The 56,269-nt window shown below is 65.0% G+C and carries 53 protein-coding genes, 1 tRNA gene and 1 riboswitch (2 of these 55 only partly in view); of the genes, 29 read left to right on the top strand and 25 right to left on the bottom strand.

The annotated features are described in order from the left end of the window. The 4 genes from FR728_RS02750 to FR728_RS02735 all read left to right on the top strand — a co-directional run. Nucleotides 1–406 carry the 3' portion of a 3-hydroxyacyl-CoA dehydrogenase NAD-binding domain-containing protein gene (locus FR728_RS02750; RefSeq protein ID WP_149891108.1) on the top strand. It extends 1,826 nt beyond the left edge of the window, so only the last 406 of its 2,232 coding nucleotides appear in the window; its start codon lies beyond the left edge, outside the window; it ends in the stop codon at nt 404–406. Between the two features lie 281 nt (nt 407–687). Next, nucleotides 688–1,707, top strand: a complete 1,020-nt coding sequence (locus FR728_RS02745) for a helix-turn-helix transcriptional regulator (protein ID WP_149891107.1) — start codon at nt 688–690, stop codon at nt 1,705–1,707. A gap of 246 nt (nt 1,708–1,953) precedes the next feature. After that, nucleotides 1,954–3,015: a helix-turn-helix transcriptional regulator gene (locus FR728_RS02740; protein ID WP_149891106.1), complete on the top strand. Its 1,062-nt coding sequence runs from the start codon at nt 1,954–1,956 to the stop codon at nt 3,013–3,015. 538 nt (nt 3,016–3,553) lie between these two features. Beyond that, nucleotides 3,554–3,826 carry a DUF6460 domain-containing protein gene (locus FR728_RS02735; RefSeq protein WP_149891105.1) on the top strand — a complete coding sequence of 91 codons (273 nt, stop codon included), beginning with the start codon at nt 3,554–3,556 and terminating at the stop codon, nt 3,824–3,826. A 4-nt stretch (nt 3,827–3,830) separates the two neighbouring features. Here the strand turns inward: FR728_RS02735 and FR728_RS02730 are convergent, their stop codons facing one another. After that, on the bottom strand, nt 3,831–4,796 hold the full coding sequence (locus FR728_RS02730; protein ID WP_149891104.1) for a histone deacetylase family protein: 966 nt from the start codon (nt 4,794–4,796) through the stop codon (nt 3,831–3,833). Between the two features lie 183 nt (nt 4,797–4,979). On the opposite strand from FR728_RS02730, the gene FR728_RS02725 reads away from it, so the two are divergent. Continuing rightward, nucleotides 4,980–6,329: an MATE family efflux transporter gene (locus FR728_RS02725; protein ID WP_244304359.1), complete on the top strand. Its 1,350-nt coding sequence runs from the start codon at nt 4,980–4,982 to the stop codon at nt 6,327–6,329. A 57-nt stretch (nt 6,330–6,386) separates the two neighbouring features. Here the strand turns inward: FR728_RS02725 and FR728_RS02720 are convergent, their stop codons facing one another. Both FR728_RS02720 and FR728_RS02715 read right to left on the bottom strand, forming a co-directional pair. Beyond that, the gene (locus tag FR728_RS02720) at nt 6,387–7,484 is read right to left on the bottom strand and encodes a quinone-dependent dihydroorotate dehydrogenase (RefSeq protein ID WP_188318827.1); all 1,098 of its coding nucleotides are present in this window, start codon (nt 7,482–7,484) and stop codon (nt 6,387–6,389) included. Next, the gene (locus tag FR728_RS02715) at nt 7,484–7,828 is read right to left on the bottom strand and encodes a DUF952 domain-containing protein (RefSeq protein WP_149891102.1); all 345 of its coding nucleotides are present in this window, start codon (nt 7,826–7,828) and stop codon (nt 7,484–7,486) included. Before FR728_RS02715 ends, FR728_RS02720 begins: the two co-directional genes overlap by 1 nt. 219 nt (nt 7,829–8,047) lie before the next feature. Here FR728_RS02715 and FR728_RS02710 point away from each other — a divergent pair, with 219 nt between their 5' ends. Together FR728_RS02710 and FR728_RS02705 are read left to right on the top strand one after the other, a co-directional pair. Continuing rightward, entirely contained in the window at nt 8,048–8,692 is a 645-nt protein-coding gene (locus FR728_RS02710) for a S24 family peptidase (RefSeq protein ID WP_149891101.1), read from the top strand. Nucleotides 8,693–8,779: 87 nt separating this feature from the next. Further along, on the top strand, nt 8,780–9,646 hold the full coding sequence (locus FR728_RS02705) for a thermonuclease family protein (RefSeq protein WP_149891100.1): 867 nt from the start codon (nt 8,780–8,782) through the stop codon (nt 9,644–9,646). Nucleotides 9,647–9,682: 36 nt separating this feature from the next. Here FR728_RS02705 and FR728_RS02700 read toward each other — a convergent pair whose 3' ends face one another. Both FR728_RS02700 and FR728_RS02695 read right to left on the bottom strand, forming a co-directional pair. Further along, nucleotides 9,683–10,258 carry a YigZ family protein gene (locus FR728_RS02700; protein WP_149891099.1) on the bottom strand — a complete coding sequence of 192 codons (576 nt, stop codon included), beginning with the start codon at nt 10,256–10,258 and terminating at the stop codon, nt 9,683–9,685. After that, on the bottom strand, nt 10,258–11,352 hold the full coding sequence (locus FR728_RS02695) for a 2'-deoxycytidine 5'-triphosphate deaminase (RefSeq protein WP_149891098.1): 1,095 nt from the start codon (nt 11,350–11,352) through the stop codon (nt 10,258–10,260). Before FR728_RS02695 ends, FR728_RS02700 begins: the two co-directional genes overlap by 1 nt. A gap of 138 nt (nt 11,353–11,490) precedes the next feature. After that, a riboswitch (SAM riboswitch) is annotated at nt 11,491–11,570 on the top strand. A gap of 40 nt (nt 11,571–11,610) precedes the next feature. Here FR728_RS02695 and FR728_RS02690 point away from each other — a divergent pair. Continuing rightward, nucleotides 11,611–12,810, top strand: a complete 1,200-nt coding sequence (locus FR728_RS02690) for an O-succinylhomoserine sulfhydrylase (RefSeq protein ID WP_149891097.1) — start codon at nt 11,611–11,613, stop codon at nt 12,808–12,810. Between the two features lie 432 nt (nt 12,811–13,242). Here the strand turns inward: FR728_RS02690 and FR728_RS02685 are convergent, their stop codons facing one another. Then, nucleotides 13,243–13,848, bottom strand: a complete 606-nt coding sequence (locus tag FR728_RS02685) for a CDP-alcohol phosphatidyltransferase family protein (protein WP_149891096.1) — start codon at nt 13,846–13,848, stop codon at nt 13,243–13,245. A 192-nt stretch (nt 13,849–14,040) separates the two neighbouring features. Between FR728_RS02685 and apaG the strand changes: the two genes are divergently transcribed. Next, on the top strand, nt 14,041–14,442 hold the full coding sequence (gene apaG / locus FR728_RS02680) for a Co2+/Mg2+ efflux protein ApaG (RefSeq protein ID WP_149891095.1): 402 nt from the start codon (nt 14,041–14,043) through the stop codon (nt 14,440–14,442). 72 nt (nt 14,443–14,514) lie between these two features. Here the strand turns inward: apaG and FR728_RS02675 are convergent, their stop codons facing one another. Continuing rightward, a complete protein-coding gene (locus FR728_RS02675) occupies nt 14,515–14,928 on the bottom strand; it encodes a tellurite resistance TerB family protein (protein ID WP_149891094.1) in 414 nt (137 codons plus the stop codon). 229 nt (nt 14,929–15,157) lie between these two features. On the opposite strand from FR728_RS02675, the gene FR728_RS02670 reads away from it, so the two are divergent. Further along, nucleotides 15,158–16,816, top strand: a complete 1,659-nt coding sequence (locus tag FR728_RS02670; RefSeq protein WP_149891093.1) for a lysine--tRNA ligase — start codon at nt 15,158–15,160, stop codon at nt 16,814–16,816. A 293-nt stretch (nt 16,817–17,109) separates the two neighbouring features. On the opposite strand, the gene FR728_RS02665 is transcribed toward FR728_RS02670, so the two are convergent. Continuing rightward, a complete protein-coding gene (locus FR728_RS02665; RefSeq protein ID WP_149891092.1) occupies nt 17,110–17,679 on the bottom strand; it encodes a TetR/AcrR family transcriptional regulator in 570 nt (189 codons plus the stop codon). Nucleotides 17,680–17,888: 209 nt separating this feature from the next. Between FR728_RS02665 and FR728_RS02660 the strand changes: the two genes are divergently transcribed. The 3 genes from FR728_RS02660 to FR728_RS02650 all read left to right on the top strand — a co-directional run bounded on the left by FR728_RS02660 (nt 17,889) and on the right by FR728_RS02650 (nt 19,946). Further along, on the top strand, nt 17,889–18,368 hold the full coding sequence (locus tag FR728_RS02660) for a nuclear transport factor 2 family protein (protein WP_149891091.1): 480 nt from the start codon (nt 17,889–17,891) through the stop codon (nt 18,366–18,368). An 86-nt stretch (nt 18,369–18,454) separates the two neighbouring features. Then, nucleotides 18,455–19,339, top strand: a complete 885-nt coding sequence (locus FR728_RS02655; protein ID WP_377175022.1) for a cysteine hydrolase family protein — start codon at nt 18,455–18,457, stop codon at nt 19,337–19,339. A gap of 106 nt (nt 19,340–19,445) precedes the next feature. Then, nucleotides 19,446–19,946: a YHS domain-containing (seleno)protein gene (locus FR728_RS02650; protein WP_149891090.1), complete on the top strand. Its 501-nt coding sequence runs from the start codon at nt 19,446–19,448 to the stop codon at nt 19,944–19,946. A gap of 87 nt (nt 19,947–20,033) precedes the next feature. Here the strand turns inward: FR728_RS02650 and FR728_RS02645 are convergent, their stop codons facing one another. Next, on the bottom strand, nt 20,034–20,840 hold the full coding sequence (locus tag FR728_RS02645; RefSeq protein ID WP_149892169.1) for an ion transporter: 807 nt from the start codon (nt 20,838–20,840) through the stop codon (nt 20,034–20,036). Between the two features lie 299 nt (nt 20,841–21,139). On the opposite strand from FR728_RS02645, the gene FR728_RS02640 reads away from it, so the two are divergent. After that, nucleotides 21,140–21,213: transfer RNA gene (locus FR728_RS02640), tRNA-Gly, on the top strand. Between the two features lie 84 nt (nt 21,214–21,297). Here FR728_RS02640 and FR728_RS02635 read toward each other — a convergent pair. Continuing rightward, the gene (locus FR728_RS02635; RefSeq protein WP_208998628.1) at nt 21,298–23,061 is read right to left on the bottom strand and encodes a glycosyltransferase; all 1,764 of its coding nucleotides are present in this window, start codon (nt 23,059–23,061) and stop codon (nt 21,298–21,300) included. A gap of 345 nt (nt 23,062–23,406) precedes the next feature. Between FR728_RS02635 and FR728_RS02630 the strand changes: the two genes are divergently transcribed. Together FR728_RS02630 and FR728_RS02625 are read left to right on the top strand one after the other, a co-directional pair. Continuing rightward, entirely contained in the window at nt 23,407–24,156 is a 750-nt protein-coding gene (locus FR728_RS02630; protein WP_208998627.1) for a transporter substrate-binding domain-containing protein, read from the top strand. A 121-nt stretch (nt 24,157–24,277) separates the two neighbouring features. Further along, nucleotides 24,278–24,928, top strand: a complete 651-nt coding sequence (locus FR728_RS02625) for an alpha/beta family hydrolase (protein ID WP_149891088.1) — start codon at nt 24,278–24,280, stop codon at nt 24,926–24,928. Nucleotides 24,929–25,009: 81 nt separating this feature from the next. On the opposite strand, the gene FR728_RS02620 is transcribed toward FR728_RS02625, so the two are convergent. Genes FR728_RS02620 through FR728_RS02610 form a run of 3 tightly spaced genes read right to left on the bottom strand, consistent with a single transcriptional unit; the run spans nt 25,010 to nt 28,164 of the window. After that, nucleotides 25,010–25,993, bottom strand: a complete 984-nt coding sequence (locus FR728_RS02620; RefSeq protein ID WP_244304358.1) for an Hsp33 family molecular chaperone — start codon at nt 25,991–25,993, stop codon at nt 25,010–25,012. 42 nt (nt 25,994–26,035) lie between these two features. Then, nucleotides 26,036–26,959, bottom strand: a complete 924-nt coding sequence (argF, locus tag FR728_RS02615; RefSeq protein WP_188318826.1) for an ornithine carbamoyltransferase — start codon at nt 26,957–26,959, stop codon at nt 26,036–26,038. Nucleotides 26,960–26,961: 2 nt separating this feature from the next. Continuing rightward, nucleotides 26,962–28,164, bottom strand: a complete 1,203-nt coding sequence (locus tag FR728_RS02610) for an aspartate aminotransferase family protein (protein WP_149891085.1) — start codon at nt 28,162–28,164, stop codon at nt 26,962–26,964. Nucleotides 28,165–28,608: 444 nt separating this feature from the next. Between FR728_RS02610 and FR728_RS02605 the strand changes: the two genes are divergently transcribed. After that, nucleotides 28,609–29,160 carry a GcrA family cell cycle regulator gene (locus FR728_RS02605; protein ID WP_149891084.1) on the top strand — a complete coding sequence of 184 codons (552 nt, stop codon included), beginning with the start codon at nt 28,609–28,611 and terminating at the stop codon, nt 29,158–29,160. 169 nt (nt 29,161–29,329) lie between these two features. On the opposite strand, the gene phoB is transcribed toward FR728_RS02605, so the two are convergent. From phoB to FR728_RS02570, 7 genes are all read right to left on the bottom strand, one after another. Continuing rightward, nucleotides 29,330–30,025: a phosphate regulon transcriptional regulator PhoB gene (gene phoB, locus FR728_RS02600; protein ID WP_149891083.1), complete on the bottom strand. Its 696-nt coding sequence runs from the start codon at nt 30,023–30,025 to the stop codon at nt 29,330–29,332. A 36-nt stretch (nt 30,026–30,061) separates the two neighbouring features. Further along, the gene (gene phoU / locus FR728_RS02595; RefSeq protein ID WP_149891082.1) at nt 30,062–30,772 is read right to left on the bottom strand and encodes a phosphate signaling complex protein PhoU; all 711 of its coding nucleotides are present in this window, start codon (nt 30,770–30,772) and stop codon (nt 30,062–30,064) included. Between the two features lie 98 nt (nt 30,773–30,870). Continuing rightward, nucleotides 30,871–31,632: a phosphate ABC transporter ATP-binding protein PstB gene (gene pstB, locus FR728_RS02590; RefSeq protein ID WP_244304449.1), complete on the bottom strand. Its 762-nt coding sequence runs from the start codon at nt 31,630–31,632 to the stop codon at nt 30,871–30,873. Between the two features lie 76 nt (nt 31,633–31,708). After that, nucleotides 31,709–33,049, bottom strand: coding sequence for a phosphate ABC transporter permease PstA (pstA, locus tag FR728_RS02585; protein WP_149891080.1), 1,341 nt, complete (start codon nt 33,047–33,049; stop codon nt 31,709–31,711). Next, on the bottom strand, nt 33,049–34,518 hold the full coding sequence (pstC, locus tag FR728_RS02580) for a phosphate ABC transporter permease subunit PstC (RefSeq protein WP_149891079.1): 1,470 nt from the start codon (nt 34,516–34,518) through the stop codon (nt 33,049–33,051). The genes pstA and pstC overlap by 1 nt, the downstream gene beginning before the upstream one ends. Before the next feature lie 70 nt (nt 34,519–34,588). Further along, nucleotides 34,589–35,626, bottom strand: a complete 1,038-nt coding sequence (locus tag FR728_RS02575) for a substrate-binding domain-containing protein (RefSeq protein ID WP_149891078.1) — start codon at nt 35,624–35,626, stop codon at nt 34,589–34,591. Between the two features lie 337 nt (nt 35,627–35,963). Beyond that, a complete protein-coding gene (locus tag FR728_RS02570) occupies nt 35,964–37,331 on the bottom strand; it encodes an ATP-binding protein (RefSeq protein WP_149891077.1) in 1,368 nt (455 codons plus the stop codon). Nucleotides 37,332–37,600: 269 nt separating this feature from the next. Here FR728_RS02570 and FR728_RS02565 point away from each other — a divergent pair, with 269 nt between their 5' ends. Further along, complete coding sequence (locus tag FR728_RS02565) at nt 37,601–38,506, top strand: MBL fold metallo-hydrolase (RefSeq protein ID WP_244304357.1); 906 nt, start codon at nt 37,601–37,603, stop codon at nt 38,504–38,506. Between the two features lie 30 nt (nt 38,507–38,536). Here FR728_RS02565 and FR728_RS02560 read toward each other — a convergent pair whose 3' ends face one another. Next, nucleotides 38,537–39,505, bottom strand: coding sequence for a DUF1499 domain-containing protein (locus tag FR728_RS02560; RefSeq protein ID WP_149891076.1), 969 nt, complete (start codon nt 39,503–39,505; stop codon nt 38,537–38,539). A 212-nt stretch (nt 39,506–39,717) separates the two neighbouring features. Between FR728_RS02560 and FR728_RS02555 the strand changes: the two genes are divergently transcribed. Beyond that, nucleotides 39,718–40,692: a magnesium transporter CorA family protein gene (locus FR728_RS02555; RefSeq protein ID WP_149891075.1), complete on the top strand. Its 975-nt coding sequence runs from the start codon at nt 39,718–39,720 to the stop codon at nt 40,690–40,692. 26 nt (nt 40,693–40,718) lie between these two features. Here the strand turns inward: FR728_RS02555 and pdxH are convergent, their stop codons facing one another. After that, on the bottom strand, nt 40,719–41,354 hold the full coding sequence (pdxH, locus tag FR728_RS02550) for a pyridoxamine 5'-phosphate oxidase (protein WP_149891074.1): 636 nt from the start codon (nt 41,352–41,354) through the stop codon (nt 40,719–40,721). 75 nt (nt 41,355–41,429) lie between these two features. On the opposite strand from pdxH, the gene FR728_RS02545 reads away from it, so the two are divergent. Together FR728_RS02545 and FR728_RS02540 are read left to right on the top strand one after the other, a co-directional pair. Continuing rightward, complete coding sequence (locus FR728_RS02545) at nt 41,430–41,927, top strand: RT0821/Lpp0805 family surface protein (protein ID WP_208998626.1); 498 nt, start codon at nt 41,430–41,432, stop codon at nt 41,925–41,927. A gap of 176 nt (nt 41,928–42,103) precedes the next feature. Further along, nucleotides 42,104–43,144, top strand: a complete 1,041-nt coding sequence (locus tag FR728_RS02540; protein WP_149891073.1) for a DnaJ C-terminal domain-containing protein — start codon at nt 42,104–42,106, stop codon at nt 43,142–43,144. 82 nt (nt 43,145–43,226) lie between these two features. Here FR728_RS02540 and FR728_RS02535 read toward each other — a convergent pair whose 3' ends face one another. From FR728_RS02535 to FR728_RS02525, 3 genes are read right to left on the bottom strand one after another with little or no spacing between them, the layout of a single operon-like run. Further along, complete coding sequence (locus FR728_RS02535; protein ID WP_149891072.1) at nt 43,227–44,093, bottom strand: SDR family oxidoreductase; 867 nt, start codon at nt 44,091–44,093, stop codon at nt 43,227–43,229. A gap of 8 nt (nt 44,094–44,101) precedes the next feature. After that, nucleotides 44,102–44,842 carry a crotonase/enoyl-CoA hydratase family protein gene (locus FR728_RS02530; protein WP_149891071.1) on the bottom strand — a complete coding sequence of 247 codons (741 nt, stop codon included), beginning with the start codon at nt 44,840–44,842 and terminating at the stop codon, nt 44,102–44,104. Between the two features lie 35 nt (nt 44,843–44,877). Further along, a complete protein-coding gene (locus tag FR728_RS02525; protein ID WP_149891070.1) occupies nt 44,878–46,659 on the bottom strand; it encodes an acyl-CoA dehydrogenase family protein in 1,782 nt (593 codons plus the stop codon). 242 nt (nt 46,660–46,901) lie between these two features. Here FR728_RS02525 and FR728_RS02520 point away from each other — a divergent pair, with 242 nt between their 5' ends. The 8 genes from FR728_RS02520 to FR728_RS02485 all read left to right on the top strand — a co-directional run. Then, on the top strand, nt 46,902–47,897 hold the full coding sequence (locus tag FR728_RS02520; RefSeq protein WP_149891069.1) for an L-threonylcarbamoyladenylate synthase: 996 nt from the start codon (nt 46,902–46,904) through the stop codon (nt 47,895–47,897). 532 nt (nt 47,898–48,429) lie between these two features. Further along, nucleotides 48,430–49,359 (top strand): histone deacetylase family protein, encoded by a 930-nt coding sequence (locus FR728_RS02515; protein ID WP_188318764.1) that lies wholly within the window; start codon nt 48,430–48,432, stop codon nt 49,357–49,359. 154 nt (nt 49,360–49,513) lie between these two features. After that, complete coding sequence (locus FR728_RS02510; protein WP_149891068.1) at nt 49,514–49,777, top strand: exodeoxyribonuclease VII small subunit; 264 nt, start codon at nt 49,514–49,516, stop codon at nt 49,775–49,777. A 187-nt stretch (nt 49,778–49,964) separates the two neighbouring features. Next, nucleotides 49,965–51,113, top strand: coding sequence for a helix-turn-helix transcriptional regulator (locus FR728_RS02505; protein WP_149891067.1), 1,149 nt, complete (start codon nt 49,965–49,967; stop codon nt 51,111–51,113). A gap of 662 nt (nt 51,114–51,775) precedes the next feature. Next, entirely contained in the window at nt 51,776–53,698 is a 1,923-nt protein-coding gene (gene dxs / locus FR728_RS02500) for a 1-deoxy-D-xylulose-5-phosphate synthase (RefSeq protein WP_149891066.1), read from the top strand. Nucleotides 53,699–53,885: 187 nt separating this feature from the next. Next, complete coding sequence (locus FR728_RS02495) at nt 53,886–55,283, top strand: MFS transporter (protein ID WP_149891065.1); 1,398 nt, start codon at nt 53,886–53,888, stop codon at nt 55,281–55,283. Nucleotides 55,284–55,289: 6 nt separating this feature from the next. Continuing rightward, nucleotides 55,290–55,814 (top strand): hypothetical protein, encoded by a 525-nt coding sequence (locus FR728_RS02490; protein ID WP_149891064.1) that lies wholly within the window; start codon nt 55,290–55,292, stop codon nt 55,812–55,814. Nucleotides 55,815–55,893: 79 nt separating this feature from the next. Then, nucleotides 55,894–56,269, top strand: the 5' portion of a protein-coding gene (locus FR728_RS02485; protein WP_149891063.1) for a copper chaperone PCu(A)C. The gene runs 164 nt beyond the window's last position; only the first 376 of its 540 coding nucleotides appear in the window; it begins with the start codon at nt 55,894–55,896; the stop codon falls past the right edge of the window.

Genomic DNA, 56,269 nt, shown 5'->3' with positions numbered 1-56,269 from the left:
CAAGGACAAGAGCCTGTGGCCGGGGATCCCGGATGTGGTCGGTCAGCCGAAGTCTGCCGACAGCTTCCAGATCGAGGAACTCAAGCAGCGCCTTCTGGTGATGCAGGCGCTCGAAACCGCCCGCATCTTCGAGGAAAACTGCCTGACGGACGTGCGCGAAGCCGACGTCGGCTCGATCCTGGGCTTCGGCTTTGCCCCCTACACCGGTGGCACTCTGTCCTACATCGACACCATGGGCACCACCGCCTTCGTGGAACTCTGCAAGAAGTTCACCAAGAAGTGGGGCCCGCGCTTCAAGCCGAACAAGCTGCTGCGCGAGATGGCCAAGACCAACGAAAGCTTCTACGGCAAGTTCCCGCCGAAGGCTTCCGCCGCCGTTCAGGATGCAGACAGCGAAGCTGCCTGATCCTTCTCCCAAGATCCCCGGGTTCTCCTCCTCAAACCGCCCGGGGATCTGAAAAGCCTTCCCTGAAGGCTTTCCTCCCGCTCCGCTCCGGGCTCGTCCCGGGGCGGAGTTTTTTGTCTGTGCGTGTGGCAGGCCGGACCGCGATCCCTTGCCATATTCGTGCCGAGTGACGGCACGAAGGTCTTGTCTTCGTCAACCTTTGATCGTTAAACTTGTCAGGCTCCGACTTCTCCGCGCGATCCTGACCCTGGTCGGCGTCGCAACAATCCGGATCCGGCATCATGACCAAGATCCAAGGCTGGGCGCGGGTTGACGCACTCGGCATTCTTCTCAATGCTCGCGAGAGCCAGTCGCTGAACTGGGAGAAGATCTTTGCGCCCCTGGGCCTGGACCCGGAAAGCCTGACGGATCCCCTGGCGACCCTCCCGCTGGAACAGTTTTTCGAAGGTTTCGAGCTGGCCGCCAGGGCACTGGGCAATGATGCCGCCCTCTTCGACATCTACAGTTCTCTGGCGCCAGGCGACCTGTCGGTGTTCGATTACCTGTTTCTCTGCGCCCCCAGTCTGCGGCTGAGCTTTCAAGCCTGGGAGCGGTTGATCTCCGTGCGCATGAGCGCCCTGCATTATCATTTCGAGGTCGCCGACGGATGGGGCCGGCTGATCTGGCCCTCTCTCGCCGATTATGGCCAGCCGCGCCAGAACATGTATGCCCGTATCGCCTGGGCGGCCGGCCGGGTGGAGCTGGCGCTTGATGCCCGGCCTGCCCCCATCTTGCTGGATCTGGTCGGAGACCCACCTTCCGGAGACAGCGCCTTCCTGCAGCGCTACGGCAACCGGATCCGCTTTGGCCAGGACGCAGACATGCTGATGATCCGGGAGGATCTCCTGCAGCATGTGCCGAAGCGCACCGACACCAGCCTCTATGCCCTGGTGAACAAGGCCGCACTTGACGAGATCGTCCAGCTTGAGCGGTCGAATGCCCAGACCTACGAGGTTGCTGCCAGCATCTCGCGGCTGCTCGCCAGCGGCTCCTGCACCGTGGGCGAGGTGGCCCAGGATCTGGGAATTTCTCCCCGCAGCCTGCAGCGCAATCTGGCCGCCCAACAGACGAGTTTCCGCGATCTGATCGAGGAGGTCCGCAAGGCCAATGCCTTGCGCTATCTGTCGGAAACCGAACTCTCGCTCAAGGAAATCGCCTATCTTCTGGGCTTCGCGCAGGTCAGTACCTTCTCCCGCAGTGCAAGGGGCTGGTTCGGCAAGCCGCCCCGGGAGTTGCGCAAGGCTTCAGGCACCGTGTCCTGACCTGCCCGGGCCGGGGGACAAGGCCTCCAGCCCCAACGGACAGGTGGCAGCCACATTTTCCCTCATCGCGCCTTTCGGAGAAATCTCACGCAGGGTTTTCAACCATTTACCATTTGCATCCAACTCCCCTGCCGCATATCCTCATCCCACGTTCAAGAGGCTCATATCTTCACTCGAGGCCGGATCCACGTCCCACGGGGTGCTTCCCACGGGGTGCTTCCAGCTAAGGCTTGCGGAAGGGAGATCATGTCGACCGACGCTGGAACCGAGTGGGTTGTCAGCACCTTCCTGATCAATGCGGGAGCCCTTGCCACGTCGGCAGGCCTGAACTGGTCCGCCATCCTTCACCGTCAGAATGTCTCCACCCGGGCACTCAGCGCGCCGGACCGCCGGATCGGCTTGCGTCAGGCCTTTGCCGTCTTCAACGATGTGGCCCGCACGGCGGGGGATCCAACGCTCCTGCTTAATGGCTTTGCGCGCCTGCCCCTGGGGGCGGGCGACCTGATGGACTATCTCGCGCTTTATGCACCCGACACCCGCTCAGCGCTCTTCAACTGGGCCCATTACGCACCGCTGTGCAGCCGGGGCATCGGGCTGAGCCTGCATCCGACCTCCTCCCATTTCTATCTGGTGCTGAGCGTTCCCAACCGGTTCGGCGCCAACAGTCAGGCGAGCTTCGCCATGATGGGCCTGATCGCCGGCCGTCTCGGCCATCTGCTGGGAGACGAAAGCCGGAGCGTCCAGATGGAAATCGCCGCTCTCGACCCTGCGGAGGCTGGACACGAGGTCGATCTAGGCCATTTTCGCGGCGGCGTGACCTTCGAGGCTCCCGAAAACCGCATCCGCGTTCCCTATGCGCTGGCCGAGCAACCCAATCCCCATGCGGACCGCAACCTGCTGCGGCTGATCGAGATCGCCGCCAACCGACTAATGCAGGACATCAATGCCCCCAGCGATCCGGTCGCCCAGATCGCCGCGACCATCGCCTCCGGTATGGAACAAGGGGATCTGACGATCGACACGGTCGCCTCGTCCCTCGGCCTGTCTCCGCGCACCCTGCAGAGGCTACTTGGTCAGGCCGGAACGAGCTTCCGGGAGGTGCTGGAGGATGTGCGGCGCACGACGGCGGAGAGCTATCTGCTCGACACGCGACGCCCGATCAAGGAGATCGCCTATCTGCTTGGATTTTCCAACCTGTCGACCTTCTCCCGCGCCGTGAAGAACTGGTTCGGGGTGGCGCCACGGGAGTTGCGGCGGCAGGCGCTGGACGAGACGCCCGACGGGTCTGCGCAAACGCGCCGCGGGTGAAGCGAGACCCACAAAAAAGGCGCGGTGCCAACCGGAAGGTGGACACCGCGCCATATCGAGGGCAATGCGGACGAGCCGCTTGCATCGGCTGTGCCTTCGGCCTGTGAGGGGACGGCCGGACACATGCACGTTTCTCCCCGGTTTTCCCTGCCTGTCCGCCACAGACAGCAGGCAACCGAGGTTTGAAAGAGGGACCTCTCAGGCTGGACCTGTCAGGGTTCCTCGCAGAGCTGAACAGCTTGATCGATGGGGCAGATGCAGCTGTTTCTTTTCTTGGGACTTGCGAGGGGCATCCGTGTGACCGGACATCCTTTGGTCGCTTCGCGCGCAACGCCCTCTTTCCGCTGCGTTGAATACAGGTTTGCCGCCGCAGTGTAATTGGCAGAAGCCCCCAAATCTTTATCGGATTGCGCCAATGTCACCTCACGGCACATCTCAGACTCCCGGCCCTGTCGAAAATGTCGTGACCCCACTGCTTGCGTCCGGCCGCCCTCAACCTTAAGTGAAGACTATTCCGTTCCATCTGATCGAGAGCGACATGACGCGCGATTCCCTCACCCGCTTCCTTGGCGGTTCCCCCGGCCAGGTCGCCTTGCGCCTGCTCTTCCTCTCCTTCGTGGTGGGGGTGATCCTCTCCGCGCTCAACCTGGACCCGTGGAGCCTTGTCGAAGCGGCACAGCGATTCCTGGCCCGGCTCTGGAACATGGGCTTCGACGCGATCTTTTCCATGGGCCGCTATCTGGTCATGGGTGCGGTGATCGTGGTGCCGATCTGGCTGGTCAGCCGCGTGCTGTCCTCCGGTCGACGCTAGTCGGTCAGACCGCCTGGCGGTCGGCGCCGGGTGCGCCGACCCCACCCGATGCACCCGGCCTTTCTGTTGCAGACAGGGCGTGCATGACCCGATGGAGGGTGGCATGCCGGTCGGAGAGTTCGTCCATGTCGGTGGAATATCCGCCACCCAGGACGCCGGCGACCGGCAGCCCCGCCGCGCGCAGGCGCGAGATCACCAGCCGGTCCCGCCGCGCCAGACCTTCCCGGGAGAGGGAAAGCCTGCCCAGCCGGTCGCCCTCCCAGGGGTCGACCCCGGCATTGTAGAAAGTAATGTCGAAGGGGCCCATCTCGAGAACCCGCTCCAGCGCCAAGGCGAGCGCGTCCAGATAGGCCTCGTCCTCCAGGCCATCCTCCAGATCCAGATCCAGCGTCGAGGGCACCTTGCGCACCGGATAGTTGCGCCGGGCATGAAGCGAGAGCGTCACCACGCTCGGATCACCGGAAAAGATCTCCGCCGTGCCATCGCCCTGGTGCACATCCAGATCAACCACGAGGGCGCGCCCGATGACACCATCCGCCTGCATCACGCGGATCGCGACGGCCACATCGTTGAAGACGCAGAAGCCTGCTCCCTGCCGGCGGCGGGCGTGATGGCTGCCGCCCGCGGTGTTGGCGGCTAGCCCATGGTTGAGCGCAAGATAGCCGGTCAGGACCGTGCCCCCCGTCGCACAGCGGGCACGCAGGGACACATCCTCCTTGATGGGAAAGCCGATCTCCCGGGCAATGGCTGCTGGCACCTTGCACCCGATCACCGCATCCACATAGGCCGGGTCATGGGCGAGAGCGAGCCATTCGAAGGGGGCCGGGCGCGGCTTGACGAAGCCACCGGCCGCGACCAGCCCCTCCCCCACGAGCCGGGCGGCGAGCGCCCGGAACTTGTCCATCGGAAAGCGATGTCCCTCGGGCAACGTGGCGCAATAGGCGGGGTGATGAACGATCGGCAAGGTCATGAGAAACCGTTATAGGCTTGCCGCCAGTCGGGGAAAGGGGGATCGAGAACCCATGCCCCTCCTTCCTCCGCTGAATAACGGTCGATGCAGGCGGCGGACGTCACGGCTTGACCGCCCCTTGCGGCGCGCCTACGAAGATCCGGCCTGCTCATCGCCGGTCTTCTCCGGTCTTCCGAGGTTTCCGTGACAATTTCCCCCTCCGCTTCGCCCCAGGTGCGTGCCTTTGCCGTCACCCATCGCGGCATCCTCAAGGTCGCCGTGCCCATGACGCTGGCCTATCTGTCGACGCCCATTCTCGGCGTGGTCGACACGGCCGTCATCGGACGGCTGGGAGATGCAGCGCTTCTGGGTGGGATCGCGGTTGCGAGCATCCTGTTCGATCTGGTCTTCACCACCTTCAACTTCCTGCGCTCGGGCACCACGGGCCTGACGGCGCAGGCGCTGGGTGCTGACGACGACCGGGAACTAAGGGCCACCCTGTTGCGCGCCCTGATGTTGGCAGCCCTTGCCGGTCTGGCGGTTCTGGCCCTGCACCCGCTGTTTCTGGAACCGGGGCTTCGCCTCATCGGCGGCAGTGCCGAGGTCACCGCCGCCGCCCGGCGCTATTTCGAGATCCGCATCCTGTCGTCGCCGCTGATGCTGGCCAATTACGCCATTCTCGGCTGGGTTCTGGGCCTGGGGCGCGCCGGCACAGGCCTGGCGCTCCAGACCCTGCTCAACGGCTGCAATGTCGCCCTGTCGATCGCCTTCGTGGTCGGGCTCGGCTGGTCGGTGGAAGGTGCAGCCTGGGCGACCGTCCTCAGCGAGCTCGTCGCCTGTGTGGCCGGTCTTGGCACGGTCGCCTGGATCGGGCGCGGCGGGCGCTGGCCCTCGCGCGCCGAACTCCTCGATGCGACCGCCTTCCGGCGGATGATGGGCGTCAACCGGGACATCATGATCCGGTCCTTCAGTCTGCTCTTCGCCTTCGCCTTCTTCACCCGGCAGTCGGCCTCTCAGGGGGACGGGATCCTCGCCGCCAATGCGATCCTGGAGAAGTTCTTCCTGGTGGGCGGCTATTTCCTGGATGGACTGGCAACGGCAGCCGAGCAGCTGGCGGGGCGGGCCATCGGCGCCCGCTATCGTCCGGCGTTCGACCGGGCCGTGCGGCTGACCTCGCTGTGGAGCTTCGTGCTCGCCGCCCTTCTGGCCGGCTTCTACGGGCTCTTCGGTCCGGCGCTGATCGACATGATGACCGTCTCCGCCGGAGTGCGTGCGCTCGCCTATACCTACCTGCCCTGGGCCGCCGTCACCCCCTTGTGCGGGGTTCTGGCCTTCCAGATGGATGGGGTGTTCATCGGCGCGACCTGGTCGCGGGAGATGCGCAACATGATGCTGGTGTCCCTGGCGGTCTATCTGCTGGCCTTCGCGACGCTCTTCCCGCCGCTCGGCAATCACGGGCTCTGGCTGTCGCTGGAGATCTTCTTGGGCGTGCGCGGACTGACCCTGCTCGCCCTGTGCGGCAGGCGCCGGGACGAAGCCTTCGCCCCGGCATGAGCGCCACGGATCAGGATCCGGGCACTTGAGTGTGTCGGACCAAGATCCGGAGTTCTTCTATTCAGTCGGATCCAGATCCGACCAGGGCACCACATTGCTGTCGCGGGCTTCGGCAAGGCTCGACATGCCATAGCGGTCGAGCCGCTCGGTCAGGCCGGCGAGGATTTCGCTCACGAGCGCGGGGCCCTTGTAGGTGAGCGCAGAATAGAGCTGCAGCAGGTCCGCACCGGCCGTGATCTTGGTCCAGGCGGCTTCCGCGCTGTCGATGCCGCCCACGCCGATGATCGGGAGCTCCGGCCCGGCGAGACGTCGTGCCTTGGCCAACATGATGGTGGACCGGCGGAAGAGCGGGCGCCCGGACAGGCCTCCCGCCTCCCCGGCCACCGGATCCGGCGACAGCCCCTCGCGGGACAGGGTGGTGTTGGAGACGATCAGGCCGTCCACCTTGTGAGCGAGCACCTCCTCGACGATTTCGGCCAGTTCCTCTTCCAGGACATCCGGAGCGATCTTGAGAAGCACCGGCACCTGACGTCCGAGGCTCTGCGTGCGCGCATCACGGGCGGCCATGACCGCGCCGAGAAGCTCGGCCAGGGCGGCGCGGGCCTGAAGGTTGCGCAGGCCCGGCGTGTTGGGCGAGGAAATGTTGACGGTGAAATAGCTGGCGAGATCGGCAAAGGCCTCGATGCCCGCCACATAATCGGCGACGCGATCGGTCGCGTCCTTGTTGGCGCCGACGTTCACGCCGACGATGCCGCGCGCTCTCGCCCGGCGCTCGAGGCGCTGGCGCAGGGCGGCGTGGCCCTCGTTGTTGAAGCCGTAGCGGTTGATCACGCCCTCATCGGCCGGCAGACGGAAGACACGCGGCTTGGGGTTTCCCGGCTGCGCGCGCGGGGTGACGGAGCCGACTTCCGTGTGACCGAAGCCCAGCGCCAGAAGCGCGTCCGGCACCTCGCCGTTCTTGTCGAAGCCGGCGGCCATGCCGAGGGGATTGGGGAAGTCGAGATCCCACAGGCGGCTTGCCAGGCGCGGATCGGTCTTGCGGCAGGCCCGTCCACCCAGTCCCGCCTTCAGGGCCTTGATCGTCACGACATGGGCCTTTTCCGCGTCCATCTGGTGCAGAAGGCCAAGCGCCAGGCCGTTGAACAGGGATTTCATCATTGATCCAGCTCCGGAAACTGGTGGTTGCCATCGGCAGCCATGGGCAAGGGCTTGACCCACAGGGCGAGCGCTGGGTCCAGCGCCCCATAGAGGTGGGGGAAGAGCGCCCCGCCGCGGGACGGCTCCCACTTGAGGTCCGGCCCCAGCGTATCCGCATCCAGCGCGACCAGCAGGAGATCATCCTGACCGGCGAAATGCTTGGACGCCGTGACATGTACCTGGGAGGCATCGGAGAAGTGGATGTAGCCGTCGGCAAGGTCCACCGGTGCCCCCGCAAAGGATCCTGCGGCAAGGGCTTCCTGCCACAGGGTTTCAGACAGGATCTTGTAAATCACGCGCATGGCCGTTTCCCTCGCCGTCCGTCACTCGGGCAGCCTGCCCGGTCAAAGCCGGCGGACCCTAGCGCCGGCAGCGCGCCGGCTCAAGTCACCGCATCGGCCGGTGGCCCGGGACGCTGCGGATTTTCAGGGGATTTAAGGCTTTGACGATGGTCGGCAAGCATCACTAAGCTCGGATCGAGGGATATATTCCTGTTCAGGAAGCGGGAGCGGAGATCAACCATGCTGTCCCATACCCAGGTCTGGGCCGCCATTGATGCGCTGGCAAAGCGTCACGGGCTGACGCCGTCCGGCCTCGCCAAGCGGGCCGGTCTCGACCCGACGACGTTCAATCCCTCGAAACGGATCGCAGGCGACGGGCGCCCCCGCTGGCCCTCGACCGAATCCCTGTCCAAGATCCTCGAGGCAACGGGCGAGCCGGTCTCGCGCTTCGTGGCAGGCCTCGACCCGGATGCCCCGGCACCCGCACTGCGGCCCGAGAGCTTTTCGGGCATTCCCCACAGCACCTTCGGCGTCGAGACAACGGCCGAGTTCGATCCGGACGGGCTGCCCGCGGGCCCGAACTGGGAACCCCTCGACCTGCCTGAACCAGCCACGCACACGCTCTTCGCCCTGAGCGTGGAGGGCGACGCCCTGATGCCGGTCTACCGCCACGGCGACATCGTCGTCATCAGCCGGGACACGCCGGTGCGCACCGGCGACCGGGTGGTGGTGAAACCGAAGAACAGCCAGCTGACCCTGTTATGTCTGGAGCAACGCACCCGGAGCGCGTATGTTTTCAAGGCGCTGAGCGGTGCTTCGGCACGCATGCGCCTTGCCCATGACGAAGTGGACTGGATCGGCCGGATCGTCTGGGCGACCCAGTGAGCCTCCGCAACCGGTCGGACCAGGAGATACGGGCCATGCCCTCCCCCCATCGCAAGGATCTGCCGGGATGAGGCGGCGACAGGCGCAATGAGTTCTCGTGGACTGGTCCTTCCCCTCGTTCTGATCGCAGGATTCGGCGGCCTCGTGGCCTGGCTCAAGCTTGCGCCGCCCCCTGAGGCCCCGGTTGCCCCGGCCACAGTGCGCGAGCCCGTGGTGCCGTCTCCTGCCAGAGAGAGTTGGTCAGGTAGCGAGAGGCCTGACGGAGCACTCGCAAAGGTTCCCCTGCCCGACACCCTGCGCAACGTTGCCCCCGAAGGCATCGCCACTCCCCAGATCACCGCTCCCCTTGTTCGCGTCGAAGCCAGGCTTCCGGTTCTGGAACAACCCAAGCCGGACCCGGAAGTGGAAAAGGGACCGCTGATCGTCCTTCGCCGTCCGCAAGTGGTGAGCGCCGGCATTCTGAGCGGCAACGGGCTTACCCTGAGGCTCGCCCATGTGAGCCCGCTGGCGCCTGAGGCAACATGCCCGACGGACGAAGGATCCTCCTGGCCCTGTGGCGCCCGTGCCCGGACGGCCTTGCGAGCCGTGGTGCGGATCTATGCGCTGACCTGTCACCGGCTTGAGGATCTTGGTCCGAGAGAGGTTCTGGCAAGCTGCAAGCGCGGGGATCTGGACCTTGGCCGCTGGCTGGTGCGCCATGGCTGGGCCCTGCCTGCCGACGAGGCCCCGGAGGATTTCGCCGAGCTGGCGGAGCAGGCACGTCTGGCGGCAGCCGGTCAATGGAGGCGCAGCTGGACCCCGCTTGATGGCGCAGACACGGGCGAAGCCGGCGCGACCTACGTGCCGCTGCGAGGCCCGGAGGCGGAAGCCTCCTCGGCCTCAGCGTCACCGTCAGGCGGCCTTTCGGATCTGGAGCTGCTCCCGGGTCTGCTTGCCCCGGTTCGCGAGCCTTAGATGCCTGATCCCAGCCCGAACTGAGCGCGAACGCAGCTACATGCGCGCGGGCCAGCTCTCCGACAGGCGAGCGAGATCATCCTCCGGGCCCTCAAGGGTCAGGGTCACGCCACCGGCATCAAAGGCCCGGTCGACGATCGTGACGGGGGCGAGACCGACGTCCCGCTCCAGCTCTGCCGTGCGCGAAAAGCTGGCGGACACCCGCCGGGACCCGAGTTTCACGAAAGGAAGCAGCTCCGCGTTCTGGATGGCATCCGCAGCAGCGCCCGAATAGGCTCGAGCCAGCCCGCCGCCCCCCAGCTTCGTGCCGCCGAAATAGCGCACGACGATCACGCCAGCATTGACCAAACCCGCGCCGGCAAGGACCTTGAGGGTCGGCATGCCCGAGGTGCCCGAGGGTTCGCCATCGTCCTTGCCGATTTCCTCGATGCGGCCATCGTCATGCAGCCTCCGGAAGGCATTGACGAAATGACAGGCCTTGCGATGCTCGGCTCGAAGCTCCGTCATGCGATCGTCAAAGCGCTCGAGGGGCATCAGGAAAGCAAGGAACCGAGACTTCCGGTCCTCCAGAAAGCCTTCGAATTCGCGGGTGATGATCGTTCGAGACGCCATCACATCCTGAAATGCTTGGAGAGCTTCAGGGCCTGGCCCTGATAGTTGGAGCCGATGCCCTCGCCGTAGAGGGTGCGGGGCCGTTCGGCCATCTTTTCATAGACGAGGCGGCCGACCGTCTGGCCGTGCTCCAGAATGAAGGGCACGTCGTGGGAGCGGACCTCCAGAACGGCGCGCGACCCGATGCCGCCGGCATGGGCATGGCCGAAGCCCGGATCGAAGAAGCCTGCGTAATGCACGCGGAACTCGCCGACCAGAGCGTCGAAGGGCACCATTTCCGCCGCATAATCCGGCGGCACATGCACGGCTTCCTGGCTGACCAGGATGTAGAATTCGTTGGGGTCGAGGATCAGCTCGGGAGCACCGCGACGGTACAGCGGCTCCCAGAAATCGAGGGGATCCTGCGCGCCGGGCTTGTCCACATCAATGAGACCGGAATGGTGCTTGGCGCGGTAGCCGACAAGCGATCCCTCGCCCTTGCCTTCCAGATCGATGGACAGCTGCACGCCACCACCGATGCGCTGGTTGCCACCGGTGACCAGCGTGTGCTCCCGGTGCACCATCTGCAGGAACTGGTCCGAGATCAGGCTGTCGCCCCGGCGGAAGCGGATCTGGCTCAGACGCGACCCGCTGCGCACGAGAATGGGGAAGGTCAGCGGCGAGATTTCCGCATAAAGCGGCCCGGAATAGCCGGCCGGAACGGTGTCGAAGGCCTGACCGTGGTCGGTGATCACGCGGGTGAAGACGTCGAGCCGGCCGGTCGAGCTCTTGGGATTGGCCGTGGCGGAGACATCGCGGGGAAGCGCCAGGGTCTCCTGCAGGGGGACGATATAGACGCAGCCCGTCTCGAGAACCGCACCCGCGCCCAGATCGACCGTATGCAGCTTCAGGCTCTCCAGCCGTTCGAGCACCGTCGTTTCCGGGCCCGGCAGGAAGCTGGCGCGCACCCGGTAGGCCGTGTGCCCCAGACGCAGGTCGAGGCTGGCGGGCTGGATCTGCCCGGTCACGGGCGCTTCGGCGGCGAAGATCGAGCCCTCTGCAAACATCCGTTCAATGGCCTGAACCGGCAAGATGCCCGAAACGTCCGTTGTCATGTTGTGCCCCGGCTCTCCAAACGTCCCTCTGGCGTGATTGCCACACGCCCTTAACCCGTGATTAGCCCAAAGAGCGGAGCCCGCCAACCGCTATTGCGGTGCAACCGTTGACCCGGGTAAACTTTTGGCCTATGCAGCCTCATACCTCGTGGTCATTTGAGCCGGCCGGCTTGCAGCCACGTTAAACAAGTCGCTAAACAGGCCGGGATCCAAAAGACCCCGGCTCACGGCCGGGTTTTTCTTTTGGAGTAGACGTCCATGACCACCCGCGATCCCAACGAGACCAAGAGCTGGCGCCCCGCCACCACGCTCGTTCACGGCGGCACCACCCGTTCCCAGTTCGGCGAGACCTCCGAAACCCTGTATCTGACCCAGGGCTTCGTCTACGAGGATGCCGAGTTTGCCGAGCGCCGGTTCAACGGCGAGGCTCCGGGCTTCGTCTACTCGCGCTATGCCAACCCGACCGTTGCCATGTTCGAAGACCGGATGAAGATGCTGGAGGGCGCGGAAGCCGCCCGCGCCACCGCATCCGGCATGGCGGCCGTCAATCTGGCCATCATGTCCTCGGTCAAGGCCGGAGACCACGTGGTGGCGGCCAAGGCGCTGTTCGGCTCCTGCCGCTACATCGTCGAAACCCTGCTGCCGCGTTTCAGCGTGGAAAGCACCCTTGTCGACGGGACGGACCTCGACCAGTGGAAGGCCGCGGTGAAGCCCAACACCACCGCCCTCTTCCTCGAAAGCCCGACCAACCCGACGCTGGAAATCATCGACATTGCAGCTGTCGCCGAGATCGCCCATTCGGTCGGGGCGCGGCTCATCGTCGACAATGTCTTTGCCACGCCCATGTTCCAGTCTCCGCTGAAGCTCGGGGCCGATGTGGTGGTCTATTCGGCCACCAAGCACATCGACGGCCAGGGCCGCTGCCTGGGTGGCGTCGTGCTCTCCGACGAGAAGTGGATCACCGAAGAAGTGATGCCCTTCGTCAAGCACACCGGCCCGCACATGAGCCCGTTCTCCGCCTGGGTGCTGCTGAAAGGCCTGGAGACCCTGCCCCTGCGGGTCGCCCAGCAAACGTCGAGTGCCGCGAAGATCGCCGATCATCTGGCCGGCCAGTCCGCCGTGTCGCGCCTGATCTATCCGGGCCGGGACGATCACCCGCAGGCCGAGATCGCCAAGCGCCAGATGACCGGCGGCTCCACCATGCTGGCCTTCGAGATCGCCGCCGGCAAGGAAGCCGCCTTCCGCTTCCTCAACGCGCTGGAGATCATCAAGATTTCCAACAACCTGGGTGACGCCAAGAGCCTGATCACCCATCCGGCGACCACGACCCACCAGTCGATCGGCGCGGAAGCTCAGGCGGAACTCGGCATTTCCGGCGGCCTTCTGCGCCTGTCGGTCGGTCTGGAAGACGCCCAGGACCTGATCGAGGATATCGAAACGGCGCTGAAGGCGATCTGATCCGCGCCGATCATCCCCAGCCTGTCTGAAAAGCCCTCCCCTGTCCTCGCGCGGGAGGGCTTTTTCATGTCGCCCGCCCGGTGCGCGAGGGACGTTGGGTCCAACGCGGGTGCTTGGTGCGGGTGCATGGTGCGGGTGTGAATTTGCAATGCGTCCGGCATCCTCGGCTTCTGCGCCGATGCTCCTGACCTTGTCCTGGCAGACTGGATGCTCGGGACAGCTCGAGCATGACGACGGAGAGGCAACGACAACGGCGCGCGGAATCCAAGGCGTGCCGACCACCCCACCTCCGTCACCCCTGCGCAGGCAGGGGGCCAGTAATCACCCGCGCTCGCTTCCGTGAGCTGCATGCGGCGCCGGGGGGACTGGATCCTCGGCAAAGGGCCTAGGATGACGGCGGACAGGCAAAATATCTGGTGGCCGGTGCGCCCCTCACGACAGCAGCCGTGCGCTCAGGACGGCGCGGGCGCCTGCCGAGACGAAACACACGGCGGCGAAGCCCCAGGCGAGCGCCGGGAATGCTGCGGGAAACACGCACATGAGGCCGAAGAGCGCGATGGTCTCGGCGCCTTCCGCGATGCCGGTGAGATAGAAGAGCGACTTCTGACCCTGAGCGTCGGTCGAAAGCCCGCGCTTTTCCGCCATGATGGCGAAGGCAAGGAAGGCCGAGCCATTGGCATAGAAACTGGCGAGCAGGACAGAGCCCGCCAGCGCGTTGGACGCCGGATCGGCGAGCGCGAAGGCCAGCGGAACACCGCCGTAGAAGAAGAAATCCAGCACGATGTCGAGATAGCCGCCCCGGTCGGTCCGTTCCGTCTGGCGGGCGATGGCGCCGTCCAGACCGTCGGCCAGACGGTTGAGCGCTATCAGCACCAGGCCGATCCAGAAGGCCCCGAGGGCGATGGCAAGACAGGCGAGCGCGCCGAGCGCAAAGCCTGCCAGAGTGACCTGCGTGGCGGTGATGCCGCGCCGGACGAGAGGTGTGGCCAGTCGCGCCAGCGGCGGATCGATGAGAGGGCGCAAACGGGCGTCGAACATGGCAGGCTCCAGGGGCGTGCTCACCGGCAGGTGGGTTCATGGCCGCCCAAGGCTCGGTGGCCGCGGGTGCAGAGGCTCTTTTTCCAAGATTCCGTCCCGCTCACGCAAGGCCGGTGCTTTCAACTTTCGCTCAAAGATCCTATAAGCCTGCCGCTGAGACCCAGTCAGTCCAGATCGAGAAGAATCGAGCACGTGTCAGGACAGTATCGCGCAACCACCCAGGGCATCGCCGTTTCCGTCGAACCGTTCTATCTGGATGACGAGAGCGATCCGGAACAGGGCCACTATGTCTGGGCCTATATGGTCGAGATCCGCAATGACACGGACACGCCCGTGCAGCTGCGGAGCCGGCACTGGACGATCGTCGATGCACTGGGACGCAAGGAAGAGGTCGAAGGCCCGGGCGTCGTCGGCGAGGAGCCGGTGATCGAACCCGGCGACACCTACGAATATTCCTCCGGCTGCCCGCTGAAGACCTCGTCCGGCATCATGTCGGGCACCTACCGGATGGAGCGGGAGGATGGTTCGTCCTTCGACGTGATCATCCCCGCCTTCTCCCTCGACCTGCCGGACGCAGTTCACATCATCAACTGATCAGGCCGCGCAAGGGACCGAGGCGGAGGCGGTGAGGGTGTCCTCCCGCCTGACCGCGTCTTGCTGGCCCGTTCAGGCGCGCTTGTGGCGAGCAAGGGCACCGCGCTCGATGGCCGCGACGGTGAGCTTGTCGAGATCGAAGCGGTCGCGCAGCAGCTGAAGCACGCGCAGTTCCTCGCGCGACACATCCATGTCCGCCGCCGCAACATCCACCGCGAGCGCATAGGCCGTGTCGTAGAGGCGAACGGGCAGCACATCGGCAATCAGCGCCAGAAGGTCGGACAGGCCGTTTTCCCCCTGCACCCTTTCGCCGCAACGCTGGGCGGCGGGCAGCACGTCGGCCGGGTCGAAGCCGTCGAAGACCGGAAGGGTCTTGGCCATGTCGCCGATGGCGGCGAGTTCGCTGTCGGTCATCTGGCCGTCGGAGGCCGAGGTGAGGACCATGACGTAGATCAGGGCTTCCTGGATGCTGATAGTCTCGCTCATGCCGCGTGCAATGCCTCCTCGCAGGTTCGGCCGGCGCACCGACCCCTCAGTCGCCTCGAGAGGTAAGCCCTCACCCGTTTACATTCAAGCGAGTTTCTCGAGTTCGTCGTTGACGCAAGCCCAAGGCTTTTCTAGTGTCGCCGCGCTTTCGCCCGGCCGGATCGCTTCCCTGCCAGAAGGCGGAACGCACCATTCCCAAAAGACAGAACAACCTTAGAAACAGACCATCATGACCGAACGATCCCTGCCACCGCTTGACCTTTCGCCCGAATTCGTCGAGGCCGCCCGGACTTCCAAGGCCTGGCCCTTCGAGGAAGCGCGAAAACTGGTCAAACGGGTCGAGAAGCGGGATCCGTCGCAGCCGGTGCTCTTCGAGACCGGCTATGGTCCTTCGGGTCTGCCCCACATCGGCACCTTCGGCGAAGTGGCCCGCACCACCATGGTCCGCACGGCCTTCCGCCTGCTGACCGAAGACAAGATCCCGACGCGCCTGCTGTGCTTCTCCGACGACATGGACGGGATGCGCAAGATCCCGGAAAACGTGCCGGACCGCAAGGCGCTCGAGCCCTACCTGCAGATGCCGCTCACCGTCGTGCCGAACCCCTTCGGCGGCGACTACGAGAGCTTTGGCCATCACAACAACGCCATGCTGCGCCGGTTCCTCGACACGTTCGGCTTCGCCTACGAGTTCGCCAGCGCGTCCGAGTATTACAAGGCCGGCAAGCTGGACGCGATCCTGCTCAAGGCTGTGGCCAAGTTCCAGGAGCTGATGGACGTGATGCTGCCGACGCTCGGCGAAGAGCGCCAGGCGACCTACAGCCCGTTCCTGCCGATCTCGCCCAAGTCGGGCCGCGTGCTCTACGTGCCGATGAAGAAGGTGGATGCGGAAGCCGGCACCATCACCTTCGACGACGAGGACGGAACCGAATACACCGTGCCGGTCACCGGTGGAAACGTGAAGCTGCAGTGGAAGCCGGACTTCGGCGCCCGCTGGGCCGCGCTCAACGTCGACTTCGAGATGTTCGGCAAGGACCATGGGCCCAACATGGGTCTCTATGACCGGATCTGCGAAGTGCTGGACGGCACCCCGCCGGAGCATTTCGTCTATGAACTGTTCCTGGCCGATGACGGCGCCAAGATCTCCAAGTCCAAGGGCAACGGCCTGACCATCGACGAATGGCTGACCTACGCCCCGACCGAGAGCCTGGCGCTCTTCATGTACAACAAGCCGAAGACCGCGAAGAAGCTCTACTTCGACGTGATCCCGAAGGCCGTGGACGAGTATTACGCCTATCTGAACGCCTATGGCCGGCAGGATGCCGCCGCACGTCTGAACAACCCGGTATGGCACATCCATTCCGGCAATGTTCCGACCGTGGACATGCCGGTGTCCTTCGCCATGCTGCTCAACCTGGTGTCCGCCTCCAACGCGGAAAACAAGGATGTGCTGTGGGCCTTCATCACCCGTCAGGCGGCGGGCGTTACGCCGGAAACCCATCCGGAGCTGGACCAGCTGGTCGGTTTCGCGATCCGCTACTTCGACGATTTCGTCAAGCCGAACAAGCAGTTCAAGGCTGCGGACGAGGTCGAGCTTGCCGCACTGAAGGATCTGGATGCCGCGCTGGCGGCCCTGCCGGGCGATGCGGATGGCGCCGTGATCCAGGATGCGGTTCTGGATGTGGCCCGCAAGATCGAGCGTTATCAGGACCAGACCAAGAAGAGCCCCGACGGCGGCCCCGGCGTCTCGGTCGCTTGGTTCTCCGCGCTTTACCAGCTGCTGCTGGGCCAGGAAAAGGGCCCGCGCTTCGGCTCCTTCGTGGCGCTCTACGGCATTGCGGAAACCCGCGCGACCATCGCCAAGGCCATTGCCGGAGAGCTGGCAACGTAATCGCAGGCACACACTCGTAACATGAGAAAGGCGACTCCCGACACGATCGGGGGCCGCCTTTTTTCTTTATGGATCAAGGCCTTCCGGGAGCCAACGTTACTCACGGCTTGACCGGGGACGCGCTCGCTTGCAGAGCTCCCGAAGGGGCCCCGACCCCGTCCGCAAGGAAGGGACGTGTGGCGGCGTGGAATGGATCCCGGATCAAGTCAGGGATGACGCGGTGGGGAGGGGCGGTGGAGGGACATTGCCAGAGAGCGAGTGCCCCCTTGCGCGCCGCAACCCCGCTGCCGGCCTCAGTGTTTCTCGAGGGCCTTGTCGATGAGCACCTCCGCCATGGCGCGGGCGTCGCCTGCGGGATCGACCTCGTGACCGATATGGGCCGTGACGATGGCCCCTTCCTTCAGCAGCAACAGCGCGCGGGCGAGGACTTCGGGCTCGACGGCGCCGGCCTCGCGGGCCAGCTCCGTGATCTGGCGGTGGAGCAGGCGCTTGTGCTCGGCCGAAAGCGCGTGAATCGGATGATCCCGCTGCGGATATTCCCCTGACGCCTTGATGAACATGCAGGAGCGATATTCCGGCGTCTGGAACCATTCTCGCAGGGCGTCGAACATGGCCAGCATCCGGTCGCGCGGGGTCGGGCCCAGTTGCTCCATGCGGCGGAAGAGCCAGTTGCGAAACTGCTCGTCGCGCAGGCGCAGTACCGCAAGGATCAGCTCTTCCTTGGTGCGGAAATGCTTGAACATCGTTGTCTTGGATATGCCGGTCTCCGCCGACAGCAGGTCCATACCCGCGGCATGGAAGCCTTCCCGATAAAAAATCGTCAGGGCTTTCTGGACCAGTTCGTCACGCTTGCTGGGGCGCATGATCTCTCCTTAGTGCACTGACCAGTAAGTAATTTGTCTTGCGCCACCTTGCAAGACCCACCCTGATTTCCGGCGATTTTCCGCCCTCTCATGACTTCACATGGACGTGAAAGCGCCCATCTCCCTCATTTTTGCGGTTGCATTGTGAACAGATCTGTTCATTTAATGCCCCATCAAACAGAACAGATCAGTTCACTTTGGAGATCACGATGTCCCATCCCGCAGAGACCCGTCCCCCGCTTCCTCCCTTTGATCGGGACAGCGCCATCCGGAAGGTCCGCGCCGCAGAAGATGCCTGGAATGGCCGCAACCCGCAGGCCGTCTCGCTGGCCTACACGCCGGACACCCGCTGGCGGAACCGGTCGGAGTTCCTGAATGGCCGCGAGGCCGTCGTCGCCTTCCTCACCGCCAAGTGGGAGGCCGAGCTCGGCTACCGGCTGATCAAGGAGCTGTGGGCCTTCACCGAGAACCGGATCGCCGTGCGCTTTGCCTATGAGGCGCGCCGGGCCGACGGGTCCTGGTTCCGGGCCCATGGCAACGAGAACTGGGAATTTGCGCCCAACGGGCTGATGGCCGTGCGCTTCGCCTCGATCAACGACCAGCCGATCCGGGAAGACGAACGGCTCTTCCGCTGGCCTCAGGGCCCGCGCCCGGCAGAGCACCCGGGGCTGAGCGATCTCGGCCTCTGACACCAGAACATCCAGGCATGTGACCGCGAAGCGGTCTCGAATGTCCGGCCGGCGGCCTGGCCCGGCCCCTACTGAAGGAGACCACCATGTCCATGAAATCCCCTTGCGGCTGCGGTCATGACCACAGCCACTCCACCGCAGATACCGACCAGAACGGCATGAACCGCCGCAATTTCCTGACGACCACCGCCGCAGGCGTGGCCGCGACCGCCGCCACCGGCATGGCCGTCGCCGGCTTCGCCGACGCCGCCCAGGCTGCCTCGACCAACCCGGCCTACGCCGCTCCGGAAAAGCCGGGCCTGCCGGCATCGAACATGGAACTGAAGAAGGGCCGCGCCGCGCTGGTGGTCGTGGATCCGCAGATCGACTTCCTGAGCCCGGACGGGGTGAGCTGGGGTGTCGTCGGGGAGAGCGTGACCGAACATGGGGTGGTGGACAACCTGACCCGCCTGTTCAAGACCGCCAAGGCAGCCGACCTGCCGGTGGTGATCTCCCCGCACTTCTACTACCCGCATGACCATCGCTGGGAGATGGAAGGCGCTCTGGAAAAGGTCATGCACTCGATCGGCATGTTCGACCGTCCGGGCCCCCTCACCCTGGAAGGCTTCGAAGGCTCCGGCGCCGACTTCATGGCCGAGTACAAGCCCTACATCTTCGACGGCAAGACCATCATCACCTCGCCGCACAAGGTCTACGGCCCGGAACAGAATGACGCGACCCTGCAGCTGCGCAAGCTGCACGTGGACCAGATCATCCTGGCCGGCATGTCCGCCAACCTCTGCGTGGAAAGCCACATGCGCGAATTCCTGGAACAGGGGTTCGAGGTCGCCGTGGTCCAGGACGCCACCGCCGGCGCCAAGGTTCCGGAAGGCGACGGTTACCTCGCTGCCCTGATCAACTTCCGCATGATCGCCAACGCTGTCTGGACCACCGAAGAAGCGGTGTCCCGCATGACCACGCTGGGCGCCTGAACGCGCCCGACGTTTCTGCCCTTTCACGCCGGCCGGCGACCGCATGTGACGGATCGTCCGCCTTCAATTGACCGCAGCCACGGCTGCCCATCCAGGAGTAAAGACCATGAACCTTTTCAACACTCTCGTTGCCAGCGCCACCCTCATCGCCGCCCTTGCCGGCCCTGTCATTGCCTATGCGGAGGACGAATACAATGTATCCACCGGTACAACCGTGGAAGGTCAGGGCGTTGCCCTGCGCGGCCTGGACGCCGTCGCCCTTGCATCGGGTCTGGACCTTGCTGACGGCCAGGCCAAGTTCACCCACGTTCAGGACGGGGTCGCCTATTACTTCGCTTCCGAAGAAAGCATGAAGCGCTTCGCTGCTGATCCGGAAGCCTTCAAGCCCCAGTATGGCGGGTTCTGCGCCCTTGGCGTGGCGCTCGGCAAGAAGCTGGACGGCAGCCCGCGGTGGGCAGATGTCGTCGACGGCAAGCTCTATCTCTTCCTGAACGAGGCGGTCTTTGCCGCCTATTCCAAGGACAAGGCCGGCACCCTGGCCAAGGCCGCAGAAACCTGGCCGTCCATCCATCACGTCTCCGTCAAGGACACCAATGGCCTTATGTAAGCGCACTCCCCGCGACCTGCCCCATCCATTCATTGGTCGCGGTGCCCGGCGGGCGGAGAGGATTTCCTCTCCGCCCGTTTTCATGGCTCAATGACGGTCCGGCCGCTCGCCAAGGCTTTCGCGCAGCTCCGCCATCTCGCGGCGCAGAGCCCGCACTTCGGCCAGAATGTGCTCGGCCTCGGTGTGAATGGCGCGGCGATCCTCGTCGGCGGTGTGCTCGTGCTCCTCCTGCATGGCGGAGACGATGATGCCGATGAAGAGATTGAGGACCGTGAAGGCGGTGCAGAGGATGAAGGGAATGAAGAAGAGCCACGACCAGGGATGCACCTCCATCACCGGCCGCACGATGCCCATGGACCAGCTCTCCAGGGTCATCACCTGGAAGAGGGTGTAGAGGGACTTCGCGATGGTTCCGAACCACTCCGGAAAGGTCTCGCCGTAGAGCTTAGTCGCCATGACGGAAAAGACATAGAAGACCAGTGCCATCAGCACCACGATGGAGCCCATGCCCGGCAAGGCCGCTACCAGACCGCCGATCACCCGGCGCAGGGACGGCACCACAGAGATGAGCCGCAGCACCCGCAGGATGCGCAGCGCGCGCAGAACCGTGAAGGGGCCACTGGCGGGGATGAGCGCGATGGCGACGATGGTGAAGTCGAAGAGGTTCCACGCGCCAAGGAAGAACCTCGGCCCACGCGCAAGGATCCGGATGGCGATTTCCAGCACGAAGACCACCAGAAAGGCCTTGTCGAGGACGAGCAGAACGGGCCCGATTGCCGCCATCACCCGGTCGGAGGTTTCCAGGCCAAGGGTGATGGCATTGAGCACCACCAGCAGGACAATGGCGCCTTCCCACTGGGGGGAGGATACGAGATCGGCCAGACGCTTGCGCATCATCGAGGGGTCTCCGGATCTTGGAACGGTTACTTGCTTGCGCAGATGGGCGAGCCACACCCGCCCTGCAAGTCTGTGACCTGCAATGACCCCGGGACGCAACGGATTTTTTCGCAAGCGGCCTGATCAACTGACCTTGCGGAGTCGAGAGACCGCAGCTCGTGGCCAAGGCCCCCGCATCGGTTTGCGGGCGTCTTTCCCGTCATCTTTTCCACCGGGTCCCGCGCGAGGACGTGGCCCTCGAGAAAGCCCCTCTTGACAGACGCATGGCGGCACAGCAGAAAGAGCCCACGCGAGATGCGGGTGTAGTTCAATGGTAGAACGGCAGCTTCCCAAGCTGCATACGAGGGTTCGATTCCCTTCACCCGCTCCATTCGCCGCCTCACTTCTATTGTGGCGGCCGCTCTCGCAAACTCCCCTCTCCTTTCCGTTCGATCGTCAGACCCCTGGCCCCATTCTATTCGCCGGGTTGCGTGATCCCGTGCGCAGAGGCGGTCATCGTCGGACGGCGGGCGCGCGAGACGCCGTGTTCGGTCTTGTTCCAGCCATGGGGCGAGCGGGCAAATTCCCAGACAGCCTGATAGAAGGCCTGGGCGTTGAAGAGCCAGTAGAGCGGCAGAGTCAGGGCATCGCGAAGCCGGACGCCGAGACCGCGCATGCGCGCCGCCAGAAGAAGCGCCACCGCCGACGCCGCATGGCAGAAAACGAGACTCGCCACGCAGACCCAGCCGAAGGCCCCGCGCCAGGAAGCATCGAGCAGAGGCAGGTCCAGAACCCCCAGCGCATAGAGGCTCATGAGAATGGCACAGAGCGGCCCGAGCGCCATGACCAGCATGTTGCCGCCAATCAGGGCGAGGACGACCGCCAGCCGCGCGAGGCCGAGGTCCTTGAACGTGCCGCGCAGGTCGCGGGTGTGGACGAAGAAGGTCTGGATCCAGCCCTTGTGCCAGCGGGCCCGCTGCCGCCGCCAGGCGCGCCAGGTGATCGGCGCCTCTTCGAAAGTGGTGCTGGCCAGGACCCCGCTGCGGTATCCGCGCCGGGACAGGCGGATGCCGAGATCCGCATCCTCCGTGACGTTGAACTTGTCCCAGGCCCCTGACGCCAGCAGGGCCTCCGTGCGGAAATGATTGGAGGTGCCGCCCAGCGGGATCGGCCAGTCGTGACGGTGCAACCAGGGCAGGAGCTGATCGAAGAGGCAGGCATATTCCAGGGCGAAATGACGGGCGAAGAAGCTCTCGCCCGCATTGTCGGCGCAGAGGCGCGCCTGAAGGCAGCCGACCGTCGGTGGCGAAAGGGCAAAGACCAGCGCGGCCTGCCGCAGCTGATCCGGCTCCGGGCGATCTTCCGCGTCATAGATGGTCAGCAGATCGCCGGTCGCCTGTTCCAGGCCATGCGCCAGGGCGCGGGGCTTGGTGCGCGGCGATCCCCAGGGCACGCGCAGCACACGCATCTGGGGCGGCAACCGCTTCGGCAGATGCTTCAGGGTTTCCGGGTCATCCGGCTCGACCAGCAGCAGGATCTGGAGCTTTTCGCGCGGATAGTCGAGGGCCTCCAGATGGGCGATCAGCGACGCCACGCTGGCCGCTTCGCGGAACAGGGGCACGAGCACCGTGTAGCGTGGCCAGATGACCCGTCGATCCAGCAGGGCCGCTGGAAGGGTGAAGTGCAGGTCACCGGGACCGGCTGCGAGTGCACTGGCGAGCCGGGCAAGGCCGATCAGGGTGGAACAGGCAGCAATCACCAGAGCACCCGCGACCAGCAGGAGGGAGAGCGGCACGGTGGCGCCGAGCACCAGCCCGCCGATCAGGCTCGCCGCCCAGCCGATCTGACCGGACGAAAAGCGGCGCCTTGCGCTGAATTGGGGGAACCGGCTTTCCAGATCCCCTTCCGGAGAATTGAGGTGATTGACCGCAAAGCCGAGGGCGGCCGGAGTGGTAATGCGCACCCATTGCGCCAGATCGGGCCGCCGCCGGCAGAGATCCAGCACTTCGGCAAAGCTGTCGTAGGGCGGCGCCACCGCATAGATGGTCTGGTCGCGGGTCACGCCGATCAGAACCGGACCACAGCTTTCCTCGCCAAGGGCGATGCACTTGGCCTCCACCGACTGGGGGCGGAACCCCCGGTCCGGGAGAAAGGGAAGACCGCAGGCTTCTGCCAGGGCGCTGAAGACCGTCTCCTCCGTCAGGATGCCCTGAGACACCAGATATTCGGCCGGTGTCATGGAGACGCGGGCCGAGCAGGCACAGGCCCGGTCGAGGATTGATTTTGCAATTCCCCTCTGACGCAGTATCTCTAGCTCAGCCGGAAGGGCTGAAGTCACTCGCCGCATATCCTACTCCCTACTCGGGGATACACGAGATCTCGGATCGGACCCTTGAAAACGTCACGCAACGTAAAGTTTAGGCACGCCGCGCGCAAAACCGCAAGATACGCAACCCTTGCGTGTTCTGTCTTTACGGTAATCCTGACCCTGGCGACGGGAAGCGGGACCGCCATTGCGGCCGGGGGGAACAGCGCAGCCGATGCGGACCGAGCCCTCGCCGCTGCCGCCGAAAACCGCCCGGTCGTGCCGAATTTCTGGGATCCGCGCGCCGTTCAGGACCGCCCGAAGGATCTGCCGGAGAAGATCCAGTTTCTGGCAAGCGACGACTTCCCGCCCTTCGTCTTTCGCGACACGGACGGACGGCTGACCGGCTTCAACGTGGATCTGGCCCGGGCGATGTGTCAGGACATGGGCGCCTCCTGCGCCCTCAAGATCGTGCCCTTCGACGACCTGGTGCCGAGCCTGGTCGCTGGTGAAGGCGATGCCATCATCGCCGGGCTGGCCGCCACCACGGCGCTCAACGGCGATCTGACCTTCACCCAGGACTACATGAAGCTCCCTGCCCGCTTCATGGTGCGCGCCGGGGACCGCGAAAGCTTCGACGAGACCCATCTGACCGGACAACGCATCGCCGTCGTTGCGGGCACCCGGCACGAGCGCTTTGCCCTCGCCTTCTGGCCCGACGTTCCGCTGCGCACCTATCCGTCGCCCGAGCGCGCCCGCGAGGCCCTCCTCTCGGGCGATGCGGATGCGGTGTTTGACAGCGGTCTGGCGCTTGCGACCTGGCTGGGCAGCGAAGACGCCAACGACTGCTGCGCCCTGGCAGGCGGCCCCTGGCTGGAACCGGGCCACTTCGACGAGGGCCTGTCGATTGCCGTGCGCAAGACCGAGCCAGAGCTCGCCGAGGCGCTCACCTACGCCCTGAGAAAGACCGCCACCAACGGCACCTACCGGGAACTTTACCTGCGCTATTTCCCCATCAGCTTCTTCTGACGGAGCGCGCCCTCGCCCCTTGCACCGGGGAAAGCCGCAAAAGGCGCGGTTCGCCGCTTGAGCCTGCCCCGGAATGGGGATAGGCGACATTCATGACCCCTCAACGAGGCACGACAAGACAATGACCGATCTTCTGTGGACCCGCCCGGATGGCGAGGTCCTGGCGACCGTGGTTCTGGCCCATGGCGCCGGCGCGGCAATGGACAGCCCCTTCATGACCAAGATGGCCGCCAACCTGGCCGAGGCAGGCCTCGCGGTGGCCCGGTTCGAATTCGCCTATATGGCCGGCCGGCGCAACGGCGGCCCGAAGAAGCCCCCGCCGAAGGCTGAACAGCTGATCGGCGAGTTCCAGACCGTCGTCCAGCAGGTGCTGAAGGAATGCGAGGGTCCGCTGCTGATCGGCGGCAAGTCCATGGGCGGTCGGGTGGCCGCGATGCTTGCGAGTGGCGGGTCGCTTCCCGGGCGCATCAAGGGCGTCATCTGCCTCGGTTATCCGTTCCACCCGACCGGAAAGCCGGAGCCCGAACACTGGCGGCTTGTGCCGCTGGAACAGGGCAAGCGCCCGATCCTCGTGCTGCAGGGCGACCGGGACGGATTCGGGTCGCAGGAAGAGATCGACGCGATCACCCTGCCCGCTGCCGTGACGCTGCACTACCTGGAAGACGGCAACCACGACTTTGCCCCGCGCGGCCGCTCGCCCGCAACCCTTGACGGCAACCTGGCCATCGCGGCCGGCCAGATCCGCAGCTTCGCGGATACGATCCTCTCCTGAGCTTCGGCACAGGACGACCTGACATGAAAAAGGCCGGTCCCCAATGACCGGCCTTTGTCGTTTGAAAGCCTCGGCTGCGGATCAGAAGTTGTCCGCGTCGAACTCGTAGCGGGTCGAGCAGAACTCGCAGGTCACCACGATCTTGTCCCCTTCACGCATGGCGTCGACTTCCTCTGCCTTGAAGGTGGAGAGGATGCCCTCGACGCGCTCGCGCGAGCAGCGGCATCGGTCCTGGACCTTCTGCGGCTCGAAAAGGCGGGCGCCGCGTTCGTGGAACAGGCGGAAGAGCAGATGCTCGACGCCCAGATCCGGATCGACCAGCTCGTCATCCTTGATCGTGTCGACCAGGGCCTTGGCTTCCAGCCAGGCATCATCCTCGTCGATCACATGCGCTTCCGTGCCCTCCGGCGCGTCGCCCGGATGGATATCCGCCTGACGCATGCGCTCGGTGGAGTCCGGCAGGAACTGCACCATCACGCCGCCAGCGATCCAGCGATGGGTCGAGCCGGCTGCGGCGGCCGGGGTCAGCAGCTCGCCAACGGCAAGGCGCACCACGGTCGGGATCTGCTCGGAGCGGGCGAAGTAGCGGTGGGCGATCTCCTCGAGGGAGGCGCCGTCCAGCTCCACCAGACCCTGATAGCGCTGCATGTGCTGGCCCTGATCGATGGTCATGGCCAGATGGCCACGGCCCAGCAGATCCTCGGGGCGGGTTGCGCCCCGGGCCATGGCGTCGGCCACCTGCTCCGCGTCGAAGCTTGCATAGGCGCGCACGGATTCCGGCGCCGAGAAATCGACCACCAGCATGGAGACCGGCCCATCCGACTGGGTCTGGAGGGTGAAGCGTCCCTCGAACTTCAGGGCGGTGCCCAGAAGGCTCGTCAGGACCACGGCCTCCGCCAGCAGACGGGAAACGGGTGCGGGATAGTCGTGGCGGGACAGGATGTTGTCGATGACCGGCCCCATCACGAGGGCGCGGCCGCGCACATCCAGACCTTCCACGGCAAACGGGCGAACGGCGTCAAACCCAGCCGGTTCGACGCCGAAGTCTTTGAGATCAAATGCCACTGTTTCAGACCTTACACGGCAAGCCTGAAGCATCGGCCCGCGTCAGAGCGCGCCGAAGCACCAGGCCAGAATGCCCTTCTGCGCATGCAGCCGGTTTTCCGCCTCATCGAAGACGACGGAGTTCGGACCATCCATGATCTCGGAGGTCACTTCCTCGCCGCGATGGGCCGGCAGGCAATGCATGAAGAGCGCTTGCGGATTGGCCTCCTGCATCAGGCGAGCGTTCACCTGATAGGGTGCGAGCAGATTGTGGCGGGAAGCCTCATCGTCGTCGCCCATGGAGACCCAGCAGTCGGTCACCACGCAGTCGGTACCCTTCACGGCCTCATATGGGTCATCGGTGACCACAATGGAAGCCCCGGCGGCGCGGGCCTGCTCGATGAGCGCGGTCGGCGGTGCCAGTTCCTTCGGAGTTGCGATGCGCAGTTCGAAGTCGAACTTCGGCGCCGCGTGAACCCACGACGCCAGAACGTTGTTGCTGTCGCCGGTCCAGGCCACCGACTTGCCCGCAATGGAGCCGCGATGCTCCTCGAAGGTCATGAGGTCGGCCATGATCTGGCACGGGTGGGAGAGCTTGGTCAGGCCGTTGATGACCGGAACGGTGGCGTTCTCGGCCAGCTCGTTGAGGTCATCGTGGCTGAGGATGCGGATCATGATGGCATCGACGAAGCGGGAGAGCACGCGGGCCGTGTCGGCGATGGTCTCGCCGCGCCCAAGCTGCATTTCCGCGCCCGTCAGCATCAGGGTTTCGCCGCCGAGTTCACGCATGCCCACGTCGAAGGAGATGCGCGTACGGGTGGAGGGCTGCTCGAACACCATGGCCAGCACCTTGCCGGCCAGCGGCCCCTCGCCCCGGCGAACGCCGTTGCGAGTGCTCTTGATGCGCTTGGCGCCTTCCAGAATGTGGCGCAGTTCTTCCGCGCCGAACTCGGTCAGATCCAGAAAATGCCGCGACGTGCCATTCATGGTCACTTTGCCGCTCCCTCAACTGTCAGTTTGCTTTCCAGATCGGCGGCCGCCTTTTCCATGCGGCTGATTGCTTCGCCGATCTCCTCTTCGGTGATCGTCAGCGGCGGCATGATGCGCACCACGTTGTCGCCGGCCGGCACGGCCAGAAGCTCGTGTTCACGGGCAGCCGCGACGAAATCGGCCGGTGCGATCTTGCACTTGAGGCCGAGCATCAGGCCCTTGCCGCGCACTTCCTCGAACAGCGCCGGATGGCTGTCGACGAGGGAGGCCAGCTTCTGCTTGAACGACAGGCCGCGCGACTGGATCTGCTCCAGGAAACCGTCGGCGAGAACCACGTCCAGCACGGCATTGCCGACGGCCATCGCCAGCGGATTGCCGCCGAAGGTGGTGCCGTGGGTGCCGGGAGCGAAGGACTTGGCGACCTCCTCGGTGGCGAGGCAAACGCCCATGGGGAAGCCGCCGCCAATGCCCTTGGCAACCGCCATGATGTCCGGCGAGATGCCGGCCCACTCATGGGCGAAGAACTTGCCTGTGCGGCCGACGCCCGACTGGATCTCGTCGAGGATCAGCAGGGTTCCGGTCTCGTCGCAGAGCTTGCGCAGGCCACGCAGGAAGTCGACCGGAATCTCGCGGATCCCGCCCTCGCCCTGAACGGGCTCCAGCGCGATGGCTGCGGTCTGCGGACCGATGGCAGCCTTCACGGCCTCCAGGTCGCCGGCCTTGATCTGGTCGAAGCCGGGCGCCTTCGGGCCGAAGCCTTCCAGATACTTCGCCTGACCGCCGGCTGCGATGGTGCCCAGCGTCCGGCCGTGGAACGCACCTTCGAAGGTGAGGATGTGGAAGCGCTCGGGCTCTCCGCGATCATAGTGATAGCGGCGCGCCAGCTTGATGGACGCTTCCATGGCTTCCGCGCCGGAATTGCAGAAGAAGGCCTTGTCGGCAAAGGTCGCCTCGGCCAGCCGCTTGCCCAGGGTCTCCTGACCGGTGACCACATGCAGGTTCGAGACGTGCCAGAGCTTTTCTGCCTGCTCCTTCAGAGCGGCAACCAGGTGCGGATGGGAATGGCCAAGCGCGTTGACGGCAATGCCCGAACCGCAATCGAGGAATCGTCGGCCGTCCTTGGAAACCAGCCAGATGCCTTCCCCGCGATCGAATTCCAGACCCGATCTTGCATAGTTCGAAAACAGCGCAGACGCCGACATTCCTCAACTCCGTGGAGCACTGAACAAGGGAGATACGCCTCTTGCGCCCGTGTCGGCCCGCTTCCCGCAAGGAAGGTTTCGGGGCCTGAAACGAAAGAAGCCGCCCCGAAGAGGCGGCACACGCGTATCGGAAGGACCTATACACATGGTCATGCGGGATCTGTCAATGCAATTGCGGACAAACCGACCTTTCCCCTTGTGTCCCCGATGCTTATGGGCGCGCCAAAGCTAAACTGGGGAAAAACTGATTCTTCCCCATCTGAACTTGGCGGCAATCTTGCCTCCACTTTTTACCTTAATGTAGGCTGCGATCAGTCGGATACGAGATCTCGTGCATCACTTTAGTTTCAGGCACAAGATATGGGATTTGCGGCACCTTTTTGTGTGCCTTAATAATGGGTTAATGCCCGTCGTTTTTAACCACGACCAACGGGGTGCGGCAACATGAGTTGGACGAATGAGCGGGTGGAGCTCCTGAAGAAGCTCTGGACTGAGGGACACAGCGCCAGCCAGATCGCCGCTGAACTCGGCGGCGTGACCCGCAACGCGGTGATCGGCAAGGTTCACCGTCTGGGCCTCTCCGGCCGGGCCAAGACTGCTGCCCCCGTTGCCAAGACCCGCCGTCCCCGTGCAGCGGCACCGGCCGCGAGCTCCGGTCAGCCCGCAGCCACCGCCCGCCCGGCCAGCGCCGGCCAGCCCCGCGTCAGCGGCGCCACCGCCCTCAAGGCAGATGCGAGCCCCGCTCCGATGGCCCGGCCCGCCGTAGAGCCGATGGCAGAACTGGTGCCGATCTCCGAACGTGCGACGATCCTCACCCTGAACGAGCGCACCTGCAAGTGGCCGGTCGGCGATCCGAGCTCCGAGGACTTCTACTTCTGCGGCCGCCACTCCGATCCCGGCGTCCCCTATTGCGCGCACCACTGCAAGGTCGCCTATCAGCCCGTCAGCGACCGCCGTCGTAACGAGCGCAAGGTTGCCAACGCCCGGGCCTCCTGATCCCCGTGCACTCCACTTCAGATCGCCCTGCGAGGTCCGTGGTTCACGGGCCTCTTGTCGTTCTCAAGCCTCCGGTCCGGCGAGCCGCCTTGCGCGGGGCTGCATATATGAAAAGGCCCGATCCTTGCGGACCGGGCCATGATCAGATCAGGTTTCGCCCAAGGACCTGTCAGGCCATGGCGAACTGGTCGTTGAAAGCGTAGCCCGCGCCGCGAACGGTGCGGATCGGATCCTTCGCCCGGCCCTTGTTGAGCGCCTTGCGCAGGCGCCCGACATGCACGTCGACCGTCCGCTCATCCACATAGACATCGTGGCCCCAGACCCCGTCGAGCAGCTGCTCGCGGGAGAAGACGCGGCCTGGCGAGGTCATCAGGAACTCGAGAAGGCGGAACTCGGTCGGGCCCAGATGGATCTCGAGCGCATTGCGGCGCACCCGGTGGGTCTCGCGGTCCAGCTCGATGTCACCGGAGCGGAGTGTGGTGGACACCACCTCCGGGCTGGCACGACGCAGGATGGCGCGCACGCGGGCCATCAGCTCCGGCACGGAGAAGGGCTTGACCACATAATCGTCGGCGCCGGTGGAAAGCCCGCGAATGCGCTCGGCCTCCTCCCCGCGCGCGGTCAGCATGATCACCGGGAGACGTTCGGTCTCCTCGCGCATGCGCAGGCGGCGGCACAGCTCGATGCCGGACAGGCCGGGCAGCATCCAGTCCAGGAGAAGCAGGTCGGGCACGCTTTCGCGCAGCAGCAGTTCCGCATCATCTCCCCGGCCACAGACCTCGACGCTGTAGCCTTCGGCTTCCAGATTGTACTTCAGCAGCAGGCTGATGGGTTCCTCGTCCTCGACGATGAGCACCTTCGGCATTCCAGTGAACTCCGATCATCCGGCCTGAGGTGCGCCTCAGGCGTTTTCCTTGTCTTCCACGCCGGTCTCGTCCATGCGCGGACGGTCGTCGAGCAGACGCTTGCCGGTCACCATGTAGTAGACGTTCTCGGCAATGTTGGTCGCATGGTCGCCGATGCGCTCGATGTTCTTGGCGCAGAACAGCAGATGGGCGCACTGGGTGATGTTGCGCGGATCTTCCATCATGTAGGTCAGGAGCTCGCGGAACAGGGAGGTGTAGATGGCGTCGATCTCGGCATCGCGCTCACGCACCTTCACGGCCTCTTCCGCATCCTTGCGGGTATAGGCGTCCAGCACGGCCTTGAGCTGGGCAAGCGCCAGTTCGGTCATGTGCTCAACGCCGATGGCCAGCGTCTTGGACTTGAGGTCGCTGTCGATGGCGATGACGCGCTTGGCGACGTTCTTGGCCATGTCGCCGACCCGTTCCAGATCATTGGCGATGCGGGTGGCGGCCATGATCTCGCGCAGGTCCTGCCCCATGGGCTGACGGCGGGCGATCACCAGCACGTTGCGCATCTCGATGTCATGCATCAGATCGTCGAGACGATGGTCGCGGCCGATGGTTGCCTGGGCAAGGTCCAGATCCTGGGTGATCAGGGCGGTCACCGCGTCGGTCACGATGGACTCGGCCAGGCCGCCCATTTCCGCGATCCGGCCGGCGATGCCGCTCAGCTCTTCGTCGTAGGAGGAAACCGTATGTTCGCTCATAAAAAAACTCCTGTCGTCGTCGGTCCGTCCGGTCGAGGGTTCACCCGGCAGTCCCTGCCGGGGAGCCCGTCGAGACCGGAGGCCTTCCGGTCTATGGATCAGCCGAAGCGGCCCGTGATGTAATCCTGGGTGCGCTTGTCCACCGGATTGGTGAAGATGTCCTGAGTATCACCCACCTCGACAAGATTGCCGAGATGGAAGAAAGCCGTGCGCTGGGACACGCGGGCGGCCTGCTGCATGGAGTGGGTCACGATCACGATCGTGTAGTTCTCGCGCAGCTCGTCGATCAGCTCTTCAACCTTGGCAGTCGCGATCGGGTCGAGGGCCGAGCAGGGCTCGTCCATCAGGATCACTTCCGGGCTGACCGCGATGGCACGCGCGATGCACAGGCGCTGCTGCTGGCCACCGGACAGACCGGTGCCGGGGCTGTCGAGACGATCCTTCACCTCTTCCCAGAGGCCGGCCTTCTGCAGCGAAGAGGCGACGATGTCATCCAGTTCAGACTTGCGACGCACGAGGCCATGAATGCGCGGGCCATAGGCGATGTTGTCGTAGATCGACTTGGGGAACGGGTTCGGCTTCTGGAACACCATGCCGACCTTGGCGCGCAGCTGCACCGGATCGACCTTGGGATCGTAGATATCCTCGTTGTCGATGGCGATGCGGCCCTCGACTCGGCAGATGTCGATGGTGTCGTTCATGCGGTTCAGACAGCGCAGGAAGGTGGACTTGCCGCAGCCGGAGGGGCCGATGAAGGCGGTCACGGTGCGTGCCCGGATGTCGATGGAGACGTCCTTGATGGCGTGGGTCTCGCCGTAGAACACCTGGACCTTCTCGGCCGCAATCTTCACGTTTTCCATAGCCGTAGCCTTGTTCTGGTCAATAGGGTCGGTGGCGCGGGCCAGACCGGAGAAGCTGGACATGACGGGACACTCCTTACCAGCGGCGCTCGAACCTGCGGCGCAGGATGATCGCAACGATGTTCATGATCATGAGGAAGACAAGGAGGATGATGATCCCGCCCCAGGCCCGCTCGTAGAAGGCGGGATCCGCACGCTTGGCCCATTCGTAGATCTGGGCCGGCATGGCGGAATTGGGAGCAAGGAACCCGTCAAACACACCGTCGGGGAATTCGGAGGCAATGAAGCCGACCATGCCGATCAGCAGCAGGGGCGCGGTTTCGCCGAGCGCCTGGGCCAGACCGATGATGGTGCCGGTCAGAATGCCGGGCATGGCCAGCGGCAGCACATGGTGGAACACGGACTGCATCTTCGAAGCGCCGATGCCCAGGGCCGCGTCACGAATGCTCGGCGGCACGGACTTGAGCGAGGCGCGGGTGGAGATGATGATCGTCGGCAGGGTCATCAGTGTCAGAACCAGACCACCGACCAGCGGCGCGGACTGCGGCAGGTGTGCAAACTGGATGAAGGCCGAGAGACCGAGAATGCCGAAGACGATGGAGGGAACGGCCGCCAGGTTGGAGATGTTCACCTCGATCAGGTCGGTCCAGCGGTTCTTCGGAGCGAATTCCTCCAGGTAGATGGAGGCCGCCACGCCGATCGGCAGGGACAGCACCAGCACGACCAGCATCATGAAGAGCGAGCCGATCATGGAGACGCCGATGCCGGCCTGTTCCGGACGGCTGTCGGACGCATCCGAGCCGAAGATGAAGTTCCAGTTGAAGCCCTTCTCGACGATGCCCTTCTCGACCAGCTGGTCGATGATGTCGAGATGCGCCGCCGACAGGTTCTTGTCCTCGGCCAGAGCGGCACGGGTCACGCGGCCCTTCAGATAGCCATCGACGCGGGACGAGGCGAGGAAGTCGAAGGTCGCCGTGGTGCCGATCTGCTCGGGGTGGCTCAGCACGTGGTCGCGCAGGGTGCCCGGCGCGCCGGCAGAGAGGATCTGCAGCAGCTCCTTGCTCTTCATCGAGGTTGCGACGCCAGCCTGTTCCATCTTCTGCACCAGGACAGCTGCGATCATGTCCCGGTACTTGGAGGTCTTCACCACCGACTTCTCGGCGGCATCGATCTCGGTCTGGACCAGCGGCACCTCAAGGGTGACGGAGGTCTGGTAGAAGGCGGTCAGGCCGTTGCTCAGGATCGAGTAGAGCAGTGCCACGAGGAAGAAGAGACCGATGCCGATGGCGACGATGCCATAGACGCGGAACCGGGCTTCGGCGGCATTGCGCTTCTTCGTGTGCGGGTCGAGCTCGAGCAGCGACCGGCTGCGGGAGCCCGGCGTCGAGGACGCGGGGGCGAGGGACGTGTCGGTCATCAGTCGTACTGCTCCCGGTACTTGCGCACGATGTAGAGGGCAAAGATATTGAGGCCGAGGGTGATGACGAAGAGGGTCATGCCCAAGGCGAAGGCCACGAGCGCTTCCGGCGAGGCGAAGTCCGCATCCCCCGTCAGCTGGCTGACGATCTTGGCGGTCACCGTGGTCATGGCGTCGAAGGGATTGAGGCTGAGGCGGGCGGCGGCCCCTGCCCCCAGCACCACGATCATGGTCTCGCCGATGGCGCGGGACGCCGCCAGAAGAATGGCGCCGACGATGCCCGGCAGAGCGGCCGGCAGGATGACCTGCTTCACGGTCTCGGAATGGGTGGCACCCAGACCCAGCGACCCGTCACGCATGGCCTGAGGCACCGCGTTGATGATGTCATCGGAAAGGGACGACACGAAGGGGATGAGCATGATGCCCATGACGAGGCCAGCGGTCATGACGGCCGTGCCACCCTTCATCCAGCCGAGCCCGAGGATCCCGCCCTCGCCGAAGGCTTCCACCAGAAGCGGGCCGACGGTGAGCAGGGCGAAGAGACCGTAGACGATGGTCGGAATGCCGGCGAGCACTTCCAGCAGCGGCTTGGCGACGGAGCGCACGGTGGATCCGGCATATTCCGACAGGTAGATCGCGGCGAAGAGGCCGACGGGCACCGCAACCGCCAGGGCGATGAAGGAGATGTAGAGGGTCGCCCACATGAGCGGCAGGATGCCGAGGTCCGACCCGCCGCCGAAGCTCGGGGTCCAGGTGGTGCCGAAGAAGAAGTCGGTAGCCGGATAGAGCTTGAAGAACTCGACGGTGTTGAAGATCAGGGAGAAGACGATGCCGACCGTAGTCAGGATAGCGATCAGGGCGGCGGAGATCAGGATGCCCTTGACCACCTGCTCGACGAAGTTCCGGGCGCGGAAATCCTTGTCGGCACGGCGGTAGGAGATCGCGAGCCCGACGAAGGCCAGGAGCAGCACCACGCCGGTGCGCATCCAGTTGCCCGTCGCCGTCATGGACCGGTAGGCCTGAGCGGCGCGCATCTTTTCCTGGGTCACTTCCGAACCAAGGGCGACACCCAGGCTGCCAAGGCGGCCGCGAACGTCGGTGAGGTCCGCATGGATGCTGCCGGCGTAGTCTTCGGTCATGGCGCCGCTCTCGACCGCGAGATCGAGACCGTCGGCAATCCGGCGGACATCGCTCATCACGAGGCCGACGTTGCTTTCACCCGCGGCATGATCGGAGATCATGGAGGCGACGGAGTTGTCGATCACCGCCGGCTGGATCCCGAGCCACAGCACCAAGACTACGAGGGACGGCAGGGCCACGGTGAGCGCGCCATTCCATCCGTAGTAGCCGGGAAGGGAATGCAGCAGGCGAATATCCCCTCCTGCCGATTTGAAGGCCTTGCCGCGGGCCAGCACATAGGCCAGCGCGGAAAGGGCCAGAAGACACAGGAGAAGCAGGGACAGCGCCATCAGTCAAAAATCCGAACAGCAGGCAAAAGCAAGAGAGGCGGCCCGAGGCCGCCTCTCCGGGGAACGATGCTTACTTCAGCGTCTCTTCGGCTTCAACAGCCGCCTGGGTCGCGGCCAGTTCCGGATCGGAAACCAGGCCGTACTGAGCCAGCGGGCCTTCAGAGCCGGCGAGTTCGTCGGAGACGAAGAACTGAGCGTATTCCTTCAGACCCGGGATCACGCCGATGTGTGCCTTCTTGACGTAGAAGTACAGCGGGCGGGAGACCGGGTATTCACCGGAAGCGATGGTCGCGGTGGACGGGGTCACGCCGGACATGGTCGCGACCTTCAGCTTGTCGGTGTTGTTTTCGTAGAAGGCCAGGCCGAAGACGCCAACGCCGTTCTTGTTGGCGTCGATGCGAGCCAGGGTCTCGGTGTAGTCACCGTCGATGTCCACGGACTTGCCGTCGGTGCGCACAGCCATGCAGGCCTTCTCGGCGTCCTTCTCGGACATGCCGCCGTCAACCATGGCCTTCAGGGCGCCGGTTTCTTCGCAGCCGGCCTTCAGGACCTTCTCTTCGAAGACTTCACGGGTGCCGTGCTTGGTGCCCGGGATGAAAGCGGAGATTTCGACAGCCGGCAGTTCGCCGTTGGCGTCAGCCCAGGTGGCGTTCGGGTTGTCGACCAGCTGGCCGTCCTTCAGCACCTTGGCGCCGAGAGCGTTGAACCAATCAGACGGGGTGAAGGCGGTGAAGGCCGGGCCGTCCTTCTGGGAAGCGAAGACAATCCCGTCGTAGCCGATGCGGACTTCGATGATGTCCTTCACGCCGGCTTCGGCGCAGGCTGCAATTTCCTTGTCCTTGATCTTGCGGGAGGCGTTTGCCACGTCGATCGTGTTTTCGCCAACGCCTTCACAGAACTTCTTCAGACCAGCGGAAGACCCGCCGGATTCCACGACCGGGGTCGGGAAGTCGGTGTTTTCGCCGAAGGCTTCGGCAACGATGGAGGCGTAGGGCAGGACGGTGGAGGAACCGGCGACCTGGATCTGGTCACGAGCCTGGGCGGAACCGGCAACGGCGGTTGCAGCAGCTGCCAGGGCAGCGACGGAAACGAGGGTCTTGAACTTCACTTGACCACTCCCTTTGAATGTCAAGGTTTCTATCTCTTCGACGGGTCATCGTTGCCCGTTCGACAGCCGCGAACCTAGTCGGCGTGCATGTGACTTCTATGACGCTTTCATATCAGTTTTATGACAGCACAAATCATTGAAATAATGAGACAAAATCTGAATTCTACGGACACGAAACCGTAACTTGTCATGTTCGGGGAGGAGGTTCCTCGGGAATCCTGCCAAGGCTGTTCCCGTCGCGTGTGACAGACCGTCAATCTTCAACCGGACGCAGAGTCACCCGCGGAACCCGGTCTGCGCCTCTTCGGCCGGGGGCGGGGCGGCGGAGACCGGGAGGTCAGATCTCTGCGGCAGCGGCCTCGGCCGCATCCGGCTTGAGAAGGGCATCTGCCGGCGGGAAGGCAACGCGGAAGGTCGCGCCCTTGCCCTGTTCGCTGACGATGTCCAGTCGGGCCCGGTGGCGGGTGAGGATGTGCTTGACGATGGCCAGGCCCAGACCGGTGCCCTTCATGGAGCGGCTGGAGGCTACGTCGACCCGGTAGAAGCGCTCCGTCAGGCGGGGCAGATGCTCGGCCGCGATGCCCTCGCCATAGTCGCGCACCTGAAGCACATGGCCCCGGCCGCTGGCGTCACGGGTGACCGAGAGGTCGACCCGGCCGCCGGAACTGCCGTATTTCAGGGCGTTCTCCAGCAGGTTTTCCGTCACCTGGATCAGCTCGTCGCGGTCGCCACGCACCAAAGCCGCCGCATCCGGGGCTTCCACGTTGATGGCAAGGTCCAGGTCACGGGCGAGAGGTGCCAGGGCGTCTGCGCTGTGACGGACGATCTCCACCAGGTTCACCTTCTCCACCGGCCGCACATGGGCCTTCAGCTCGATGCGGGACAGGGAGAGGATGTCATCGATCAGGCGGCGCATGCGGCCCGCCTGTTCCAGCATGATCTTCAGGAAGGTCTCGCGGGCCTTGGCATCGTCACGGGCCGGGCCTTGCAGGGTCTCGATGAAGCCGGTGAGAGAGGCGAGCGGGGTGCGCAGCTCATGGCTGGCATTGGCGACGAAATCGGTGCGCATGCGCTCCAGCCGGCGTTGCTCCGTCTGGTTCTGGATGACGACCAGCACGAAATCGGGACTGGAGGTCACGGCCCCCTCCCCGGCACCGGGCATGAAGATCGGCGCCAGATGCGCCTCGAACCAGGCTTCCGTCGGCACCTTCTCGACCCAGGTGATCTGAACGGCGCGCTTGTCCCGGCAGACCCGGTCGAAGGCTTCGAGCAGAGCGGGGGCGCGGAGATAGAAGGACAGGGGATCGCCGGGCTTCACAAGACCGTAGAGCTCGCCGGCCGCCTTGTTCACGTAGCGGGTGATCCCGCGCCCATCGGCAACGAAACACGGGTTGGGCAGAGCATCGACGGTCAGCTTCATGCCGGTGCCCGGCCACATGCGCCGGAGCTGGCGCTGCTTCACCGCCTGAACGCGCCGGGCCTGCGCCTTTTGCGGCACCAGACCTGCGATCGCGACCTGAAGGGCAACCGCCGATGTACTGACGAGGGCGGGCACGTCGTAGACAAGTGTGGCGAGCCCGGCGAGCCCAGCCCCCAGAAGGATCTGCCAGCGCGACTCGGCGATACGGGTCAGCGGCGAACGGCGCGCGTCGGGGATCCGGTCCTCGGACGGGGCATCCCTGGAAATGTCCTTCAACTGGTTCATCGGCGCGGCACGGTCCTGAGGGGTCTGGAATTTAGGCGGCTATCCATGAGGGGTTTGGTAGCGAAAGCTGTTGCCCCAGGCAATGGGCCTCGCAGCTAACATGATTTTCATGTCAATCCGGCGACAGAGGCGCGCCTTTCCCCATGGGGTGAAGCGTCTGTGTCCAAGGCGCGCCAGACCGGAGACCCCCTGCCGCCCTGCCCGGTCTTGCATCAGGGCGCAGGGCATGCCAGCTCTCGGGAGAGACCTGCATCGCACCGGAGATTGCCTTGGACCATCAACGCGCCTTTGAGCCTGCCTATGGAACAGCCGTCGAAGTGGCGGACGGGATCCGCCGGATGACGGTGCGCAATCCCGGCCCCTTCACCTTCCACGGCACCAACACCTATCTGATCGGCACGGGCGACGTGGCCATTCTCGACCCCGGCCCCGACAATGCGGAGCATCTGGAGGCCCTGCTGGCCGCCACGAAGGGGCAGCGGATCGCCGCCATTCTGGTCAGCCATACCCACATGGACCATTCGCCCGGCGCCCGCCGGCTGAAGGCCGCAACCGGCGCACCGATCATCGGCTGCGGGCCCCACCGGGCCGCACGGGCCATGGCCGAGGGGGAAGTGAACGCCATGGATGCCAGCGCCGACCGGGATCACGCGCCCGATCAGGAGCTGCGCGACGGTGACAGGTTCGACGGACAGGGCTTCACGCTGACGGCGCTGGAGACCCCCGGCCACACGGCCAATCACCTGTGCCTGGCCCTTGGCGGAACCGACATCCTGTTCTCCGCCGATCACGTGATGGCCTGGGCGACCAGCATCGTGGCGCCCCCGGACGGATCCATGACCGACTATCTGACGTCTCTCGACCGGCTGAAGGCGCGCGACGAACGCCTGTTCCTGCCGGGCCATGGCGGGCCGGTCACCGATGCAGCCGGCTACATGGCGCAGCTCAAGGCCCATCGTCTCGGGCGGGAGCGGTCGATCCTCGCGGTGCTGGACGGCACCGCAAGGCGCATCCCCGAGATCGTGGATCTGGTCTATGCGGGACTGGATCCGCAGCTCAAGCCTGCGGCCGCTCTCTCCGTTCTGGCCCACCTGGAAGCGCTGGTGGAGCGTGAAACCGTGGAGGCCCCGGCCGGAGCCTCCCTCGGCGGGCTCTTTCGCCTCAGCGCATCCTGAGGGGCGCCTCTGCGCAACGGAACGACCGAATCAGGTCTGGGGCGCACCGGCAAGCGCTGGTTCGCCCCCTTCCGAGGGAACCTCGTCCGTCTCGGGCAGATAGGGCTTGAAGGCCGGAAGGGGCGCGGGACCACCCTGTTCCAGGGATGGAGTTTCGGGCAGCGGGAGCTCCTCTTCCTCCTCCAGGGACACATCGAGCACCTCGAAGCGTCCATAGGTTTCCAGCAGCACCTCATCCATGGCCGCCAGGAATTCGCGGATCCGCGCCGCGTTGCCGTCGATGTCGCGCAGACCCGTTCGCGAGGCGGAGCGCAAGTCCACCAGCGCGCCGAGCGGATCCGGCTGGATGCGCACGGCCAGATCCCGGACGAGACCGAGAACGGGGCTGCGAACCTCGCCCTGAAGGCGGCTCGGCATGTCCGGCAGATCGGGCAGGATCTCGTCGACGAGGGGCCAGCCCTTGCGGGTGAAGACCTCGCGGGCGGCAAAGTGGATCTGCGAGGGCGCCATGCGATAGCGGCGCGGCACGATGTCGGCCGGGCGTCCTTCCTGCAGGGCGGCGAATTGCCGGTCGACGGTCTCCAGCGCCGAATCCAGCACCCGATCGGTCGCTGCGTCCTCGGCGAGTTCGTTGCGGACCAGTTCCGGCGGATCGAGCGGATTGGTGCTCACGTCCGCCGCATCGCGCAGGAACAGGGGGCTGGCAAGCAGGGCTGCGGCTGGAGCCAGCGCAATCAGGCCGTAGAGCAGGCCGAAGCTCGCCTGACCGAAGCCAATGCCGCCCCGGCGCCACAGGCGCTGGAAGGACACAAGCGCCAGGGCCAGGGCAAGGCCGCCGAGCACGGCTGCGAGAAAGATCGCCACCACCATGTCCCAGGCCGACATGAGGCCGAATCGATGGGCAAGCACGGCAACGAGGCCGACCGGCACGGCAATGGCCCCGAGCGCGCGGCTCGGCACAGCCGCGCTGGCGTGATAGGTCGGGTATCGCTTCGTCATTGCCACGTTCGGTCGCCTGCCATGCTCGGACCCTGGTCAAGTTCGCCCCACAATCGGTGATCCGCGCGGCGCGCGCAAGTCGCGGGTGACCTCGCCACCCCACGCTGGAACCTTGCCACGGTCGGCGGGTTCGTGGTGAAACAGCGCAGACGGGCGCGCTCACGGATTTGCTTTCGCCCCTGCCCCGATGCCGTCTCGAGCCGGAGAGCCGAATGATCCTTGCCTATGTGCCCAATGGAACCGGTCTGACCCGCATCGAGGTCGCCCCGGGAGAGGACGTGCCCGAAGCGGCGGTCTGGATCGACCTGCTGCGGCCAACCCGCGAGGAGCAGCAGGCCTGCGAGAAGCTGATGGGGGCCGAGATCCCGACCCGCGACGAGATGCGCTCGATCGAATCCTCCGCCCGCTTCTACGAGGAGCCGGGTGGACTGGTCATGACCGCGCTGCTGCCCATCGCGGCGCGCACCCACGACCCGGAGACCTCGTCCGTCACCTTCGTGCTGTCCCAGAGCCGCCTCGTCACGGTGCGCCACGGGGAGCCGGTGTCCATCACGCTCTTCGAGCGCAAGGTCGGCAATCTTCCCCCCTCCGCCCATTCAGGTCCGGGAATCGTGGTCGGCCTGTTCGAATTCATCATCGACCGCTGCGCCGATGTGATGGAGGAAGCCTCGGCCAAGGTGGACGTGATGAGCCAGAAGGTCTTCGAGGACGGCATCTCGGCCCGCAAGAGCACGCTTTACAAGGATGCCATCAAGGATCAGGGCCGCATCGGACTGCAGATCTCCAAGATGCACGACGTCTGCACCGGCCTGTCGCGGCTCCTGCTCTTCATCGACAGCCGCCCGGAGAAGGTGAAGTTCAAGGACAGCCAAAAGCGGATGCTGAAGACCTACGGTCGCGATCTCCACTCGATCAAGGAACACGGCGACGCGCTGGACAACCGGCTGTCCTATCTGCTCGACGCGACCATCGGCCTCGTCAATCTGGAGCAGAACCAGACCGCCAAGACCTATTCGGTGCTGGGTCTGATCTTCCTGCCGCCGACGCTGGTGGCCTCGATCTACGGCATGAACTTCCGCTTCATGCCCGAGCTCGACTGGGCCTACGGCTTCGAATATGCGCTGGCCGTCATGGGCGGGCTGGTGCTGGTCACCTATCTGGTGCTGCGGCTGCGGCGGCTCCTGTAAGAGCCGCCACACCCGGTCACGGGATATCAGGGATAGAGGCGCTGGCTGCCCCAGGGCTGGCCATCAGCCTCCCGCTGGAAGACCACACGGTCATGCAGGCGGAACGGACGGTCGTGCCAGAACTCGATCTGGGTGGGCACAAGACGCATTCCCGACCAGTGCTCGGGGCGCGGGATCTCGCCGATGTTGAATTTGGCCGTGTATTTCGCGACTTCCTTTTCCAGTGCGAAGCGGCTTTCCAGCGGACGGGACTGCTTGGACGCCCAGGCCCCGATGCGGCTGCCGCGCGGACGGGACTGGTAATACTCATCGGCTTCCGCGTCGCTCACCTGCTGGACGAGGCCGCGAATGCGGACCTGGCGGCGCAGGGACTTCCAGTGGAAGCACATGGCGGCCTTGCCGGCGGACAGGAGCTCGCGCCCCTTGGCGCTCTCGAAATTCGTGTAGAAAACGAATCCCCTCTCATCGAATCCCTTCAGCAGCACCATGCGCACGTTGGGCAGGCCGGATTCATCCACAGTTGCGAGGGCGAGAGCGTTGGGATCGTTCACTTCGGACTGGGTTGCATCCTCAAGCCACGCGGAAAAAAGCGAAAACGGATCCGTAACCTCCGTAAAGTCACCTTTTGTTAACTCCTTTGCCGAAGGCTCATGGTTGGTCATTTTGTCCTGCCGGGATATCTTGTGAGACGATCAGTTTCGTGAGATGCAAGCGGGGCATCGAGAAAGAAGAACCCCTTGGCACACCGCTTTTCATATACGCCCTTCAAGGCAAAGATCCAGTGGCTGTCCCTCGTGGCGTTGTTCGCCGGAAGCCTGACCGGCGGATGCAGCCAGATCAGCGTCCCGCTCGGCTCGTCCGACGTGGAGACCCCGATGGTGCTGACGGGCTCCCTGCCCTCTTCTTCCGACCAGGCCTTTGCCGACATCGAGGACGGTGACCGCGCCGTGATCACCGCGACGCTGGCGCAGATCATCGATGCTCCCGAGCCTTCCAGTGCCATGGCCTATGGCGCAGGTGCTCCCGCCCCCCAGCGGTTTTCCTGGACCAATCCGCTCACCGGCAATTCCGGCAGCCTGAGCGGGATCGACCAGTCCCAGGCCGAGAGCACCGGCTGCGTGGCCTTCAAGACCACCGCAAACACGATTGCCGGTGTCCGCCTTTATTCGGGAATCGCGTGCAAGGATGTCCGTCAGCAGCTGACCATCACCAGCCTGACGGTCGAAGCGGCTTGAAGCGCGGGAAAATCCCGGTAAAACGACTATAAAGCGGACCGAGCCGCCTCGGCGGTATGGAATTTTTTCCTATCAATTCCGATATTCCGGTCAAGACCCGCACCAGTTCCCTGTGTCAATCGTCCCTGCCACAGTGCGGAACGGTGCCCCAGTACACTTGAATTGGTGATCAACAGATGCGTGACCCTTACAGCGTTCTCGGCGTAGCAAAGTCCGCGAGCGAGGCCGAGATCAAGAAGGCCTTCCGGACGCTGGCCAAGAAATACCATCCGGACCAGAACCGAGATGATCCGGAGGCCCAGCGCCAGTTCTCCGAAGTCAACCAGGCGTATGAAATCGTCGGTGACAAGGAGAAGCGGGGCAAGTTCGACCGCGGCGAGATCGACGCGGAGGGCAAGCCGCGCTTCACCGGTGGCTTTGGCGGCGGCGCGGGCGGCTTCTCCGGCTTTTCCGATTTCGATGACCTGACCCGTGGCGGCGGCTTCCGCGCCCGTGGCGGCCCCGGGGGCGGCCCCGGCGGCGGCGGCGCGACCGGCGGCTTTGGCGGAGCCGGCGGTGGCGGCGGCTTCGACGACATCCTGAATGATATTCTCGGCGGCTTCGGCGGCGGCCGGCGCGGCCGTGGCGGCGCATCTGGCGCAGGGGCCGGCGCAGGCACCCGCCAGCGCGCGCCCGAGGCCCAGAAGGGCGACAATGCGGAGATCGTCGCACATGTCTCGCTGGAGGAGCTGGTCAACGCGGGCAAGACCGCCGTCAAGCTGCCGAACGGCAAGACGGTCAACGTGACCATTCCGGTGGGCACGACCGAGGGCGAGACCATCCGGTTGCGCGGCCAGGGCCATCCGGGTGCCAATGGCGGCCAGCCCGGCGATGCCATGGTCGAGGTCCGGTTCCGCAAGCATGACCTCTTCGAGGTGCGCGGCAGCGATCTGATCCTCGACCTTCCCCTGACCCTCTACGAGGCTGTCCTGGGGGCCAAGGTGCGCACTCCGACCCTCACCGGCGCGGTGAACCTGAGCATTCCGGAGAACGCCTCCTCGGGCAAGGTGATGCGTCTGAAGGGCAAGGGCCTGCCGACCAAGACCGGCGGCCACGGAGACCTGCTCGTGCGTCTGCAGATCGTGCTGCCGCCCAACGAGGACCGGGAGCTGGCCACGCTGATGAAGGCCTGGCGGGAGACCACGCCCTACAAGGCGCGCGGCCCGGAATTCGACTGAGCGCGGCACGCACCGAAAAACCAAAAGGCGGGAGTTTCCTCCCGCCTTTTTTCATGACTTCGCTTGTGGAGCGTGACCGGGGTCAGGCCTTGACCGGGCCCAGATCGCACGGGGCCTTGCTGTCATCCGGCACGAAGAAGTCCGGTGCGAGGGCCTGGGTCGGATCGACCCGGTACTGGTCGAAATCGGTCCAGCCGCGCGAGGCGAGGAACGTGTCGTCGATGACGAAGTTGCCGGAGAACTCGCGCGCCGGGCTCGTGAAGATCTCGTAGGCCGCATCGGCCAGGATCTCCGGAGTGCGGCTCTGGAGCATCATCTTGTCGCCACCGATGATGTTCTTGATGGCAGCCGTGGCAATGGTCGTGCGCGGCCACAGGGCGTTGACGGCAATGCCCTGCCTGCGCAGCTCGCCAGCCAGACCCAGCACCACCAGGCTCATGCCGTATTTGGCGATGGCGTAAGGGGTGAAGCCCGCGAACCACTTTTCCTGCATGTCGAGCGGCGGCGACAGGGTGAGGATGTGCGGATTGTCGGACTTGGCCAGATAGGGGATGGCGTGCTTGGAACAGGCGAGCGTGCCGCGCGTGTTGACCTGATGCATCAGGTCGAAGCGCTTCATGTCCGTCTGGGCCAGCGGGGTCAGCTGAATGGCGCTGGCGTTGTTCACCAGGATATCCAGACCACCGAAGGTCTCGGCGGTCTTGGCCATGGCAGCCTCGACGGCGGCATCGTCGCGCACGTCGAGCAGCAGGGGCAGTGCCTTGCCGCCCGCCGCCTCGATTTCCTCGGCCGCGGAATAGATGGTGCCTTCCAGCTTCGGGTGGGCTTCCGCCGTCTTGGCGGCGACAACCACATTGGCGCCATCGCGGGCCGCGCGCAGGGCAATGGCCTTGCCGATGCCCCGGGAGGCGCCGGTGATGAAGAGGGTCTTACCGGACAGGTTCGTCATGTGGTGTCTTATCCCTTGCGGCTCATGAAGGCCTGGAACGCGGCCTGGGTCTCGGGCGAGAGCAGGCGTTCGGCAAAGATGTGGGCTTCGTATTCGACGCGGGCGATCAACGCCGCCCGGTCGCCGAGCAGGAGATCCCGCGACAGGCGCATGGCCTCCGGCGGCTTCGCAGCAATGCGGGCGGCACAGGCCATGGCCTGAGCCTCCGCATCCTCGCCAATGTGATTGACGAGACCCGCCGCATGGGCGCGCTCGGCCGAGAAGCCCTCACCCAGGCACAGGAGCTCGAACGCCCGCTGGTGGCCCATGGTCAGGGGGCCGAGAAGCGAGGACCCGGCCTCGGGCACCAGTCCCAGATCGATGAACGGGGTCTTGAACAGGGACTTCGGCGTGGCGAAGACCATGTCGCAATGGAAGAGCAGCGTGGTGCCGACACCGATGGCCAGGCCATCGACGGCGGCGACCATCGGCTTTTCGTTGTGGCACAGGGCCTTCAGGAAGCGGATCACCGGCGTCGCCATCATGCCCCCGGGCGAGGAGGCCATCTTGATGAAGTCGGCAATGTCGTTGCCGGCCGTGAAGGCGCCGGGCACCCCGGCGATCACGTGGCAACGCACGTCCGGGTTGTCGCGCCCGTCTTCCAGGGCTTCCGACAGGTCCGTGTACATCTGCGCCGTCAGCGCGTTCTTCTTTTCCGGACGGGACAGCCGCAACAGGCTGACACCGTCCTTCAGGGTTCTTTCAATCATCGGCGGTTCCTCCCTTGCCGAAATGCGGATTCGGCTCAGGACGCCAGCGCTTCCGGATCGAAGGCCTGGATCGCGCTGCTCGAGGCAAGGATGTCCGCCTTGATGCCGATGGTCTCGGTCAGGATGGTCTCGGCGAAGTTACGGGCCAGCAGCGCCCGTTCCGCCGCCCCATGGGCGTGGTCACCGGTGGAGCGCAGGGCGCCACGGGCCAGCAGAACGCCACCGACCGTCAGACCGAATTGGCGCAGGTAAGGCGTCGCACCGCACAGGGCGTCAGCCACACGGCCCTCGGCCTGAGCTGCCATCATCCAGGCGGTCGTTTCCGACAGATCGGCCACGGCCTGCTTCAGACGGGCACCGACACCAGCCAGACCCTCGAGATTGGATGCAGCCACTTCGTCAGCGATGGCGCCGAGTTCCCCGAGATAACCCGTCACATGCTCGCCGCCGGAGAGCGGCAGCTTGCGCAGGACCAGATCGATGGACTGGATGCCGTTGGTGCCTTCATAGATGCAGGCGATGCGGGCATCGCGCATGTGCTGGGCCGCGCCGGTTTCCTCGACATAGCCCATGCCGCCATGGATCTGCACGCCGAGCGAGGAGACCTCGGAGCCGAAGTCGGTGGAGATGGCCTTGGCGAGCGGGGTGAGCACGCCGGCGCGCTCGTTCCAGAAGGCCTTGTCCGCATCGCTCTCGGCCGCGTGGGCCATGTCGATGGCGTGGGCGCAGGCATAGCAGAGAATGCGGGCTACCTGGGTGCGGGCCTTCATGGCCAGCAGCGTGCGCTTGATGTCCGGATGACGGGCAATCGGGCTCATGTCCGGGCCCTTGTCGCCAGGCGCGCGGCCCTGCTTGCGGTCGATCGCATAGGACAGGGCCTGCTGGAAGGCGCGTTCTGCGACCCCCAGACCCTGGACGCCGACGGCGAGGCGGGCGTTGTTCATCATCGTGAACATGCAGGCCAGACCGCGGTTTTCCTCGCCGATCAGCCAGCCGATGGCACCACCCTCGTCACCATAGACCATGGTGCAGGTGGGCGAGCCATGGATGCCCATCTTGTGCTCGACACCGGCACAGCGCACATCGTTGCGCGCGCCCAGCGAGCCGTCTTCGTTGACGAAGAACTTCGGCACGAGGAAGAGCGAGATGCCGCGGGTGCCGGCGGGGGCATCCGGAAGGCGGGCCAGGACGAGATGGACGATGTTGTCCGTCATGTCGTGCTCGCCATAGGTGATGAAGATCTTCTGGCCGAAGATGCGGTAAGTGCCGTCGTCCTGACGCTCGGCGCGGGACCGCAGGGCGTTGAGGTCGGAGCCGGCCTGCGGCTCGGTCAGATTCATGGTGGCCATCCACTCGCCGGAGACGAGCTTCTCCAGATAGGTGGCCTTCAGCTCATCGCTGGCGTGGCGCTCGATGGCTTCCACGGCGCCCATGGTCAGGGTCGGGCCGATGGCAAAGGCCATGGAGCCGGAGTTCCACATTTCCAGAGCCGCGGTGTTCAGCATGACCGGCAGGGCCTGGCCGCCGCCTTCTTCACCGGCGCTCAGACCGTTCCAGCCGCCTTCGGCCCAAGCCTTGTAAAGCTCCTTCCAGCCCGGAGGGGTGGTGACGGCGCCATCCTTGAACGGCGTGCCGTGGGTGTCGGCCACCTTGTTCAGGGGGGCGATCTCTTCGGCGGCGAAACGGCCGGCTTCGGTCAGGATGGCCTCGACCAGATCGTCGCTGACTTCAGCGAAGCGGGTCGTGGACTGGAGATCCTTCAGACCGCAGATCTCGGACAGGGTGAATGCGATTTCGCCAACGGGCGCCTTGTACATGCCGTACCTCCCAGTTCATTCTTTAAGCACGGTGCGCGAGATCCCTTGACGGGAGGGCGACGGCACCGCAAAAGCCCCTTTTCACAGGACTGTTTCAGGCGGACAGTAGTATCCTTGACGTAAACGTCAACCCATTTCCTTGGGGCAGGTGTCTCACTCCTCACAGCCTGTTTCAGGATGACCAAGCGTCGCTTTCCCATGGCCTGTTGCCGGGAACGGCGTGAGCGGAGCCGGAACCAGACATGAACCGTTGGCAGGTGAATTTCAATGCGACGAACTGGTCGGACGCCGCCGAAGCCGCGCAGGCCGCAGCGGCGCTGATCGCGGGCGCGCTGGTCGCCGTGCCGACCGAGACTGTCTACGGGCTGGCGGCGGATGCCACCAACGGGGAGGCCTGCGCCCGCATCTATGAGGCCAAGGGCCGGCCCCAGTTCAATCCGCTCATTTCTCATGTGGACAGCTTTGCCCAGGCGCGCGAACACGGGCTCTTCTCGCCCACCGCAACGCGCCTTGCCGAAGCCTTCTGGCCGGGTCCGCTGACGCTTGTCGTGCCCCGGGCGCCGACCTCGACCATCAGCAGCCTCGCGACCGCCGGTCTGGACACGGTCGCCCTGCGGGTGCCCGCAGGTCCGGTCATGCGCCTGATGGCCCGCATGACCGGACGCCCGATTGCGGCGCCCAGCGCCAATCTGTCGGGCAGGATCAGTCCGACGACGGCCGATGACGTGGCCCGGGATCTGGAGACGAGCCTCACCTGGCTGATCGACGCTGGCCCGTGCCGGGTGGGGGTGGAATCGACCATTCTGGCCGTCGAGGGCGAGACAGTAACGCTTCTGCGCCCCGGCGGACTGGCCCGGGAAGACGTGGAAGCCCTGCTCGGCCATCCGATCGCCAGCGCCCAGCAGCTGGACGGGGACACCGCGCCGCTGGCTCCGGGCATGCTGTCGTCCCACTACGCCCCGAACGCGGGCGTTCGCCTGAATGCCACGGAGGTTCTGGCCGGAGAGGCCCTGCTCGCCTTCGGGCCGGAGCTGCCCGGTCAGGCCGATCAGGCCAGGGCGATCTTCAACCTCAGCCCCTCGGGTGACCTGACGGAGGCCGCCGCACGGCTGTTCTCCGGCCTGCGTGCCCTCGACGCATCGGGCGCAAGCGCGATCTGCGTGGCGCCGATTCCCTTCCAGGGCCTCGGCGAGGCCATCAACGACCGGCTTTCGCGCGCCGCCGCACCGAGATCCTGAGCCGCCTGAAGACCTCTGACAGAGCCCTCGCGCGCAAGACCTTGCAAATCCTGACAGGGAACCTGTTGCAATCGCGCCGCGAGCCTCAGGTTTTGCACAGGCAAGGGACATGCCGACCAAAGACGCAGTCGCCTGTCGCCGCCGTTTCCCTTACGTTAGTGAGGTGAATTCGATTTGTGCGGACCTCCCCTCGAGCGCGTATCTGCTCGCACCTCTGACGGGGTACGGCCTGAGCCCGGGCCGGCCCCGTTTCTTTGCGTGCGGCCCCTGTTTCTCAGCGTGCCGCCCCTGGGTCACATCGCACCCCATCCCGCTCCCACCTCGCGAAAGCCCTGCGCCGAACTGCCGCAAGGCAAGCGATCTGCGCCCTGGCGCATGCACCAAGAGTTGCGATTGACACCGGGGTTCCGGATCGCTCAGATGGGGTTGTGCACCACCCTTGCTTCTCGCTGCGGTCCGACCCGGTGGCCCTGCACGCGGCGCCAAGCTGCTCGTCCTATCCGGCCGTATGAATGTGTCTGGTGCTTTTCCCGTGTCCACTTTGCTGCTTCATCACACCACTTTCCTCGATCACCTGACCCCGATCGGCCATCCGGAGCGTCCGGACCGTCTTCGGGCCATCGACCGGATCCTGGAAGACGAGCGCTTTCATGCCCTGGAACGGGACCTCGCCCCGGTGGGCCGGGTGGAAGACATCGCCCGCGCGCATCCCATGTCCTATGTGAACAGCCTGCATGTGAAGGCCCCCAAGGAAGGGCTCGTGCGGCTGGACGCGGACACGACCCTGTCGCCGGGCAGCTGGGAGGCCATTCTGCGCGGTGTCGGCGGCGCCTGCCGCGCGGTCGATGAAGTGGCCGAGAAGCGCGTCAACAATGCCTTCTCCGCGTCGCGCCCTCCCGGGCACCATGCGGAGCGCGGCCGGGCGATGGGCTTCTGCTTCTTCAACAATGCGGCCATCGCTGCCCGTTATGCCCAGAGCCAGTACGGGGTGGAGCGGGTCGCCATCGTCGACTTCGACGTGCACCACGGCAACGGCACCCAGGACATCTTCTGGTCCGACCCGACCGTGATGTATTGCTCGACCCACCAGATGCCGCTCTATCCGGGCTCGGGCGCCCTCTCCGAGACCGGCGATGCGAACACCATCGTCAACGCGCCGCTTTCGCCTGGCGCCGACGGTGCAGATTTCCGCGAGGCCCTGGACATTGCCATCCTGCCCCGGCTCGAGGCCTTCCGGCCGGATCTGCTGATCCTCTCCGCCGGGTTCGATGCCCATATCCGGGATCCGTTGGGCGGACTGAACCTCACCGAGACCGACTTCGCGCGGGCGACCAAGAGCCTGATGGACGTGGCGGACCGGCATTGTGACGGGCGCCTCGTCTCCATTCTCGAAGGGGGTTACGACCTGGAGGGTCTGGCGCGTTCGGTGGCCGCACACGTGCTCACCCTCATGACCGGCTGAGCAGTCACGATCCCTGCCCTTCCCTGAGCGCCCGGGCCAGCGGCCGAAATGGGCTGAGGAGAACCCGGGCCCACCCGGCCTCGCGCCTTGACCTCGGGGCGCGTCAGGGTAGGCTGGCGCCACACACGATCCTTTCGTCTCCAGCGAGTGCTCCATGACCCAGCAGGTTTCCGCAAGCCAGTCCGACCTTTCGGCCCTCTCCTTCGAAGAGGCGCTGAAGCAGCTCGAGACCATCGTGCGGGAACTGGAGCAGGGCAACGTTCCGCTGGAGCGCAGCATCGACATGTACGAACGCGGCGCGCAGCTGCGCGCCCATTGCGACGCCTTGCTGCGTGCAGCCGAGGCCAAGGTCGAGAAGATCCAGATGGGTCAGGACGGCACCGCGACCGGAACATCCGCTCTGGATCCGGAAGCCTGATCCATTTCACTTTTTCAGCCTTACTGCTGCGTGCCCCGGCGCGGAGACGCGTTCGCGCCGGTTTTCAGCCATGCAGGCTTATTCTTTCCATTCCGGAACAAGACTTTTGCAATTCAAGATTGCGCAAATCTCCTGATGCGACCAGACGCGGCTTGCAATTTCTTTCGGACGCGTAAAAATTTCCGGCATGTCTGGATCCACACGGCAACCCGATTACCGCCTGCTTGAACGCATTCACGAATGCGTGGAGGCACCGTCTGCCTGGAACGACGTTTCCGAAGCACTCGGCCGCGATCTGGGCGGCCGCGTCCTTCTCATCGAGTTCGGGCCGGATCACAAGCCGAGCGGAGTTCATGCGGATATCAATGAGGTCAACTGCCTCGTCTACTGGCTCAACGGGTTGCAGGTGGAAGGCGGAAATGCGCTGCACTTCCTGCTGGATCATGCAGATGTGCACTACCCCTACTGGAAGGCCACGGAGGTCTCGTCCTCACGTCCGCCGGTTGACGCGCTCGAGGACTGGGCCACACGCAGCCTGCTGATCACTCCGGTGTTCAAATCGCAGGAAAAGGTCATCCTGCTCGCCGCGATCTGGGAGGCCCCGGAGACCGACACGCTGACCTTCGACAGCGCGCTCACACGGTTGCGCCCCTATGCCCGGGCCCTCAGCCGCAGCCTGACCGTCTGCGACAAACTGCACGCGGCGACAAGGGATCTGGCCGCCTACCGCTCGATGCTCACCCACCAGAAACATGCGGCCATTCTCGTCGACGAGACCCTGCGCATTCTGGTGACGACCCCGGCCGCGACCGCTCTCCTGCAGAAGGGCGACCTCTTCCGCAGCGACAATGGAGAGCTTGCAGCGGTCCACCCGAGTCTCGAGCCCCCGCTTGCCAGCCTCAAGCGCTTCCTCGCCGGGATCCGCCGCCCGCTCTCGCGCAAGCTGCTCATGGCGGCCGTGACCGACCCGGAAAAATCCATCCTGCTGAGTCAGCCCGAAGAGGGCTATTTCCATGTCCACATGCAGGGGATCGTGGAAGAGGAACGAAAGGCCGCCCCTGGAACCGGGAACTACATCCTCGTCGAGATCCGCTCCTCGTCGTCCATCGAGCCGCAGATCCGCGAGTTCCTCCAGACACGATTCGGGCTTTCCCAGAGCGAGGCCCGGCTTGCCCATGATCTCTCGGTCAGCGCCTCCCTGTCGGCCACGCTCGACAACTTGAGCATCACTCGCAACACGGCCAAGACCCACCTGCGGCGGATCTATGAGAAGACAGACACCCAGTCCCAACTCGAACTGGCCCGTCTACTGCACCGGCTAGGCGGACTGTTCTGATCCAGATTGCCTGCATGATCTTCGCAGACCTCGCCCCGAGTCTCTTTCAGAGGTGAAAGCTGCGCTTCGGGTGCCACTCCGCCTACAGCAAGCCTGCGACAGTGATCGCATGACGCAACGGAATCATCGAGTTGTCTCAAAATGACTCAGATGAGGGAAAATTTTCCGGAGCAGTGATCCAAATCACCCGCAAAGGCGTATAGATTAAAATAACTACGTAGCGCTACGGAACGCATCTGCGTCGCAGGCGTTGTCGATCCTGAGGGCGTTATCGATCCCGAGATCGAAATTGCGCTATGGACGTTTGCGTCGACGCCCGACGCCGCCTCTGCCAAACAGGGCAGTTTGTCGCGGCGGGAGCCTGCACGGGTCAAAAAAAGAGGCCGCACGAAGCGGCCTCAGTTGATCACTGTGCACGTGGCCCCATCGACCACGGCTAGTTGTTTATTCCAGCTCCACATGAAAAGCATCACCCATATGGGTGATTTGGAGGAAAAAATGCCAATGGACGCCGTCCGATAAGACATTTTGACCAAAGATATCGATTTTACGGCAGAGGCTTGATTAACAATTCGGGGAGACCGTTTTCTCCGCCGATTTGCACCCTATCTAAGCATCGTGTAAGCCTGCGCGTCATGTGAACAGACTGGAGCCGGTTCCGCGTGTCCATCAAGCCGAATACCCCTCTTCTCGACCAGGTTACCTGTCCGGCAGACCTCAAGACCATCCCTGAAGACCAGCTTCCGCAGCTCGCGGAAGAAGTGCGCGCGGAGATGATCGATGCGGTGTCGGAGACGGGTGGCCATCTGGGTGCGGGTCTCGGCGTGGTCGAACTGACCGTCGCGCTCCACTATGTCTTCGACACGCCGAAGGACCGGCTGATCTGGGACGTGGGCCATCAGGCCTATCCGCACAAGATCCTGACCGAGCGCCGCGACCGTATCCGCACGCTGCGCCAGCCCGGCGGACTTTCCGGCTTCACCAAGCGCGACGAGAGCCCCTACGATCCCTTCGGCGCGGCCCATTCCTCCACCTCGATCTCGGCGGGCCTCGGCATGGCGGCCGCCCGCGATCTCGAGGGTGGCGACAACAATGTGATCGCGGTGATCGGCGATGGCTCCATGTCCGCCGGCATGGCCTATGAGGCGATGAACAATGCCGGGCACCTGAAGTCCCGGCTCATCGTCATCCTCAACGACAACGACATGTCCATCGCCCCGCCGGTCGGCGCGCTGTCGGCCCATCTGGCACGGCTCGTTTCCGGTCGCACCTATCAGAGCTTCCGCGACGTGGCCAAGTCGCTGGCGCGCAACCTGCCCAAGCCCCTTGCCGACAAGGCGGCCAAGGCGGAGGAATATGCGCGCGGCTTCATGACCGGCGGCACCCTCTTCGAGGAACTCGGCTTCTATTATGTCGGGCCGGTCGATGGTCATAACCTGAACCATCTACTGCCGATCCTGAAGAATGTCCGCGACACCCATCACGGCCCGGTGCTGATCCACGCGGTTACCCAGAAGGGCAAGGGCTACGGCCCGGCGGAAGGGGCCAAGGACAAGTATCACGGGGTCTCGCGCTTCGACGTGGTAACCGGCAAGCAGGCCAAGCCCAAGGCCAATGCGCCGAGCTACACCAGCGTCTTTGCCACCTCGCTGATCGAGGAAGCGCGCCGGGACGAGAAGGTCGTGGCCATCACCGCCGCCATGCCGGACGGCACCGGCCTCGACCTGTTCCAGGAAGCCTTCCCGAAGCGGACCTTCGACGTAGGCATTGCCGAGCAGCATGCGGTGACCTTCGCAGCCGGCATGGCGACCGAAGGCTACAAGCCCTTCACCGCCATCTACTCGACCTTCCTGCAGCGCGCCTATGATCAGGTCGTCCATGACGTGGCGATCCAGAAGCTACCTGTGCGTTTCCCCATCGACCGGGCCGGTCTCGTCGGCGCGGACGGGGCGACCCATGCGGGCGCCTTCGACACCGCGTACCTCACCTGCCTGCCGAATTTCGTCGTCATGGCGCCGTCCGACGAGGCCGAGCTTCGGCACATGGTCGCGACCGCCGTGGCCTATGACGAAGGCCCCATCTCCTTCCGCTATCCGCGCGGCGAAGGGGTCGGCATCGAGTTGCCCGAGCGCGGGTCCATCCTGGAAATCGGCCGGGGCGTGATCCGTCAGGAAGGCACGAAGGTGGCGCTGCTGTCCTTCGGGGGCCGCCTGAGCGAGTGCTTCAAGGCCGCTGCCGAGCTGGAGGCCGCCGGCCTCTCGACCACCGTGGCAGATGCCCGTTTCGCCAAGCCGCTGGACATGGACATGATTGCCCGACTGGCGCGCGAACACGAGGTGCTGGTCACCGTCGAGGAAGGGTCCGTCGGCGGTTTCGGCAGCCATGTGCTGTCCGCCCTCGCGGATCGCGGTCTTCTGGACCGGGGCCTCAAGGTGCGCAGCCTGACCCTGCCCGACCTGTTCCAGGATCACGGCAAGCCGGATGTGATGTATCGCGACGCCGGACTGACTGCCGAAGGCATCGTCACCAAGGTGTTCCAGGCTCTGGGCACCGGTGGATTGCGCAGCACCACCTTGCACGGCTGAGGGAAAGGGGCGTCTTCCGGCGCCCCCTGACCTGCTGCCGCGATTGCCCTGCCCCGCTCTCACGCGAGGGCCTACTGCCTATTCCGGCGATTGACAGGACCGGCCCGGACTGAGACATGTGCGCCTCGCATCGGCGCCTGATCTCAGGGTGCCGCACCTTCTTCCGGCCGGCCGCAAGGGTTTGCCCATGACGCAGATCGTCGCCTCCGTTTCCGCCCTCCTCATCGCCATTGGCCTTGTGCTGTTCGGACACGGACTTCAGACCACGCTTCTTCCGCTGGCGGCAGAACAGGCAGAGTTCAGCAGCCTGTCGATCGGTCTCGTCTCGTCGGCCTATTTCTTCGGCATGGTTCTCGGCTGCCTTGGATCGCCGCATGTGATCATGCGCTCGGGCCACATCCGCGCCTTCGCGGCGCTTGTGTCGCTCATGTCGGCGGCGGCGATCCTGCATCCGGTGTCGGTGGACCCGGTCACCTGGTTCATCATCCGCGTCATCTCGGGGTTCTGCCTCGCGGGCTTCTACATGATCGTGGAAAGCTGGCTGAACGAGGCGGCGACCAATGAAACGCGCGGCATGATCATGTCACTCTACATCGTGGTGCTCTTTGCCGCGATGATGGTGGGCCAGGTCTCCATCGCCCTGATGGACCTCAATTCCTTCGTTCCCTTCGCGGTGGCCTCGGTGCTGGTCAGCCTTGCGGTGATCCCTGTGTCCCTGACCCGGGCCAATCAGCCCGCGCCGATCACCATCGTCCAGTTCCGCCCGCTCAAGCTCTATCGCAATTCTCCGGCCGCTCTCGTGGGCACCCTGATGATCGGCGTTGCCAATGGCGCGCTTCTGACCCTTGCGCCGCTCTATGGTTCGCAGATCGGCATGACGACCAATCAGGCCGCGATCTATTCGGCAGCCGTGCTGGGCGGCGGCATGGTCGCCCAGTGGCCCTTCGGCCGGCTTTCCGACCGGATGGACCGGCGCAAGGTGCTGCTCGGCCTCTCCGTGACCAGCTGTGCGGTGGCGCTAGGCATCGCCCTGTTCGGGCCCGAGGGCGCGGTCTTTGCCACGGTCCTGGCGGTCGTCGTCGGGATCTTCACCCAGCCGACCTACGCCATCGCGGTGTCCCACGCCTATGACCACTGCGCACCGGAAGACTATGTGGAGACCTCCTCGGGTCTGCTGCTGTCCTTCGGCGTGGGGTCGGTTGTCGGACCCCTGGTCGCCTCCTCGATGATGCAGTCGCTCGGCCCCTCCGGCCTCTATGTGCTCATCGCGGTAATCTATCTCGGTCTGGCGAGCTTCATCGTCACCCGGCTGGTCGTGCGCAGCCCCATCGCAGCGGACGAGAAGGTCGACTTCGAATATGCCGCCACCGCGCAAGTCGGTGCGGTCATCTCGCCCGAGCCGCTGGATGTGGATGCGCCCAACGTCATTCCGCCGGAAGAGTTTCCGGCCTACGAGAACGACATCTACAATTTTGACGCCCTCAACCGGTCGTCCGAAGACGACCCGACCAGCCCGAACGAAGAGCAGGCCGGGGCGGAAGCGCCGGTCGCACCCGGCAGGACAACTGACCGTCAGGAGGGTTGAGGCAAGGTGCCACAGCGGACCACCCTCGACACGGATCGCGCCCGACGGCATAGTCGCGCCATGACGCGAAGCGCCACCTCTCGTTCGGCCCGGTCCGCCGGCCTTTCCCTGCTGCAAGTCCTGCGGCAGGAACGGTTGCCTGTTGTCTGCGCGGCGCTGATTGCCCTTGTCTTCCGGCTGATGCTGCTGGGCGCAGGTCCGGCGCTGGCGCTGTCCGGTCAGGCCCAGGCTTCAGAGGCAGCGTCGCCGCTCCCCCTCATCCTGTGCAATCCGTTGTCCGTCGCCTCCGCCGAGGAGGTCGCCGGTCATCCGTTGCCCGTGGCGCCTGCGGGCGCCCATGATCCCGGCCATTGCCTCTGCGCCTCCGGCTGCCTCCATGGCATCGGCTTCAGCGCGGTGGCGGACCAGCCGGTCCACGGCCTCACGCGGCCGGAGCGATCCACGCTTGCCCCTCTGCCCCTTGCCTCATCCTCCCGCCTGTCCAACGCCCTTCTGGGCAGCCGGGCGATCCGGGGCCCTCCTTCTGTCTGATCCGGCCCGACGGCGGTCCTCGACCGCCCGCCAGCGCGAGCCCTCGCGCGCCCTCTTTTCAGACAGAAAGACACTACCCATGAAGTCCATCCTTCTTGCCGCCATTGCGGCCATCACCCTGTCCACCGCAGCTCTTGCCGAGCCGGTCCAGCAGGGCTCCCTCGTTCTCGACCACGCCTGGACCCGGGCAACTCCCCCGGCAGCGCGCGCCGGCGGCGGCTTCGTCGAGATCACCAACTCCGGCAGCGAGGCGGATCGCCTCGTCTCTGCCGCCTCGCCTGCGGCCAACCGGGTCGAACTGCATGAAATGTCCATGAAGGACGGCGTCATGGTCATGCGCCAGAAGACGGATGGCATCGAGCTGCCGGCCGGTGAAACCGTGGCGCTTGCCCCGGGCGGCCTGCACATCATGTTCATGGAGCTGACCGGCCCCTTCAAGCAGGGCGAGACCGTGC

Origin of the sequence: Roseibium aestuarii (assembly GCF_008477545.1) — a bacterium.
GTDB lineage: Bacteria > Pseudomonadota > Alphaproteobacteria > Rhizobiales > Stappiaceae > Roseibium > Roseibium aestuarii.
This window is presented reverse-complemented; position numbering and strand designations above follow the sequence as displayed.

What these genes read in the sequence shown, in the direction of transcription:
- FR728_RS02745 (WP_149891107.1), top strand. Translation starts at nt 688, where the DNA reads ATGACCAAGATCCAAGGCTGGGCGCGGGTTGACGCACTCGGCATTCTT.
- FR728_RS02740 (WP_149891106.1), top strand. Translation starts at nt 1,954, where the DNA reads ATGTCGACCGACGCTGGAACCGAGTGGGTTGTCAGCACCTTCCTGATC.
- FR728_RS02735 (WP_149891105.1), top strand. Translation starts at nt 3,554, where the DNA reads ATGACGCGCGATTCCCTCACCCGCTTCCTTGGCGGTTCCCCCGGCCAG.
- FR728_RS02730 (WP_149891104.1), bottom strand. Translation starts at nt 4,796, where the DNA reads ATGACCTTGCCGATCGTTCATCACCCCGCCTATTGCGCCACGTTGCCC.
- FR728_RS02720 (WP_188318827.1), bottom strand. Translation starts at nt 7,484, where the DNA reads ATGAAATCCCTGTTCAACGGCCTGGCGCTTGGCCTTCTGCACCAGATG.
- FR728_RS02715 (WP_149891102.1), bottom strand. Translation starts at nt 7,828, where the DNA reads ATGCGCGTGATTTACAAGATCCTGTCTGAAACCCTGTGGCAGGAAGCC.
- FR728_RS02710 (WP_149891101.1), top strand. Translation starts at nt 8,048, where the DNA reads ATGCTGTCCCATACCCAGGTCTGGGCCGCCATTGATGCGCTGGCAAAG.
- FR728_RS02705 (WP_149891100.1), top strand. Translation starts at nt 8,780, where the DNA reads ATGAGTTCTCGTGGACTGGTCCTTCCCCTCGTTCTGATCGCAGGATTC.
- FR728_RS02700 (WP_149891099.1), bottom strand. Translation starts at nt 10,258, where the DNA reads ATGGCGTCTCGAACGATCATCACCCGCGAATTCGAAGGCTTTCTGGAG.
- FR728_RS02695 (WP_149891098.1), bottom strand. Translation starts at nt 11,352, where the DNA reads ATGACAACGGACGTTTCGGGCATCTTGCCGGTTCAGGCCATTGAACGG.
- FR728_RS02690 (WP_149891097.1), top strand. Translation starts at nt 11,611, where the DNA reads ATGACCACCCGCGATCCCAACGAGACCAAGAGCTGGCGCCCCGCCACC.
- FR728_RS02685 (WP_149891096.1), bottom strand. Translation starts at nt 13,848, where the DNA reads ATGTTCGACGCCCGTTTGCGCCCTCTCATCGATCCGCCGCTGGCGCGA.
- FR728_RS02675 (WP_149891094.1), bottom strand. Translation starts at nt 14,928, where the DNA reads ATGAGCGAGACTATCAGCATCCAGGAAGCCCTGATCTACGTCATGGTC.
- FR728_RS02670 (WP_149891093.1), top strand. Translation starts at nt 15,158, where the DNA reads ATGACCGAACGATCCCTGCCACCGCTTGACCTTTCGCCCGAATTCGTC.
- FR728_RS02665 (WP_149891092.1), bottom strand. Translation starts at nt 17,679, where the DNA reads ATGCGCCCCAGCAAGCGTGACGAACTGGTCCAGAAAGCCCTGACGATT.
- FR728_RS02660 (WP_149891091.1), top strand. Translation starts at nt 17,889, where the DNA reads ATGTCCCATCCCGCAGAGACCCGTCCCCCGCTTCCTCCCTTTGATCGG.
- FR728_RS02655 (WP_377175022.1), top strand. Translation starts at nt 18,455, where the DNA reads ATGTCCATGAAATCCCCTTGCGGCTGCGGTCATGACCACAGCCACTCC.
- FR728_RS02650 (WP_149891090.1), top strand. Translation starts at nt 19,446, where the DNA reads ATGAACCTTTTCAACACTCTCGTTGCCAGCGCCACCCTCATCGCCGCC.
- FR728_RS02645 (WP_149892169.1), bottom strand. Translation starts at nt 20,840, where the DNA reads ATGCGCAAGCGTCTGGCCGATCTCGTATCCTCCCCCCAGTGGGAAGGC.
- FR728_RS02635 (WP_208998628.1), bottom strand. Translation starts at nt 23,061, where the DNA reads ATGACACCGGCCGAATATCTGGTGTCTCAGGGCATCCTGACGGAGGAG.
- FR728_RS02625 (WP_149891088.1), top strand. Translation starts at nt 24,278, where the DNA reads ATGACCGATCTTCTGTGGACCCGCCCGGATGGCGAGGTCCTGGCGACC.
- argF (WP_188318826.1), bottom strand. Translation starts at nt 26,959, where the DNA reads ATGAATGGCACGTCGCGGCATTTTCTGGATCTGACCGAGTTCGGCGCG.
- FR728_RS02610 (WP_149891085.1), bottom strand. Translation starts at nt 28,164, where the DNA reads ATGTCGGCGTCTGCGCTGTTTTCGAACTATGCAAGATCGGGTCTGGAA.
- FR728_RS02605 (WP_149891084.1), top strand. Translation starts at nt 28,609, where the DNA reads ATGAGTTGGACGAATGAGCGGGTGGAGCTCCTGAAGAAGCTCTGGACT.
- phoB (WP_149891083.1), bottom strand. Translation starts at nt 30,025, where the DNA reads ATGCCGAAGGTGCTCATCGTCGAGGACGAGGAACCCATCAGCCTGCTG.
- phoU (WP_149891082.1), bottom strand. Translation starts at nt 30,772, where the DNA reads ATGAGCGAACATACGGTTTCCTCCTACGACGAAGAGCTGAGCGGCATC.
- pstB (WP_244304449.1), bottom strand. Translation starts at nt 31,632, where the DNA reads ATGGAAAACGTGAAGATTGCGGCCGAGAAGGTCCAGGTGTTCTACGGC.
- pstA (WP_149891080.1), bottom strand. Translation starts at nt 33,049, where the DNA reads ATGACCGACACGTCCCTCGCCCCCGCGTCCTCGACGCCGGGCTCCCGC.
- pstC (WP_149891079.1), bottom strand. Translation starts at nt 34,518, where the DNA reads ATGGCGCTGTCCCTGCTTCTCCTGTGTCTTCTGGCCCTTTCCGCGCTG.
- FR728_RS02570 (WP_149891077.1), bottom strand. Translation starts at nt 37,331, where the DNA reads ATGAACCAGTTGAAGGACATTTCCAGGGATGCCCCGTCCGAGGACCGG.
- FR728_RS02560 (WP_149891076.1), bottom strand. Translation starts at nt 39,505, where the DNA reads ATGACGAAGCGATACCCGACCTATCACGCCAGCGCGGCTGTGCCGAGC.
- FR728_RS02555 (WP_149891075.1), top strand. Translation starts at nt 39,718, where the DNA reads ATGATCCTTGCCTATGTGCCCAATGGAACCGGTCTGACCCGCATCGAG.
- pdxH (WP_149891074.1), bottom strand. Translation starts at nt 41,354, where the DNA reads ATGACCAACCATGAGCCTTCGGCAAAGGAGTTAACAAAAGGTGACTTT.
- FR728_RS02540 (WP_149891073.1), top strand. Translation starts at nt 42,104, where the DNA reads ATGCGTGACCCTTACAGCGTTCTCGGCGTAGCAAAGTCCGCGAGCGAG.
- FR728_RS02535 (WP_149891072.1), bottom strand. Translation starts at nt 44,093, where the DNA reads ATGACGAACCTGTCCGGTAAGACCCTCTTCATCACCGGCGCCTCCCGG.
- FR728_RS02530 (WP_149891071.1), bottom strand. Translation starts at nt 44,842, where the DNA reads ATGATTGAAAGAACCCTGAAGGACGGTGTCAGCCTGTTGCGGCTGTCC.
- FR728_RS02525 (WP_149891070.1), bottom strand. Translation starts at nt 46,659, where the DNA reads ATGTACAAGGCGCCCGTTGGCGAAATCGCATTCACCCTGTCCGAGATC.
- FR728_RS02520 (WP_149891069.1), top strand. Translation starts at nt 46,902, where the DNA reads ATGAACCGTTGGCAGGTGAATTTCAATGCGACGAACTGGTCGGACGCC.
- FR728_RS02510 (WP_149891068.1), top strand. Translation starts at nt 49,514, where the DNA reads ATGACCCAGCAGGTTTCCGCAAGCCAGTCCGACCTTTCGGCCCTCTCC.
- FR728_RS02505 (WP_149891067.1), top strand. Translation starts at nt 49,965, where the DNA reads ATGTCTGGATCCACACGGCAACCCGATTACCGCCTGCTTGAACGCATT.
- FR728_RS02495 (WP_149891065.1), top strand. Translation starts at nt 53,886, where the DNA reads ATGACGCAGATCGTCGCCTCCGTTTCCGCCCTCCTCATCGCCATTGGC.